Consider the following 57,671-nt stretch of genomic DNA (forward strand, 5'->3'; position numbering starts at 1 on the left):
CCGTGACCGAGAGCGTGCCGGGCGAGATGGTCGCGAAGTCGTCGCCGACGGCCACCTCCTGGTCCTTGAGCGCGGTGAACGTGGCGACCGTCCCGCCGATGGTGGCCTCGACGGTCTCGCGCGTGACCTTCGGTCGGCGCTCGGTGACCGTGACCTCGCCCGTCTCGGGGTCGGTCTCGGTGAGGGGCTCGCGGGGCTCCTCGAGGGTGACCTCGAGGAGGGACGCGCCCGCCTGGACCACGTCGCCCGGCTTGGCGAGCACCGCCGTGACCACCCCGCGCTGCGTCACCTTCTGCGGAGCGGCCGGGTCGGCGACGACCTGCCCGGTCAGCTTCACGGTGTTGGTGACGTCTCCCGTGGAGACGGCCACGCGGGGTTCCACGAGCTCGGCCGTGGGGAACGCGGGGTCGGTCGCGGGCTCGGGTGCCGAGCGGAACGCGATCACGGCGAGCAGGGCGGCGATCGCCGCCCAGATGACGATGCGGAGGGCGGGGAAGACGATCCGGCGGGTGATACCCACGTGCGGGCTCCTGGGACGACGGTGGCGGGACGGCGAGCGGGCGCTCCTGGCGGGGCCGACGACGGCCCGGCCCGAGGCTAGGGCGGCGACACGGACGGTGTCGTCATCCCTGGGGAGGAGTTCTGTCGCGGCTTCGTCACTGACGGGTCACCGACCGGTCAGGTCGACGTGACCACGTGGGGCGGGCGTGCGCTCCCGGCGGACAGCAGCGCTCTGCCCGGGCAACGGGGGCGGCGTCGCAGGTCAGGGGTATCGCGCGCGAGATGTGGGCAGGGCGGAGCGGCGGCGATGCCACGACACGATCCCCCTCACCGGCCCGACGGCCGTCCCCCCGGACGAGATGCGGGCGAGACTATACCGTGGCGCGCGGAAAAGACAGGAAAAGGACGGTGAAAGACCGGCTGACGTCCGCAGGCCGCGCGTCAGACGACGGTGACCCCGAGCGACCGCCCCGCGAGCCCGCGGGGCCGGCGCGCGAGACCCGCGGCGACGTCGCGCAGCGCGGCTGCGGCGGGGGAGCCCGGGTCGGAGAGCACGACCGGGGTGCCGCCGTCGCCCGCCTCGCGCAGCGACACGTCGAGCGGCACCTGGCCGAGGAGGGGGACGGTGGTCCCCGTGGCGCGCGACAGGTTCGCCGCGACGCGCTCGCCGCCGCCCGCGCCGAACACCTCGAGGCGCGACCCGTCGGGCTGCTCGAGCCACGACATGTTCTCGACGACGCCGACGACGCCCTGCTGGGTCTGCGTCGCGACCGACCCGGCGCGCTCGGCGACCTCCGCGGCGGCGACCTGCGGCGTCGTGACGACGACGATCTCGCTGCCGGGCAGGAGCTGCGCGACCGAGATCGCGATGTCGCCCGTGCCGGGCGGGAGATCGAGGAGCAGCACGTCGAGGTCGCCCCAGAACACGTCCGCGAGGAACTGCTGGAGCGCGCGGTGCAGCATCGGTCCGCGCCACACGACGGGCTGGCCCGGGGGCACGAACATGCCGATCGAGACGACCTTCACGCCGTGCGCGATCGGCGGCAGGAGCATGTTGTCCACGCGCGTGGGCTGCCGGTCGACGCCGAGCATGCGCGGGATGGAGAACCCGTAGATGTCGGCGTCGACGACGCCGACCTCGAGGCCCTGCGCGGCGAGCGCGACCGCGAGGTTCGCGGTGACCGACGACTTGCCCACCCCGCCCTTGCCCGACGCGATCGCGTACACCTTCGTCAGCGACCCGGGCTTGGCGAAGGGGATCTCGGGCTCGCCCACGCCGCCGCGCAGCATCGTGCGCAGCTCGGCGCGCTGCTCCGCGGTCATGACGCCGAGGTCGACCCGGACGTCCGCCACGCCGTCGACCGCGCGCACCGCGGCGTCGACGTCGCGCGCGAGCGTGTCGCGCATCGGGCACGTGGCGACCGTGAGGTCGACGCCCACCGTCACGACGGCGCCCGGCGCGCCGGGCTCGACGTCGACCGAGCGGATCATGCCGAGGTCCGTGACGGGGCGGCGGATCTCGGGGTCCAGGACCGTGGTGAGGGCCTGCCGGACGGCGTGCTCGAGCGGGTCTGCGGCGGGGTCGGGCATGCCCCCATCGTAGGCGCGGCCGGAGCCCGGTCGGCCGGGTCGGAGGTCCCGGACCGGACGTGAGCCCCGTCGCACGACGAGCGCCGCGGATCGGCGCTACCGTGCACGGATGGACGCCCTGGCCTCCCTCGCGCGGGACAGCGAGCTGTTCGGCGACGCCGTGCGCAGCGCCCCGCCCGACGCGCGCGTGCCCGCGTGCCCCGAGTGGACGGGCGCCGACCTGCTCTACCACCTCGCCGAGGTGCAGGACTTCTGGGCGCGCGTCGTCGGCGCGGCTCCCGGGGAGGGGGTCGACGGCGACGAGGTCGAGCCGCTCGCGCGGCCGGCGTCCGACGCCGAGCTGCCCGCGCTGCTCCAGCGCTCGACGAGCCGGCTCGTCGCGGCGCTCACCGGTCGCGACCCCGACGAGTCGTGCTGGTCGTGGCACGACGACGGCCGGCACGTCGGCTGGGTGCTGCGACGCCAGGCGCACGAGGCGCTCGTCCACCGCGCCGACGCGGAGCTCACGGCCGGGCGCGACGTCACGCCCGCCGACCCGGCCGTCGCGGCAGACGGGGTCGACGAGGTGCTGTCCGTCATGGTCGACGGGGTGCCCGGGTGGGGCGTCTTCACGCCCGACGGCGCGACGGTCTCCGTCGTCGTCGACGGGCCGGGGGAGCGGCCGCGGAGCTGGGAGCTCGCGTTCGGCCGCTTCACGGGGACCGGTCCGGAGTCGGGGGCGGCGTACGACCTCGACGTCGCCCAGCTCGTCGACCTGCCCGGCTCGACGACGACGCAGGTCTCCGGCCCGGCCTGGGCGCTCGACCTGTGGCTGTGGGGCCGGGGCCCGGCGGACGGGCTCGCCGTCGCGGGTGACCCCGCCCTCGCCGAGCGGCTGCGCCGGGTCGCGGCGGAGGGCACGCAGTAGGGCCCCGAGGTCAGCGGTCGGCGACCTCGTCGTCGGGCTGACGCGCCGCCTTCTCCTCCAGCTCCTCGAGCAGGTTGCGGATCTCGGACCGCACGAAGTCGCGCGTGGCGACCTCGCTCAGCGCGATGCGCAGCGCGGCCATCTCGCGCGCGAGGTACTCGGTGTCCGCGAGGTTGCGCTCCGCGCGCTGGCGGTCCTGCTCGGCGGTGACGCGGTCGCGGTCGTCCTGCCGGTTCTGCGCGAGCAGGATGAGCGGCGCGGCGTACGACGCCTGGAGCGAGAGCATGAGCGTGAGCGCGGTGAACCCGAACTCGGCCGAGTCGAACCGCAGCCCCTCCGGGCCCCACGAGTTCCACGCGATCCACAGCGCGCAGAAGACGGTGAGGTAGACGAGGAACCGCGGGGTGCCGAGGAAGCGCGCGATGCCCTCGGTCGAGCGGCCGACGGCGTCCTGGTCGACCCTGACCCGCGGGAAGAACGTGCGGCGCGCGGTCTTCGGGGTGTCGAGGCGGTCAGCCACGGACCACCCCCGCGGCGCCGGAACGTCCCGTCGAGGCGGGGCGGACCCGGCCGGAGGCGACCGCGGCACGCGCGGCGCCGGTGTCGACGTCGTCGTCGGTCTCGCGCCAGTCGTCGGGCAGCATGTGGTCGAGCACGTCGTCCACGCTGATCGCGCCGAGCAGGCGTTTCTCCGCGTCGAGCACGGGCACGCACAGCAGGTCGTAGGTCGCGAGGATGCGGGTCACGCGCCCGAGCGGCGCGTCGGGCGTGACGCCCTCGACGTCGGAGTCGAGCACCGAGCCGACGGCCGCGTGCGGGGGCTCGCGCAGCAGGCGCTGGAAGTGCGCGACGCCGAGGAACCGGCCCGTGGGCGTCTCGAGCGGCGGGCGCGCGACGAACACCATCGACGCGAGCGCGGGCGCGAGGTCCTTGCGGCGGATCTGCGCGAGCGCGGTCGCGATGGTGGTCTCCGGGCCGAGCACGACCGGGTCGGACGTCATGAGCCCGCCCGCGGTGTCCTCGGCGTATGACAGGAGACGGCGCACGTCGCGCGCCTCGTCGGGCTCCATGAGCTCGAGGAGCTGGGCGGCCTGGGCCTCCGGGAGCTCGTGCAGCAGGTCGGCCGCGTCGTCGGGCTGCATCGCCTCGAGGACGTCGGCGGCGCGGTCCGTGTCGAGCCCGGAGAGGATCGCGACCTGGTCGTCCTCGGGCAGCTCCTCCAGCACGTCGGCGAGCCGCTCGTTGTCGAGCGCGCCCGCGACCTCGAGCCGGCGCGTGTCGCCGAGGTCGTGGATGACGTCGGCGAGGTCGGCGGGCTTGAGGTCGTCGTAGGCCGCGAGGAGCATCGCGGCGCCCTGCGCCTCGGTGCTCCCGGCGAGCCCGGTCACGGCGTCGACGTCGACGACGAGCGCGTCGCCCCGTCGGCGCAGCCCGAGCGTCCCCTTGTGCTGCGCCTGCCGGCGCACGTACAGCTTGGTGACGAGCCAGTCGCCGGTGCGCTGGCGCTCGATCGCCAGGTCCTCGACCGTCGCCGAGCCCGACCCGTCGACGAACTGCACCGTGCGCTCCAGGAGCTCGCTCACGGCGAGCGTCTCCATCGCGCGCTGCTCGAACCGGCGCATGTTGACGAGCCCGGTGGAGATGACCTGGCCCGCGTCGATGCTCGTCACGCGCGTCAGGGGCAGAAAGACCCGACGCCGGCCGGGCACCTCGACGACCAGGCCCACCGCGCGCGGGGCTCCCTTGGGCCGGATGAGCACGACGACGTCCCGCACCCGCCCGACCTGGTCGCCGATGGGGTCGAACACGCTGGTCCCGGCCAGGCGCGCGACGAAGACGGTGGTGGCTGCACTCACGCCGCCAGCCTACGCACGCGCCCCCGTCGCCGCGCTCCGTCCCGGCAGGTGGCGGGCGTCACCGGTCGCCTCCCGGCCGTCGGTCGCGGGCCGGGCGACGGGACGGCCCTCGCGCGCTCCGCCCGGGTAGGACAGACTGGGCGAATGAGCATGTCACGCCCGGGCGCCGTCCCCCGTGTCCCCACCCCGCCGCGCGGCGAGGAGGTGGCGTCGTACGCGACCTACCTCGAGGCGCAGAAGGCGGTCGACTTCCTCTCGGACAACAAGTTCGCGGTCGAGCTCGTGACGATCGTCGGCACCGACCTCAAGATGGTCGAGCGCGTGACGGGCCGTCTCACCTACGGTCGCGTCGCGATCGCGGGTGCCGCGTCCGGCGCGTGGTTCGGCCTCTTCGTCGGCCTGCTGCTCTTCATGTTCTCCGGCCAGGGCGGGTTCGTGCTCACCGCCGTCGGGATCGGCGCCGGGTTCGGCCTGCTCTTCTCGGTGCTGTCGTACGCGCTGACGCAGGGCAAGCGCGACTTCACGTCGCAGAGCCAGATCGTCGCCTCGTCCTACGGCATCCTCTGCGCGCCCGAGCGGGCGGGCGAGGCGCGCCAGCTCCTGGGCCGCATGCCCGAGGGCGCGGGCGGTGTCCGCGGGCCCGCCGCCCCGGCCAACCCCGGCTGGGGCACCCCCGGCACCCCACCCCCCGCCGCTCCGCACGCGCCGGCCCCGGAGCCCTCGGCGGGCGTCCCCGCGCCGACCCCTCCGGCGGCGCCCCCGACCCGCACGCCCGACCCGCGCTGGACGACGCCGTCGGGCGAGCCGCGCTACGGCGCGATGCGCCCGACGTCGGACCAGCCGACCGACGCGCCCGCGCCCGACGCCGCACCCGGGCAGGCACCCGCACCCGGCGCGCACCCCGACCAGCCCGAGCGCCCGGCCTGACGCACCGCTCCCGGGGCGTCCGGGACGTCTCTCGGAGCAGACGACGAGGGCCGGCCGTCGGACGTCGTCGTCCGTCGGCCGGCCCTCGGCGGAAGCGCCGCTAGCGCTTCCGCGACTTCACTGCGGTCTCGGCAGCCCTCTCGCGCTTCTGGGCGCGCTTCTCCTTGATGGACATCGACGCTTCCTTCTTGATGCTCTTCGCCACGTGAGTTCACCTCCCCTCACCGGTGGATGAACGGGCCACCATAGCCCAGTTCCTCCGCCGGTGAGCCGGGCCCGCTCAGCCGCGCAGCCGCGCCATCCAGGCCTCGACGTCCTCGGGCCGACGGGGGAGCGCGGCCGACAGGTTCTCGTTGCCGTCGGCGGTGACGAGGACGTCGTCCTCGATGCGGACGCCGATCCCGCGGTACTCCGCCGGGACGGCCAGGTCGTCCGCCTTGAAGTACAGCCCCGGCTCGATCGTGAAGACCATGCCCGGCTCGAGCACCCCGTCGAGGTAGAGCTCGCGGCGCGCCTGCGCGCAGTCGTGCACGTCGAGGCCGAGGTGGTGGCTCGTGCCGTGCACCATCCAGCGGCGGTGCTGCTGGCCCTCGGGCGAGAGCGACTCGGCGGCGCTCACCGGGAGCAGGCCCCACTCCTCCAGGCGCGCGGCGATGACCTCCATCGCGGCGGCGTGCACGTCGCGGAAGCGCGCGCCCGGCACCGCGACCGCGAACGCGGCGTCCGCGGCGTCGAGCACGGCCTGGTACACGCGGCGCTGGACGTCGGTGAACTCGCCGTCGACGGGCAGCGTGCGCGTCACGTCGGCCGTGTAGAGCGCGTCGACCTCGACGCCCGCGTCGAGCAGCACGAGCTCGCCGGTCCGCACGACGCCGTCGTTGCGGATCCAGTGCAGCGTCGTCGCGTGCTCGCCGGCCGCGGCGATCGTCTCGTAGCCGACGGTGTTGCCCTCGAGGCGCGCGTGGGCGTCGAACGTCGTCTCGATGACGCGCTCGCCGCGGCGGTGCCCGACGGCGCGCGGCAGGCTCCGCACGACCTCCTCGAAGCCCGCGATCGTCGCCGCGACGGCCTCGCGCATCTGCTCGACCTCGTGCGCGTCCTTGACCAGGCGCAGCTCGGAGACGGCCTCGACGAGCGCGGCGTCCGTGCGGCGGTACGCGGCCTCGGCGCGCGCGAGCCACTCGGCCTCGGAGAGCTGCTGGTCCTCGGCGGACGCGGCCGCCTCGACGTCGTCGACGCCCGCCTCCGCGCGGATCGCCTCGACGAGCGCCTCCACGGCCTCGTCCGCGCCTGCCACGACGAGGAGCGTCACCCCGCCGGCGCCGACGTCCTTCGCGAGCGCGTCGCGCAGCTCGTCGACGTGCCGCGCCTCCACGCCGGTCGCGGTCGTGACGTCGTCGAGCGACGGGCGGGCGCCGACCCAGAACTCGCCGTACCGCGCGTCCGCGTAGAACTCCTCCGTGTCGCGTGCGGCGAGCGGGCGGACGTACAGCACGGCGTGGTGGTCGGACCCGGCGTCCCCGGTGCCCGGCTCCACGGGGTGCAGCACGAGCACCGCGTCGGGCTCCTGGTCCGTGCCGTAGCCGGTGAGGTGCGCGAACGCCGAGTGCGGGCGGAAGCGGTAGTCCGTGTCGTTCGACCGCGTCTTCAGCGGGCCGGCGGGCACGACGAGGCGCGCGCCCGGGAACCGGGCCGACAGCGCGGCGCGGCGCGCGACGGTGAACGGCGCGGCCGGCAGCGGCTCGACGTCGAGCGCGGCGCGCGGCGCCCAGCCGCTCGTGATGAAGGCCTTGAACGCGTCGGAGTCCGGGCGCTGGGAGCGGTTGCTCCCGCGCGCGGCCAGGTCCTGGGTCTCGCCGGGGCCGGCGTGCTCGGTGGCCTGGTCGGGCGTCTCGGACAGGGGCGCGGGCGTGACGGGGGTGGCGTCGGTCATGCCCCCAGTCTCGCACCGCGCACGCGGCCGAAGTCCGCGAGCGCGCGCCCGAGCACGCGGTTGAAGGCCTCGGGGGCCTCGCTGTTGACGTCGTGGCCGGCGTGCGGCACGACGACGAGCGCCGCGTCCGCGGCCGCGGCCAGGTAGCGCTGCTCGTCGAGGCGCATGTGGTCGCGCGCGCCGTTGACGAGCCACACCGGGACGTCGACGTCGCGCACGTGGGCGAGCCACGAGCGGCCCGCGAGCTGGGTGAGCGCGTCGGTGACGACGTGCCAGCCCGGCGCGACCGGCGTCGGCGGCCCGGCGTCGGCCGGCCCGGCCAGCGCGTACGACGACGCGGCACCGCCCGGCAGGCCGCGCCCGCCGCGGGCGATCGTGCCCCACGCGGTCGCGGTCGTGCGCGCGGCCCAGCGCGCGCCGCGGCCGACGGCGCCGCCCCCGGCGACGACGAGGCGCGCGACGTCGCGGTACAGCGCGACGGGCTTGCCCTTGGGGTCGGACGTGCAGGCCGCGGCCACCACGCCCGCGAGGTTCGCGGGGCGTCGGGCCGCCCAGGCGAGCGACGTGTAGCCGCCGAGCGAGAGGCCGACGAGCGCGACCCGGCGGTCGGGGCCGAACGACGCGGCCGCCTCGTCGAGCACCTCGAAGGAGCGGTCGAGCGTGAAGCGCTCGTGCGCGCGGGCGCCGTGCGCGGGCAGGTCGACCGCGACGGCCTCGTGGCCGAGGGCGCGCACGTGCTCGACCTGGTGGTCCCAGATCGCGCCCGAGGTGCGCATGCCGTGGACGAAGACCACCGCGGGCGGGGCCTGCGCAGGGTCGGGGGACACCGGCGTCGAAGGGGTCGAGGGGGAGGTCGGGGCGAGGGCTGCCGTGGGGGGCGTCGTGAGGGTCATCGCTCCCGACTCTGGCACCCCAGCCTGAGACGACCGTGGGGAGGGGCCGCGCCCCGTGTGGACATCGTGTGGGGGTCCCGTGCCGCCGCCTCGGTGCGTCGTCACTATCCTGGTCCCCGTGCGCATCGACCTCCACACCCACTCGACGGCGTCCGACGGCACGGACGCGCCGGGGGCGGTCGTCGAGGCGGCCGCCGCGGCCGGGCTCGACGTCGTCGCGCTCACCGACCACGACACGACGGCGGGCTGGGCGCAGGCGACGGACGCGGCGCTCGCGCACGGGGTCGCGCTCGTGCGCGGCGCGGAGATCTCGGCCCGCTCCGGCGGCATCAGCGTGCACGTGCTGTCCTACCTGCACGACCCGGCGCACGCCGCCCTCCTCGCCGAGCTGGACCGCACGCGCGACGCGCGCACGAGCCGGGCCCGGCGGATGGTCGACCTCATCGCCGAGGACTACCCGATCACGTGGGAGGATGTGCTCGCCCAGACCGTCGCGGGGACGACGATCGGGCGACCGCACATCGCCGACGCGCTCGTCGCGGCCGGGCTCGCGCCCGACCGCTCCGCCGCGTTCGCGACCATCCTCGCCACGGACACCCCGTACTACGTGCCCCACTACGCGCCCGACGCCGTCGTGGCCGTGCGCGGGATCCGCGCCGCGGGCGGCGTGCCCGTCTTCGCCCACCCGGGCGCGGACGGTCGCGGCCGCGTCGTGGCCGACGCCGTGATCGAGGAGATGGCCGAGGCGGGGCTCGCCGGGCTCGAGGTGTTCCACCGCGACCACGACGAGCGTCAGCGCGCGCGGCTCGAGGACCTGGCCCGGACCCTGGGCCTGTTCGTCACCGGGTCGAGCGACTACCACGGGGCCGGCAAACCGAACCGGCTCGGGGAGAACACGACAGCACCGACCGTGCTGGAGCAGATCGAGGAGCTGGGACAGTTGGACGTGATCCGATGATCGGACGATGAGCGAGTTCTTCGACGTCCGGCTCTTCACGGAGGTCTTCGTCACCCTGTTCGTCATCATGGACCCGCCCGGCACGGTGCCGGTGTTCCTGGGCCTGACGAGCGCGATGGGCGCCAAGCAGCGCAACCAGGCGGCGCGCACCGCGATCCTCGTGGCGTTCGGCGTGATCGTCGCGTTCGCGGTGTTCGGCCAGCAGATCCTCAACTACATGCACATCTCGCTGCCCGCGCTCCAGACGGCGGGCGGCCTGCTGCTGCTCCTCGTGGCGATGGAGCTCCTCACCGGCAAGATGGAGGAGCCGCAGCCGTCGGGCAACAAGGGCGTCAACGTCGCGCTCGTGCCGCTCGGGACGCCGCTGCTCGCCGGCCCGGGCGCGATCGTCGCGACGATGGTCTTCGTGCAGCGCGCGGGGGAGCGCGGCGGGGGCGTCGCCGAGTGGGTCGCCATCGCGGCGGGCGTCGTCGCTGTGCACGTGTGCCTGTGGCTCTCGATGCGCTTCGCGAACGTCATCAACCGCGTCCTCGGCGACTCGGGCACGATCCTCGTGACCCGCATCGCCGGTCTGCTGCTCGCAGCCATCGCCGTGCAGCTCGTCGCCGACGCCGTGATCGAGTTCGTCCAGACCGCCTGACCGCGTCCCGCCGTCGGAGGCGACCGGCGTCCGGGGGCGGGTCCCCCGGACGCCGGTCGCGTGCGCGGCCGTGGCCCGCTCGTCAGGGCCAGTACGCGTCGAAGCTCCGGGAGAACTCGCCGCCGTTGAAGCGGTCCCAGTTGATCGACCACGTCATGAGGCCGCGCAGCCCCGGCCAGCGCCCGTGGGCCCGGTACGACCCGCAGCCCGTGCCCTTCGTGAGGCAGTCCAGGGCCTGGGCGACCTGCGCGGGCGGGGTGTGGCCGTTGCCCGCCTGCGTGCTGGCCGGCAGGCCGATCGCGACCTGGTCGGGGCGCAGCGGGGGGAACATCTTCGTCGTGTCGCGCGCGACCGGGAAGCCGGTGAGCAGCATGTCGGTCAGTGCGACGTGGAAGTCCGCGCCGCCCATCGAGTGGTACTGGTCGTCGAGCCCCATGATCGGCCCCGAGTTGTAGTGCTGGACGTGGAGCAGCGTCAGGTCGTCGCGCAGGGCGTGGATGACCGGCAGATAGGCGCCGCAGCGCGGGTCCTGGCCACCCCACGGGCCGGAGCCGTAGAACTGGTAGCCGTTCTGGACGAAGAAGGTCTCCGGCGCCATCGTCAGCACGAAGTCGTCGCCGTACCGCGCCGTGAGCGACTTGAGCGCGGAGATGAGGTTGACGATCACGGGGGTGGTCGGGGAGCGGAAGTCCGTGTCTCCCGGGTTCAGGTACAGGGAGTGCCCCTCGAAGTCGATGTCGACCCCGTCCAGCCCGTAGGTGTCGATGATCGAGCTCACGGAGGCGACGAACGCGTCCCGCGCGGCGGTCGTCGTGAGCTGGACCTGGCCGTTCTGCCCGCCGATCGACAGGAGCACCTTCTTCCCGGCCGCGCGCTTGGCGGCGACGGCGGCCTTGAACTCCGCGACCGACTCCACGTTCGGGCACTCGGTCCGCGGGCAGAGGCTGAACCGGATGTCGCCGGACGTGACGCTCGTCGGCTCGCCGAACGCGAGGTTGATGACGTCCCACGAGTCCGGGACGTCCGCCATCCGGACGTAGCCCGAGCCGTTGGCGAACGACGTGTGCAGGTAGCCGACGAGCGCGTGCGCCGGCAGCCCGGCGCCGGGTCCGCCCCCGGTGCCGCCGGTCGCCGTGGTGACGGCGACGGCGGCGGAGCGGGGCGACTCGCCCGCGCCGTTGGTCGCGGTGACCTGGAAGGAGTAGGCGGTGGCGGCGGTGAGCCCGGAGACGGTGGTGGACGGGGCCGTGGTCGTGGCGACGCGCGTGCCGTCGCGGTAGACGGCGTAGCCGGTGGCGCCGGCGACGGCGCCCCAGGTGAGGGGCACGCTGGTGGCGGTGGGCGTCCCGGCGGTGAGGCCGGTCGGGGTCGCGGGCGGCTGCGCCGCGCCGCCGCCCGGGCCCACGAGGCTGACGTCGTCGACGACGTAGGCCGGCTGGCCGTACCAGCCGTGCACGAAGACGGTCGCGGACGTCGCCGTCGCGGTCGTCGTGAAGGTCACGCTGAGCCGCTGCCAGGTCGCGGCCGAGGGCGTCCAGGTAGTGACGTCCTGCGCCGTCGCGCCGCTCGCCCCGAGGTACGCGTAGGAGCCCTGGACCCACGCGCTGAGCGTGTAGGTCGAGGAGGGCCGGACGGCGACGGTCTGCGAGCAGCGCGCGGTGTCGGTCCCGGCGGGCGTGGCCCGGAGCGCCCCGCTGCCGGTGCGGACCGGGCTCGTGACCTGCTGCCCCGTGGAGCCGGAGCAGGTCCACCCGGACAGTCCGGACTCGAACCCGCCGTTGACGGCGAGCTCGGTGTCCGCGGCCGCGGCGGTCGTGGTGCCGGTGAGGAGCGTCCCGACGAGCGTGGCGGAGGCGACGAGGGCGAGGAGGCTGCGCAGTCGTCGGCGTCGTGACGGGGTGGGGTCCATGGTGGTCTCGCTTTCGTCGTCGAAGGAGCGGTCCTGTCGCAAGGTCCTCGCGGTGCCGCGCGCTGGTCAACCCCCGTACGCGAGACCCCGTACGCCCCGTCTCGTCACCGAGCCAAACAGGGGATGTTAGGTTCTTTCGGTGGACCAGCCGATCATCCCTCCCCGCAAGGTGTCGGAGCTCGTCGTCGAACGGCTCATGCAGCGCGTCGAGCGCGGGGAGTGGCCCGTCGGCACCCGCATCCCGGCCGAGCCGGAGCTCGTCGCCGAGCTCGGCGTCGGGCGCAACACCGTGCGTGAGGCCGTGCGCGCGCTCGAGCACGCCGGGATCCTCGAGCCGCGGCGCGGCGACGGCACCTACGTGCGCGCGGCCGACGGGCTCGACGCCGCCCTGACCCGGCGGGCCCGCACCACGGACGCGCTCCACGTGCTCGAGGTGCGGGAGATCCTCGAGCGCGGCGCGGCGCGTGCCGCCGCCGGGCAGGCCGACGCCGACGCGCTCCACCGCCTCGACGCGGCGCTCGCCGCCCAGGTCGCGGCGCGCGACGGGGACGAGCAGGCCTTCCAGGCCGCCGACGTCGCCTTCCACGGCGAGGTCGTGCGCGCCGCGGGCAACCCGCTGCTCGCCGACCTCTACGACGGGCTCGACCACGCGCTCGTCCGCACGCTCCCGGCCGGCGGGCAGCGTCGGCACCACCGCGACGTCCCCGGTCACGCGGAGGTCGTCGCGGCGGTCCGGGCGGGTGACGCCGAGGCGGCCGAGGCCGCCGTCGTCGCGACGATCGACGCCGTGCGGGCGCAGCTCGTCGAGGCCGCCGCGGACGGTCCCGGCCGCGCCGACGCCGACGCCGGCGAGGTCGAGGCGTGAGCGGGCTGCGCCGTCCGCTGGGGCTGGCCGCCGTCGTCGCGATCGTCCTCGCGGCGCTCAACCTCCGGCCGGCCGTCGTCGCGATCTCGCCCGTGCTCGGCGAGATCCGCACGGACCTGGGCCTCAGCGCGACGGCGGCGGGCGTGCTCACGACGCTCCCCGTCCTGTGCTTCGGGCTCCTCGCGCCGCTCGCGCCCGTGCTCGCGCGGCGCTGGGGGCTCGAGCGCGCGCTCTTCGTGAGCCTCGTGCTGCTGTGCGTCGGCTTCGGGCTGCGCCTCGTGCCCTCGACCGCGGGGCTGTTCGCCGGGACGGTCGTCGCGGGGTGCGCGATCGGGCTCGGGAACGTGCTGCTGCCCGCGCTCATCAAGCGCGACTTCGCCGACCGCATCGGTCTCATGACCGGCCTCTACTCGATGGCGCTCTCCGGCGGGGCGGCGCTCGCGGCGGGCCTGACCCTGCCGGTCGCGTCCGCGGCCGGTCTCGACTGGCGTGGTGCGCTCGCGACCTGGGGCGTCCTCGCCGTGCTCGGGGCGATCGTCTGGGTGCCGCGCGCGCTGCGGCCCGACCCCGCCGGCACGGTGACGTTCGGACCCGGCACGGGACCGGCCGCCGCTCGGTCGGCGGTGTGGCGTTCCCCGCTCGCCTGGGCGGTCACCGTCGTCATGGGCATGCAGTCGCTGTCGTTCTACGCGGTCAACGCCTGGCTGCCCGAGATCATGGTCGCGCTCGGCCGGACGCCGGAGGCGGGGGGCTGGCTCCTCGCGCTGTGCAACCTCGCGGGGATCGTCGGCTCGTTCGTGACCCCGGTCCTCGCCGGGCGCATGCCGCGCCAGCGCGGCATCGGCCTCGTGCTCGTGGTCCTCGTCGGCTCGGGGCTGCTCGGGCTCGCCGTCGCGCCCGGCGCAGCGGCGCTCTGGGTCGTGCTCGTCGGCCTCGGGCAGGGCGGCGGGATCAGCCTCGCGCTCACCCTCATGGCGCTGCGGGCGCGCGACGCGGCGCACACGTCCGAGCTCTCCGGCATGGCGCAGAGCGCCGGCTACCTGCTCGCCGCGACCGGCCCGCTCGGCCTCGGGCTCGCGCACGACGTCACCGGCGCGTGGACCCTCCCGCTCCTGCTCCTCGTCGCCGCGGCGGCCGTCCAGGGCGTCGCGGTGTGGTTCGCCGGGCGCGACGCGCACGTGCACTGACCCCGGACGCGACGGACCCCGGGTCGCGTCCCCACGGTCTGGTGACCGTGGGCGCGCGACCCGGGGTCCGGCGTCGGGCCGTGGAGCGGCTACTCGGCGGGCTGGGCGGTCGCCTCGGCGCCGCCGCCCTGCTGCTCGACCGGGCGGCCGCCGCGCGTGCGGCGACGGCTGCGGGACCGACGGCGGCGCTCGCCGCTCTCGGTCGCCGGGGCGCCCTCGGACGCCTCGGTGCGCTCGCCCTCGGCACGAGCGCCCGTGCGCTCGGTCTCGCCGCGACGACCGCCCGAGCGGCCCTGACCCCCGGACCGGCCCCGCTCGCCCTCGGAGCGGCCACGACCGCCGTCGGACCGGCCGCCCTGGCGCCCGCGCGACCCGCCCGCGGGCGTGTGCCGCTTGCCGGTCTCGCCGAGGTCCTCGATCTCCTCCGCCTCGAGCCCCGCGAGCGTGCGCCGCTCCTTGGGGAGGCGGCCCTTCGTGCCCTCGGGGATGTGCAGGTCGGTGTACAGGTGCGGCGAGCTCGAGTACGTCTCGACCGGCTCGGGGATGCCGAGGTCGAGGGCCTTGTCGATGAGCGACCAGCGGGGGATGTCGTCCCAGTCGACGAACGTCACCGCGGTGCCCTTGTTGCCCGCGCGACCGGTGCGGCCGGTGCGGTGCAGGTACGTCTTCTCGTCCTCGGGGCACTGGTAGTTCACGACGTGCGTGACGTCCTCGACGTCGATGCCGCGCGCCGCGACGTCGGTCGCGACGAGCACGTCGATCTTGCCGTTGCGGAACGCGCGCAGCGCCTGCTCGCGCGCCCCCTGGCCCAGGTCGCCGTGGATCGAGCCGGCCGCGAAGCCGCGGTCGACGAGCTCGTCCGCGACCTTCGCCGCGGTCCGCTTGGTCCGCGCGAACACGATCGTGCGCCCGCGGCCCTCGGCCTGGAGGATGCGCGCGAGCATCTCGACCTTGTCGAGCGCGTGCGCGCGGTAGACGACCTGCTCGATGTTCTTGACCGTCTGGCCGCCGTCGTCCGGGTCGTTCGCGCGGATGTGCGTCGGCTGCTTCATGTAGCGGCGCGCCATCGAGACGACGGCGCCCGGCATGGTCGCCGAGAAGAGCATCGTGTGCCGCTGCGCAGGCGTGCGCGCCAGGATCTTCTCGACGTCGGGGAGGAACCCGAGGTCGAGCATCTCGTCCGCCTCGTCGAGGACCACGGTCGCGGCGCGCGTGAGGTTGAGGTGGCCCTGGTTCATCAGGTCGATCATGCGGCCGGGCGTCCCGACGACGACCTCGACGCCGCGCGTCAGCGCCTCGACCTGCGGCTCGTAGGCGCGACCGCCGTACAGCTGGACGATGCGCACCGAGCGGCGCTTCGAGGCCGTGGTGAGGTCGTTCGCGACCTGGACGGCGAGCTCGCGCGTCGGGACGACGACGAGCGCCTGCGGTTTGCCGGGGGAGGGCAGCTCGTCGAAGCCGGGCTCGCCCGGGGCGACGACGCGGTGCAGGAGCGGCACGCCGAAGCCGAGGGTCTTGCCGGTGCCGGTCTTGGCCTGGCCGATGATGTCGTGGCCGGACATGGCGACGGGGAGCGTCATCGCCTGGATGGGGAAGGGCTGGACGATGCCCGCGTCGGAGAGCGCGTCGACGATCTCCTGGCGCACGCCGAAGTCCGCGAAGGTCGTGTTGTCCGCGTGGACGCTCGCGGCGACGGACGTCGCGTCCGCGCTCACGTCCGGCGTCGCGTCGGTGGTGGTGGCGTCTGTGGTGGTCACTGGTGCCTCTGTCTCGTTCGGGCACGCGCGACCGTCGGCGGGCCCGTCGGGGCCCGGAGCCGGGGAGGTTCCCGGTCGCGGTCGTGCGCACCTCGTGGCCGGCAGCCGATCGTGGGATGTCGTGGCCAGGCCCGCGCTGCGGACCGTGCCGTGCCGTCGTCGTACGCGTGACGAGCGTGAGGTCTGGACGACCGGGCAACCGATGTACGTCGGCCATGATATCGGAGAACTATCCTGGCCCGATGAGCGACGCCGAGCACGCGAGCCCCACGACCCTGCCCCCGGCGGACCACACCGACGCGGTGGAGCTGCTCGGCCTCGTCGCGTACACCGAGCTCGCGAGCTTCGGGCGCCTCGCGGGCGACGCCGCGCACGCGCCCACGCTGCGCCAGCGCCAGGCCCTGTCCCGCCTCGCGGCCGCGATGCTCGACCGGCAGGAGCGCGTGCTCGTGCGCGTCGAGGAGCTGGGCGGCGACCCGGCGGACTGCATGAGCCCGTTCGACGGCCTGTTCGACGACTTCGACGCGCGCACGAAGCCGAGCACGTGGTGGGAGGGCATCCTCAAGGGCTACGTGGGCCAGGGCGTCGCGGACGACTTCTGCCTCCTCGCGGCACAGGGTCTCGACGAGCGCTCGCGCGACGTCGTCGTGGAGGCGCTCACGCACGACACCCCGTCGCAGCGCTACGCCCCGGTCATCGCCGAGGTCGCCGCCGAGGATCCGGTGCTCGCGTCGCGCCTCGCGCTGTGGGGTCGGCGCCTCGTCGGGGAGGCGCTCGGCGTCGTCGGCGACGTGCTGTCCAGGCGTCCCGCGCTCGCCCGGCTCGTGGCGGCGGGGGCCGAGCCGGTCGCCGCCGGCGGCGGGAGCGGGCCCGCGCCCGCGACGCAGTCCTGGGTGTTCGCGCGCCTCACGGCGGAGCACTCCCGGCGGATGGACCGCCTGGGCCTCGCGGCATGACGAAGCCGCCGCCGCGCCCGGGGGCGCGACGGCGGCACGTGACGGTCGGGGCCCCGAGGGTCGCCCGACGCTCGGACCTGCAGGCTCAGAGCGAGCCGAAGCCGACCCGGCGCTGCTCCTCGGTGCCGATCTCGACGTAGCCGAGCGACGCCGTCGGGACGATCACGCGGCGACCGCGCGAGTCGGTGAGCTCGAGGGCGGGGGCGCCGCCGAGCGCGTCGGCGACCGCCGTGGCCACGGCCTCGGCGGTCAGGTCCGTGTCGACGACGATCTCACGGGCCAGGTTCTGCACACCGATCGTGACTTCCACTCAGCTCTCCTCACAGCGGCTGCGCCAGGCGCAGCGACGACGGGCCTCGGGCCGCCGGCGGGCGTCCCACCGGCGACAACGCGATCGATAGTAGTCAGATTCCCGTCGCCGACCCGCCGGGCGCGCTGGGGGCGCCCGACAGCGGCCGCCGCAGCATGCCGCGCACCCCGCGCCACACGAGGCGCGGCACGAGCCGGGTGACGTCGTCGGCCGTCGCGCCGCCGTCCGGGCGTACGACCTCCGTCGCGGCGGCCCGCCCGACGGCGGTGCACGTCCGGGCGACGACGAGCGCCTCGTCGGCGTCGAGGTCCGTGATGCGCACGAGCACGTCGGCGAACGCGCCGGCGATCGTCGTGTCCGGCGCGAGCACCCGCGCCCGGACGACCGGGTCCCGCATGACGTCGGACTCGAAGAGCAGCGCGGCCGAGCGGCCCGCCGCGCGCGCGTACGCGACGTAGGCCCGCACGATGCCCTCGATCACGGCGAGGCCGTCGACCGCGAGGGCGTCGAGGTCGCCCGCGCGGTTCCCCGGCGCGGGCTCGCGGAACGGGTCCAGCGTCGCGTGCACGGCTCCCACGAGGCGTTCGCCCTGGTCGTCGACGATCGCGAGGTAGAGGTCGAGCTTCGACGGGAAGTGCCGGTACAGCACGGGCTTGCCGACCCCGGCACGGTCGGCGATGTCGTCCATCGAGATGTGGTGGTAGCCGTGGGAGGCGAAGAGCTCCTCGGCGATCGTGAGGAGCTGCGCGCGGCGCTCGTCGCGCGGCATCCGGGTGCGCAGTCCCGGGGGAGCGGCGGCCGCGCCGCGCGTGCGTCCCTCGGTGGCTCCCATGGGGGGAGGATACGGAAACCGCGGTTCGTGTCGACCTCGCGTCGCGAGGAGTGGGACGATGGGCGGGTGCCCGACAGACATACCCCCCCGAACCGCCTCTCGACCGCCCGTGCCGGGGGTCGCGCGACGGGTCTGCGGCACGGGGCCGCGGTCGCCGCGTGCCTCGTCGTCGGCCTCGGCGGCGGTGCGGCGACGGCGGAGGTCTGGGACCTGGGCGGGGCGGCGGGCACCGCGGCCGCTCCCGCCGCAGACGTCCGCGTGGAGCCGCCGGCCCCGGAGCGCGACGAGTCGGCGGCCGTGAGCCGGTCGTCCGTCGAGCGCGCGGGCGCCGTCGAGCGGGGCCCGGGCCTCCTCGGTCCGATCGCGCCGCGCCCGGACGCGGTCACCGCGCCCGAGCCCGTCCCGACGACGGCGCCCGAGCCCCTCGCTAAGCCGGCACCCGTCGAGACGCCCGAGGCCCCGGTCGCGGAGCCGGGCTCCGGCCTGCTCGGGACGGTCGTCGTCGCGCCGGACCTCGGCGGCTCGCTCGTCGTCGTGCCGGGGGAGAGCCCCGCGCCCGGGACGGGCACCGTCCGTTCCGTCCGGGTCGAGGTCGAGGCCGGGCTCCCCGTCGACGGCGACGTGTTCGCCGCCGCGGTGCTCACGACGCTCAACGACCCGCGCGGCTGGTCGGTCCCCGACGGCGTGACGTTCTCGCGGACGGCGGCCGACGACGCGTCGATCCGGGTCGTGCTCGCGAGCCCCGCGACGACCGACCGCCTGTGCGCCCCGCTGGCGACCGAGAGCCGCTACTCGTGCGGGAACTCGGTCACGGGTGCTGCCGTGCTGAACTTCGAGCGCTGGGTCCTCGGGGCGCCCGACTTCGGCGACGACCTCGCCACGTACCGGCAGTACCTCGTCAACCACGAGGTCGGGCACGTGCTCGGCCACGGCCACGAGGACTGCCCCGCGCCGGGCGCCGTCGCCCCGGTGATGGTCCAGCAGTCCATCTCGGCCCAGGGCTGCCTGACGAACGGCTGGCCCGTCCCGTAACCACCCGGCGCCACGCCACGCCGGGCGCACGACGGTGTGGGTGGCGCGTGATGGGATCGGGTCCGTGCCCCGGACGACGATCGCCCCCCGCCTCGTCGCGCGGCCTCGCGAGCTCGAGGCCGACGCGGTGCTCGACGACTCCCAGCGCGCGGCGCTCGCCGCCGCGGCCGGCCCCGGGGCGACCCTCGTGGTGGGCGCACCCGGGACGGGCAAGACCCTCGTCGCGCAGGAGGTCGTGCTCGCGGCCCTGCGCGACGGCGTCGCGCCCGAGCGCGTGCTCCTCCTCGCCGCGTCGCGCCGCGCCGCCGCCGCGCTCCGTGACCGCCTGTCGGCCCGCGCGCGCCGCACGGTCGGCGCGCCTCTGGTGCGCACCGCCGCGTCCGCGGCCTTCGCCGTCCTGCGCGAGCGCGCGGCCGCGCTGGGCGAGCCCGCCCCCACGCTGATCTCCGGCCCGGAGCAGGACCTCGTGCTCGCCGAGCTCCTGGAGGGCCACCTCGACGGCGGCCTCGCGCACCTCGGCACCCCGCTCGCGCTGCCCGCGGGCCTGCCCGAGGAGGCGCTCGGTCTCCGGGGGCTGCGCCAGGAGCTCCGCGACCTCCTCATGCGCGCGGCGGAGCGCGGCCTGACCCCGGCCGACCTCGCCGCCCTCGGCGAGCGCTACGACCGCCCGGAGTGGTCGCTCGGCGCCCAGCTCTTCGCGGAGTACCTCGACGTCACCGCCCTGCGCACGGGCACGCCCGACGCCGGGTCGCGGTTCGACCCGGCGATCGTCGTCGACGAGGCCGCGGAGGCCCTGCTCGCCTGGGACGACGAGGTGCCCGACGCCGCCCGGCCGCGCTGGGACCTCGTGGTCGTCGACGACTACCAGGAGGCGACGGTCGCGACCGCGCGCCTCCTGCACGTGCTGCACGACGACGGCGCGCGCCTCGTGCTGCTCGGCGACCCCGACGCCGCGGTGCAGACGTTCCGCGGCGCGAGCCCGGGGCTCGTGGGCCGGGCGTCCGCCCCGGCCCGGCGGGACGGCGCGCGCCGGGGCGAGCTGGGCGCGCGCGTCGCCGTGCTGGGCACCGCCTGGCGCCAGAGCGCGCCGCTGCGCGAGGTGACCCGCCGCGTGACCGCGCAGGTCGGCACCGTCGCCGGAGCGGTGCACCGTGGCGCCGCGCCGCGGGACGCCGACGGGCGTCCGGGCGAGGCGGCCGACGTCGGCCCCGGCGTCCCGCCCGTGCAGGTCGCGGTGCTCTCGGCCGTCGCGCAGGAGGCCGCGTTCGTCGCCCGCGAGCTGCGCGCGGAGCACCTGCTGCACGGCACCCCCTGGCACCGGATGGCCGTCGTCGCGCGCACGGGGACGCGGCTCGCGGCGCTGCGCCGCGAGCTCGTCGCCGCCTCGGTCCCCGTGACGCTGCTCGGCTCCGACGTCCCGCTGCGCGACGAGCCGGCGGTCGCGCCGCTCCTCGCGGCCGTGCGCGTGTGCGTCGCCGACGCGGAGGACCCCGAGGCCCTCGACCCGTTCACCGCGGCGGCGCTGCTCACGTCGCCCGTGGGCGCGCTCGACGTCGTCGCGCTGCGCCGTCTGCGCCGCGCGCTGCGGGCCGAGGAGCTCGAGGGCGGGGGCGGGCGCTCGTCCGACGCGCTGCTCGTCGAGCTGCTCCTCGACCCGGCGCGCGCCGCGACGCTCCCGCCCACGGTGCGTCGCGGACCGGTCGCGGTCGCGCGGGCGCTCGCGGCGGGGCGGGCTGCGGCGGCGGAGCCCGGCGCGACGGCGCAGACGGTCCTGTGGGCGGTGTGGGCCGCGACCGGTCTCGCGGAGCGCTGGCGCTCGGCGGCGCTCGACGGCGGCCCCGCCGGGGCGCGCGCGGACCGTGACCTCGACGCGGTGCTCGCGCTGTTCCGCGCCGCGGAGACGTTCGTCGACCGCATGCCGGGCGCGCCCGCCGGGGCGTTCGTCGAGTACCTCGCCTCGCAGGACCTGCCCGCCGACTCGCTCGCGGCGAGCGCGAGCGGGGCCGACGCCGTCGCGGCGCTCACCCCGGCCGGTGCGGCCGGGCGCGAGTGGGACGTCGTCGTGGTGGCGGGCGTCCAGGACGGCGTGTGGCCCGACCTCCGGCTGCGCGACTCGCTGCTCGGCTCGCAGGCGCTCGTCGAGCTCCTCGCCGGCCGCGCCCAGGACGCGCACGGGGTCGGTTCGCAGGCGCGCGCCCAGGTGCTCGCCGACGAGCTGCGGGCCTTCGTCGTCGCGACGTCGCGTGCGACGCGTCGCCTCGTCGTGACGGCCGTGCAGGACGCCGAGGAGGCGCCGTCGGTGTTCTGCGACCTCGTCGTGCCGCCGTCGGCGCCCGAGGGCCCCGACGGCACGGACGGTCCCGACGGGCGTGGTCCCCAGGACGGCCCGGGCGCACCCGCGGCGGGCGCCGGCCCGGTACCCGCCGGTCCCGCGGCGAGTTCCGGTCCGGCGCCGGTCGGACGCGCACCCGTCGGCCCGGGGCTCGCGGACGTCGGGGGCGGGCAGGTCGAGCCCGCCGAGCGGAGGCACGTGCGCGTCGGGGCGCCGCTCGACCTGCGCGGGCTGGTCGCCGCGGCCCGTGGCGTCCTCGTCGAGGCCGCGGCGCGCGAGGCCGGCGGCGCCGGAGCGTCGGGGCCGGACGAGCGCGCCGTCGCGGCGGCGACGCTCCTGGCGGACCTCGGTGCGCTCGGCGTCGCGGAGGCCCGCCCGGAGACGTGGTACGGCGTGGCGGGCGTGTCGAGCACGGCGCCGCTGCGCGGTGCGGAGGAGACCGTCACGGTGTCGCCCTCGAAGGTCGAGACGGTCTCGACGTGCCCGCTGCGGTGGTCGCTCGAGGCGGCCGGCGGGACGGCGCCCGACGCGACGCACCAGAGCCTCGGCACGCTCGTCCACTCGATCGCCGAGACCCACCCGTCCGGGTCGCTCGCCGAGCTGCGCGCGGAGCTCGACCGCCGGTGGGCGGAGCTCGCGCTGCCCGACGGCTGGCCTGCGCGCCAGCTCCGGCGCCGGGCCGAGCGCATGGTCGAGAAGCTCGCGGCCTACGTCGCGCAGGCGGGCGAGCCGCTCCTCGTCGAGCCGTCGTTCGACGTCACCGTCGGCCGCGCCCGGCTGCGCGGCACGATCGACCGGGTCGAGGCGGCGGGGGAGGGCTCGGTGCGCGTCGTCGACCTCAAGACCGGTCGGCGCACCGCGACGAAGGCGGAGGGCGCAGAGCATCCCCAGCTCGGTGCCTACCAGCTCGCGGTCGAGGCGGGCGCGCTGGACGTGCCGGAGGGCACGCGCAGCGCGGGCGCGCAGCTCGTCTACGTCGGGAGCACCCACGTGGGCCCCGCCGTCGTGGCCCAGCCCGCGCTGGAGCCGGAGCCCGACGGCTCGAGCTGGGCGCGCGACCTCGTGGAGGAGGCCGCCGGCACCATGTCGGCGGCGACGTTCACCGCCCGCCAGAACGGGCTGTGCGAGATGTGCCCCGTGCGCCGGGCGTGCCCGGTGCAGCCCGAGGGCAGGAGGGTGGTGGCGTGAGCAGCGAGCTGTTCGAGCTCCCGGAGGCGGGCGCGAGCGGGCCGACGGTGCGTCTCGTCGCGGCCGACGGCCTCCCGGTCGAGAGCGCCGACGCCCCGGGCGACGGGCACCGGGCGGCGGAGCCGCCGAAGCCGACGCTCTCCGCGACGCGGATCGCCGACCTCCTCGGACGTCCCCGCCCGACCCCGGAGCAGGTCGAGGTGATCGAGGCGCCGCTCGAGCCGACGCTCGTCGTCGCCGGGGCCGGCTCGGGCAAGACGGAGACGATGGCGGCGCGCGTCGTCTGGCTCATCGCGAACGAGCTCGTCCCGCCGGACGCGGTGCTGGGCCTCACGTTCACGCGCAAGGCGGCGGGGGAGCTCGCGGAGCGCGTCCAGGTGCGGCTCGCCCAGCTCGCGCGCGCCCGGGGCGGGGCGGCGTCGGCGCTCTCGCTGCTCGACCGGCCGACCGTCGCGACGTACAACGCGTACGCCGCGTCGCTCGTCGGCGACCACGGGCTGCGCGTCGGCGTCGAGCCGGGGGCCCGCCTCCTCGGCGAGGCGCAGCAGTGGCAGCTCGCGTCCGAGGTCGTGGAGTCCTGGGACGACGACCTGGGCACCGACCGCGCGCTGAGCACGGTCGTCGCGGCGGTGCTCGGCCTCTCCGGCGCGCTCGGCGAGCACCTCCTCGACCCCGCCGAGGCGCGGGACCGCCTGGCCGAGATCGTCGAGCAGCTCGACGCACTCCCGCTCGGGCCGCGGCAGAAGGCCCGGACCAAGGAGGTCGAGAAGCTCGTCGGCGACGTCGCGGAACGGGTCCGGCTGCTCGACGTCGTCGCGGAGTACCGCCGCCGCAAGCGCGCGACCGACTCCCTCGACTTCGGCGACCAGGTGGCGCTCGCGGCGCGGCTCGCGCGCGAGGTGCCCGTGGTGGGGGAGACCGAGCGCGCCCGCTTCCGCGTCGTCCTCCTGGACGAGTACCAGGACACGTCGCACGCGCAGGTCGAGCTCCTCGCGGGGCTGTTCGGCGGCGGGCACCCCGTGACGGCCGTGGGCGACCCGCACCAGTCGATCTACGGGTGGCGCGGCGCGAGCGCGGGCGGCCTCGCGCGGTTCCCCGACCGCTTCCCGCGCGCGGGCGGCGACCGCTCGGCCGTGCGCTTCCTCTCGACGTCGTGGCGCAACGACGCCGCCGTCCTCGCGACGGCGAACGTCACGGCCGGTCCGCTGCGCGGTGCCGTCGCCGGCGGCCGGGGCGACCGGGTCGAGGTGCCGCCGCTCGCGCTGCGCCCCGGCGCGGGCCCGGGCGCGGTCGCCGCGCACGTGGCGGCGACCGCCGAGGAGGAGGCCGCGGCCGTGGCCGAGCGCGTCGCCGCGCGCTGGCGCCCGGCGAGCGCGCCCGGGGGGCGCGTCACCGCGGCCGTGCTGTGCCGCAAGCGCAGCCAGTTCGCGGCGGTCGAGGTCGCGCTGCGGCGGCGCGGGCTCCCCGTGGAGGTCGTCGGACTCGGCGGGCTGCTCACGACGCCCGAGGTCGTCGACGTCGTCGCGCTGCTCGAGGCCGTGCACGACCCCTCGCGCGGCGACGCGCTCGTGCGTCTCCTCACCGGCCCGCGGCTCAACCTCGGCGCCGCCGACCTGCACGCGCTCGGGAGCCGCGCGGCGGACCTCGCGCGGCTCGAGGGCGCGCTCGGCTCGCGCCGTCGCACCCCCGCCGCGGAGGACGCCGAGTCGGGGCTCGTGGTCGTCGAGGGCGACGTGGCCGACCACCGCTCGATCGTCGACGCGCTCGACGACCTCCCGGACCCGGGCGAGCCCGCGGCGGACGGGCGCACGCTCTCCGCCGAGGGCCACGCGCGGCTCTCGGCGCTCTCCCGGACCCTGCGCGCGCTGCGCGGTCTCACCTACCTGTCGCTGCCGGAGCTCGTCGTCGAGGCGGAGCGGGCCCTGGGCCTTGACGTCGAGGCCGTGACGAACGAGGCGCTGCTCGCGTCGCGGCGGCTCGTCGACCCGGAGGCCGTGAGCGACCGGGCCCGCGAGCACCTCGACGCGTTCCGCGACGTCGCCGCGACGTTCACGCAGACGGCGGACGTCGTGACGCTCGGGGCGTTCCTCGCCTGGCTCGGGGTCGCCTCGACCCGGGAGAACGGGCTCGACCTGCCCGTGCGCGAGCCCGACCCGGACGCGGTGCAGGTCATCACCGCGCACGCCGCGAAGGGTCTCGAGTGGGACGTCGTCGTCGTGCCCGGGCTCGTGGACGGCGTGTTCCCCACGACGGCGCAGTCGTCGTCGGGGGTGCGGGCCGACAGCGGCTGGCTCACCGACGTGAGCCAGCTCCCGTACCCGTTGCGCGGCGACGCCGCCGACCTGCCGGAGTTCCGCTTCGACCTCGCGGCGGACACGAAGGAGCTCGTGGCGCGGCGCGACGAGTTCCGCGCGGCGAGCGGGGAGCACCAGCTCGCCGAGGAGCGACGGCTCGCCTACGTGGCCTTCACGCGCGCGCGGCGCGAGCTGTACCTCACGGCGTCCTGGTGGCAGACGGGCTCTCGGCCGCGCGCGCTGTCGCCGTTCCTCGTCGAGCTCGTCGAGGCGGGGGTCGTGACGGCCGACGGGTGGTCGGCACCTCCCGGCCCCGACGACTCCAACCCGCTCGAGGACGTCGAGGTGACCGGGACGTGGCCCGTGCCCGACGACGCTCCCGGCGGGTCCGCGCGGTCCGTCCTACGGGACACGGCGGTGGCCGTCGAGCGTGCGGCGGCCGAGCGTGCGGCAGCCGAGCGTGACGCGGCAGGACGTGGCGCGGCGGACCGCGCCGCGCCCGCCGGGGCCGGGGCGGTCGACGCCGTGCCCGGGCGGGGGAGCGCGGACGGCACGGGCGGCCCCGCCGGTCTCACGGCGCCGTCGGGAGTCCTCGTCGACGCCGAGGGCCGTGACCTCGTCGCGCTCGCGCGCGTCCTGCTCGCGGAGCGCGCCGAGCGCTCGGGCCGGGAGGTCGAGCTGCCGGCGCACGTCTCGGCGTCGAGCCTCGTGCGGCTCGCGGCGGACCGCGACGAGTACGCGCTCCACCTGCGCCGCCCGGTCCCGGTCGAGCCCACGGTCCACGCGCGCCGGGGCACCCGGTTCCACCTGTGGGCCGAGCGCTACTTCACGACGTCGTCCCTGCTCGACGTCGAGGACCTCCCCGGGGCGGACGACGACGACCTCGACCCCGACGCCGACCTCGAGACGCTCCAGCGGACGTTCCTGGCCTCGGAGTGGGCCACGCGCACGCCGGTCGCGGTCGAGGTCGACGTCGAGACGCCCGTCGGGTCGACGGTCCTGCGGTCGCGCATCGACGCGGTGTTCCCCGAGCTCCCGGAGCACGCGGGCGGGGCGCGCGACGCCGTCGTGGTCGTCGACTGGAAGACGGGGCGTGCGCCGTCCGACCCGGAGGCGCGCAGCGTGCGCGAGGTGCAGCTCGCGGTCTACCGGCTCGCGTGGTCGCGCTGGACGGGGGTGTCGCTGGAGAAGGTGAACGCCGCGTTCTACTACGTCGCGTCCGACGAGACCGTGCGTCCGCGCCGGCTGCTGGGCGAGGCCGAGATCGAGGCGCTGCTGGTCGCCGACTGAGCCGGCGACGCCTCAGTCGTCGGCGTCCTGCGTCGCCTCGTCGAGGTCGGCCAGCATGTCGAGCGCGTCGGCCACCACGTCGTCGAGCCCGTTGCGCACGCCGTGCAGGAGCCAGCGCGCGAGCGCGAGCTCGCCGACGAGGAGCGCACGGTCCAGCAGGTGCTTGTCGGTGAGCTCGGTGCGGCGCAGCTGGTACGCCTCCATGATCGAGTCGACGGCCTCGGGCGGTGCCGAGACGAGCAGCCACGCGAGGTCGTCGGCGGGGTCCGCGACGCGCGCGCTCGCCCAGTCCGTCACCGCGACGACGCGTCCGCGGGCGACGAGCACCTGCTCCGGGCCCAGGTCGCCGTGCACGACGACCGGCTGGAACCGCCACAGCGAGACGTCCTCGAGCGCGGTCTCCCAGCGGCGCAGGAGCGTCGGCGGCACCTTGCCCGTGGCCGCGGCCTCGTCGAGTTCCGCCATGCGGCGCGCGCGGTACTCCTCGACCTCGTAGCCCGGCAGGCCGGCGTCGTCGACGATCGTGCGCGGCAGCTCGTGGACGGACGCGAGCACGCGGCCCAGGTCGGCCGCGAGGCCCGGTCCGGGCCGCAGGCTGTCGACGTCGAGCGGCTCGCCCTCGAGCGCCGGGTGCACGACGGCCCGCCCGCCCTCGGGCAGGAGTGCGGTGCCGCTGACGCGCGGCACGGCGAACGACAGCACCCCCGACTCGGCGTAGTGCTGCAACGAGCCCAGCAGCTCCGCCTCGGCCTCGAGCGCGGCGCCGGCCTGGAGGCTGCGGGGTGCGCGCACGGTCCAGCGGGCGCCGTCGGCGTCGGTCACGACGGCGGTGTCGTAGTCGCCCGGGTCCTCGACGGGCCGCGCGCTGCGGGCGTCCAGGCCGGGCACGGCGGCGGTCGCGAGCGCGGCGAGGGTCAACGGAGAGCGAGGCACGCGACCACGGTAGTCGGTCCCCGCACGCGCCCGGTCGACCCACGCCGTCCGACGCCGCACCCCGCGCGACGGCGCCATGCGCAGGCGGGTGGCACGCTCGGGGGTGGCCTACGGTCGGGGGGTGAGCACCCCTGCCGCCCGGCCGTCGTCGGGCACGAGCGACCCCGCCGCGGCCCCGGACCGACCCACGGCCACGCCGACCGACGCCCCGACCGACACCGGCACCGGCACGGGACCCGGGCCGGGCGCCCTGCCGCGCACCCCGCTGGACCACCTCCCGCTGCCGCTCGACGGCGCGTTCGTCGACCGCGCGGAGCACCGCCGCGCGGAGCCGGACCTCGTGCGCACGCTGCGGTCGCAGCCGACGACGCGCGTCCTGCTGGTCCACCGCGGCCGGCTCGCGCTCGGGGGCCCGGGCGCGGCGGACGGCGTCGCCCTCCTGGACCCGGCCGAGCTGCGCGACGTCGAGCCGGCGACCGACGACGACCAGGGCCGCTGGCTCTTCCTCGGCGAGGGCGACGGCACGGCGTACCTCGCGCTCGTCCTGCCGGACGACGCCGACGCCGAGGAGGTCGACATCGAGGGCGTGGACGCCTCCGAACCGTTCGCCGTGCTCGCGCGCGAGCGGACGTGGTCGGGGCTGCGGGACCTCGTCGGCGAGGTCGGGGCGCCCGTCGCGGGGCTCGCGACGGAGGCCGTCGCGCTCGCGGCGTGGCACGCGAACCACCCGCGCTGCCCGCGCTGCGGCGGCCGGACGACCGTCGAGAAGGGCGGCTGGACGCGCCGCTGCGTGGCCCAGGGCGTCGAGCTGTACCCGCGCACGGACCCGGCGGTCATCATGACGGTCGTGCACGGCGAGGGGGCCGACGAGCGCCTGCTGCTGGGGCACGCGGCGCACTGGCCGGAGCGGCGGTTCTCGACCCTCGCGGGCTACGTCGAGCCCGGGGAGTCGCTCGAGAACGCGGTGCGGCGGGAGGTCGCGGAGGAGGCGGGCGTCGTCGTCGGCGACGTGGCCTACCGGGGGAGCCAGCCCTGGCCGTTCCCCGCCTCGCTCATGCTCGGGTTCTCGGCGCGCGCGCTGACGACCGAGCTGCACGTGGACGGCGTCGAGCTCACCGACGCGCGCTGGTTCACGCGGGCCGAGCTCGCCGACGCCGTCCGGTCGGGCGAGGTGCTGCTGCCGGGCCGGTCGTCGATCGCGCGGGCGCTCGTCGAGGACTGGTTCGGCGCGCGCCTCGCCGACGACTGAGTGCGGCTCAGGGCCGCTCAGGGCGGCGGGAGGCGCGACGCACCGCCGTCGGGCCGTCCGTGCTCGGGGACGTGGAAGGGCCCGGTCCGGACGTCCGGACCGGGCCCTCCCACGACCGCGTCAGGCGGCGAGGCGCTTCTTGACCTCCGCGAGGGACGGGTTCGTCGCGGCGGAGCCGTCCGGGAAGACGACGGTCGGCACGGTGCGGTTGCCGTCGTTGACGGACTCCACGAACTCGGCGGTGCCGGGCGTCTCCTCGATGTTGACCTCGGTGTAGCCGATGCCCTCGGAGTCGAGCTGCGTCTTGAGGCGGCGGCAGTACCCGCACCAGGTCGTCGAGTACATGACGATCGAGCCGGCGTCGGGAAGGGTCGGGGCGGTGCTCATCGAGGGCTCTCCTGCTGCGGTTCCGGGCGGCGCGTGCCGCGGGCGGTCGGGTCGTGACGGTAACACCGGGGGAGCGCGGGCTGTTCCCCGCCCACGTGTCACCGGGGGCTGCGAGAATCGCGGGTGATGTCCACGCCACCGGTCTCACGCCCGCTCGCCCACCGCTCCGCCGACGAGATCCTCGACGCGCTCGACCCCGACCAGCGCGACGTCGCGGTCGCGCTGCGCGGGCCCGTGTGCGTGCTCGCCGGCGCGGGGACGGGCAAGACGCGCGCGATCACGCACCGCATCGCGTACGGGGTCCGCACGGGCGTGTACGTGCCGACGAGCGTGCTCGCCGTGACGTTCACGGCGCGCGCGGCGGGCGAGATGCGCACGCGGCTGCGCGAGCTCGGCGCGACGGGCGTCCAGGCGCGCACGTTCCACGCGGCCGCGCTGCGCCAGCTCGGCTACTTCTGGCCCAAGGTCGTCGGCGGGGCGCCGCCGCGCATCCTCGAGCACAAGGCGCCCGTCGTCGCGGAGTCGGCGCGGCGGCTCGGCGTCGGGGTGGACCGCGTCGCGGTGCGGGACCTGTCGTCCGAGATCGAGTGGGCCAAGGTCTCGCTCGTCACCGCCGACGACTACGTCCGGGCGTGCGAGGCGATCGACCGCGAGCCCCCCGCCGGCTACGACCACCAGACCGTCGCGCGCCTCCTCACGGCCTACGAGGACGTGAAGACCGAGCGGTCGGTCATCGACTTCGAGGACGTGCTCCTCATGCTCGGCGACATGCTCGCGACGCAGGGCTCGGTGGCCGACGAGGTGCGGCGCCAGTACCGCCACTTCGTCGTCGACGAGTACCAGGACGTGTCGCCCCTGCAGCAGTTCGTGCTCGACCAGTGGCTCGGGGGGCGCGACGAGCTGTGCGTCGTCGGGGACCCGTCGCAGACGATCTACTCGTTCACCGGCGCGACGCCGCACCACCTGCTCACGTTCTCGCGCACGCACCCCAAGGCCCAGGTGATCCGCCTGGTGCGCGACTACCGCTCGACGCCGCAGGTGGTGAACCTCGCGAACCAGCTCCTCGCGCGCGCGGGCCGCGCGGGCGGCGCCCACCAGGCGCTCGAGCTCGTCGCCCAGCGGCCGGCCGGGCCGCCCGTCGCCTTCACCGCGTACGACGACGACGAGGCCGAGGCGAGCGGGATCGCGCAGCGCATCGGGCGGCTCCTCGCCGCGGGCACGCGCGCGAGCGAGATCGCCGTGCTCTACCGGACCAACGCGCAGTCTGAGGCCTTCGAGTCGGCGCTCGCCGACGCGGGCATCGGCTACCTCGTGCGGGGCGGGGAGCGCTTCTTCCAGCGCAAGGAGGTGCGCGACGCGATCGTCCTCCTGCGCGGCGCGGCGCGCTCCGCCGACCCGGACGTCCCCATGCCCGAGACGGTGCGCGACGTCCTGGCCGCCGCGGGCTGGGCCCCGGCGCCGCCGGCGGCGCGGGGCGCGGCGCGCGAGCGCTGGGAGTCGACGCAGGCGCTCGTCGCGCTCGCCGACGACGTCGCGGGGCTCGCCGCCGCGTCCGACGCCCCGCCCCCGACCGTCGCGGCCTTCATCGCCGAGCTCGACGAGCGCGCCGCCGCTCAGCACGCCCCGACGGTCGAGGGTGTCACCCTGGCGTCGCTGCACGCGGCCAAGGGGCTCGAGTGGGACGCCGTCTTCCTCGCGGGGATGAGCGAGGGGCTCATGCCGATCTCCCTCGCCGAGACGGACGAGGCGGTCGCGGAGGAGCGCCGGCTGCTCTACGTCGGCATCACGCGGGCGCGCGAGCACCTCGAGCTCTCGTTCGCGCGCTCGCGCAACCCGGGCGGCCGGGCGACGCGCCGCCGCACGCGCTTCCTCGACGGGCTCTGGCCCGACGAGCCCGGCGCGCGCGGGACGCGGCGTGCTCGCGCCGGGCAGGCGAAGGTCCGGCTCACGGGGGAGTACGACCAGGCGCTGTTCGAAGAGCTGCGCGAGTGGCGTCGCCAGGTCGCGCAGGAGACGGACAAGCCGGCGTTCACCGTGCTCGTGGACTCGGCGCTCGCCGCCATCGCCGAGACGCGCCCCACGAGCCCGGCCGGGCTGGCGCGCATCAACGGTCTGGGGCCCGCGAAGATCGAGCGGTACGGGGCCACGATCCTCGAGATCGTGCGCCGCGCGGAGCGCTGACGAGGCGCTCTGCCCGGCCCTCGACGAGGGCCGGGTGAACTCGTCGAAGAAATTCCCGTAAATAAGTTGTGCCTCCTGCGAGGGGCGGCATATGGTCGACGAGTCCTGTTGGGAAGGGGCGCGCCGAGAGGCGGGCGCCTGATGGAGAGAGGGGGTGGGAGAGCTGATGAACAACCAGATCGCCATGGCGAACCTGCTGGATCAGGCGTCCGTGTACACGGGCACGCCAGGAGAGCTCCGTCCGCGTGCCATCGCGCACCGCGGCGGCACCTTCATCGCCCGCCCCGCTCCCGACTCCGCCCCCAGGACGAACCCGGTCTGACCGACCGGAACCTTCCAGGCCGCGGAGTCCCTCTAGGACCCGCGGCCTTCGTGTTCTCCGAGCACGTCCGCCGATGAGGATCACCGGCACCACCCGTCTCCACGAGACGGGGCCGCTGTCCTCAGGGTCCTGTGACGACGACGTTCACACCCACGACAGGACATCACTGGAGGACATCGTGCGGCTCACCGCGCTGCTCGACAACATCACCGCTCAGGGGGGATCCGGCCCCTGGGTCCCCCACCAACCGCTGGCCACGCCGCTCGGCGAGAACGACTCCGCGGAGTTCGACCGCCTGCTCGCGGGCCTGCTGCCCTGCCGCACCAACGACCCGGAGCTCTGGTTCGCCGAGCGCACCGCCGAGGTCGAGGAGGCCAAGGCCCTGTGCCGCACCTGCCCGCTCGTCGAGGGCTGCCTCGCCGGTGCGGTCGAGCGCCGCGAGCCCTGGGGCGTCTGGGGCGGCGAGGTCTTCGTGGACGGCGTCGTGGTCGCGCGCAAGCGCGGCCGCGGCCGTCCGAGCAAGGCCGAGGTGCTCGCCCGCGAGGCCGAGCGCCAGGCCCACGAGGCCGCACGGACCGAGGCGTCAGTCGGCGCCTCGACGGCGGCCTGACATGGGCAGCGGCGCCCCGTCCGGGGGCGTGCGCGCCAGCTCGCCGCACCCGCAGCGCGGGTGGCGGCTCGACCCGCGCAGCCGCGGCACGGCATCGGGAGCAGGAATCTCGATGCCGGCCGTGGCTGCGCGGGGCACCAGCCCGTCCAGGGCTGCCAGGACCTGACCGAGCGCGACGGCCGCCGCCGACGCCGCGAGGAGCGTCTCCTCGCCCCGGTGCACCGACGCCTCGCGCAGCTGTCGCGCGACCTGCGGCCAGCAGGGGTCCACGTCCGCGCGGTGCAGGTCCGCGCACGTCAGGCACGGGTCGAGCCCCGGTCGGACGAACGGCCCGACCACGACGTCGGCCTCGCGCACCACGACCGACAGGTGCGCGACCCCTGCACCCACCAACCTCCGGACCCGGACCGGGTCCGCGGCTCCGTGCTCGACCACGACGACGACGTCGGGCGCGGGTGCCCGTGCCTCCTCCGGCGTGACCGGGGTCGAGGCCGTCACGACGCCCGGGGCGACCTCCTCGACGATCCGCCGCACTGCGCCCTCGCGCGGCGACCCGACGTCCCGCAGCCGGTACGCCCCGCCTCCGACGTCCGTGGCGAGCACGGTGCCCGGGTCGTCGAGCACGAGCACGCCCACCCCCGCGGTCGCGAGGTGGATGGCGAGCGCGGCACCCACCCGGCCGAGCCCGACGACCCCGACCGTCGCCCGGGCGCGCGCCGCGAGGACGCGGTGCCCCGCGCCGTCGGGCAGCAGGGCCGACAGCACCGCGAGATCCGCCGCGCCGTGACCCGGGGCGGGCGACGCCGGCCGGCGCCGACGCGCCGCCACGAGGAGGTGCGCCTCGTCGAGCAGGCGGACGAGCGCGGCGCGGCGCGTGCGCTGCGCCGGGGAGCCCGGGACGTCGGGTGCGTCGCCGCGCCGAGCGGGCCCGGCGAGCGCGCGCAGCCAGCGCTCGTCGTCGGCATCGAGCCCGGTGAGTCGCACCGACCACCGGGGGTCGGAGCCGACCTGCACCTCGCCGGGGCCGCGCCGCAGGAGCGGCGCCTCCGGTCGCAGCACACGTCGTCGCTGCACGGCTCCTCCGTCCGTCGTCGTCCGGGCGCCCGACCGGACGCCCGCCGTCAGCCTGGCACGGCCCCGAGGCGCGCCGACGGTTGTCCACAGGCTCCTCGCGATGGTCCCGCGGGGAGGATTTCTTTGCCGTCGCCACAGGTCTCCACGTCGTCCGCTCGACCGAACGTCGCGGGAGAGCGCGCCACTCCGGGCGCGCCCCTGCCATTTCGTGGCGAGAACCACTACGGTCTGAGGCGTGGTCCGGGAGACGATCGTGGAGGTTCGGCGCAGCCGCCGACGCAAGAGCACGGTGAGCGCCTACCGCGACGGCGAGCGCACGATCGTCGCGATCCCGGCGCGGTTCACGCGCGCGCAGGAGCGCGAGTGGGTCCAGCGCATGCTCGACCGCCTCGCCGACTCCGAGCGTCGGCGGCGGCCGTCGGACGCCGAGCTGGCGCGCCGCGCCGTCGAGCTGTCCGACAAGTACCTGGACGGCCGCGCCCGCCCCACGAGCGTGCGGTGGGCGGGCAACCAGGACCGCCGCTGGGGCTCGTGCACGCTCATCGACGGCACGATCCGCATCTCGACGCGCGTCCGGGGGATGCCGTCCTGGGTGCTCGACTACGTGCTCCTGCACGAGCTCGCGCACCTGCTCCACGCCGGCCACGGCCCGGGGTTCTGGAAGCTGCTCGAGGCCTACCCGCGCACGGAGCGGGCGCGAGGGTTCCTGGAGGGTGTGTCGTTCTCGCGCGACGCGGACCTCGAGCCCGACGACGCGGACCTCGAGCCGGACGACGCGGACGTCGAGCCGGGGGACGGCGCCGCGGAAACCGCGGCACCGCCCGCCGACGCCGGGGACTGACGTCCGGGTCAGGTCAGCGCGGCACGCCGCCCTGGCCGGTCGCGTCGCCCGTCCCGCCGTCGTCCGTCGGTCCGGCTGCGTCCGAGTCGTCCGCGGGCGCGTCGTCCGCCGGGGCGTCGTCGTCCGAGCCGTCGGCCGTCGCCGGCCCCGGCTCGGTGGTGGGCGATCCCTCCGCGGCGCGGAAGATCTCCTCGAGCGCGCGGTCGACGTCGGCCTCCTCCGCGCGGGTCGCGGCGCGCCGGCCCTCGTAGCCGGACGGGTCGTCGAGGTCGGTCCCGTCGGGGAGCAGGTCGGGGTGGTCCCACACCGCGTCGCGCGCACCCGCGCCGGACTGCGCCGCGATGAGCGCCCACAGGGCGGCCGCGTCGCGCGAGCGCCGCGGGCGCAGCTCGAGGCCGACGAGCGTCGCGAACGTGTGCTCCGCGGGCCCGCCCGCCGCCCGACGACGGCGCAGCATCTCCCGCAGCGGGACGGCGTGGGGCAGGTGGGGGAGCGCCGCGACGGCGGTCACCTCGTCCACCCAGCCCTCGACGAGCGCGAGCGTCGTCTCGAGGCGCAGCAGGGTCGCCTGCTGCTCGGGCGTGTTCTGCAGGCCGAAGACGCCGCCTGACAGCGCGCGCTGGAGCGCGTCGGTGTCCGCGAGGTCGACGTCGGCGAGCTGCGACTCGAGCGCGGAGAGGTCGATGGTGATGCCGCGGGCGTAGGCGTCGACGAGCCCGCGCAGGTGCCCGCGCAGCCACGACACGTGCGTGAACAGGCGCGCGTGGGCGGCCTCGCGCAGGGCGAGGAAGAGGCGGACCTCCTCGGCGGGGGCGTCGAGGCCCTCGGCGAACGCCGCGACGTTCGTCGGCAGGAGGACCGTCGCGGGCCGGTCGAGCAGCGGCAGCCCGACGTCGGTCGCGCCGAAGACCTCGCGCGAGAGCGTCCCGGCGGCCTGGCCCACCTGCATGCCGAACACCGCGGAGCCGAGGCGCCGCATGAGCGCGGCCGGGTCGCCCGCGGGCAGCCCGAGCGCACCGGCCGGCAGACCGGGCAGCGTGAACCCGACGCCCGGCAGGGCCGAGGTGTCGTCCCCCATGCCCTCGGGGAGCTGGTCGCGCAGGACCGTGGCGAGCGCGTCCGCGACGGAAGCGGCGACCGGGGCGACGAGCTCGTTCCACGCGGGGAGCGTGTGCTCGACCCACTCGGACCGGCTCCACGCCTGGCTCTTCCCGCCCGACGGCGGCAGGTCGGTGACGGCGTCGAGCCAGAGCTCGGCGACGGACAGCGCCTCGGTGACCGCGCGCTGCTGCGCCGGCGAGATCGACGGGTCGCCCTCGGCGACGGCGACCTGGCGCGCGACGTCGTGCGAGACGTCCGTGTTGACCGGGCCGTCGCTCGGCGTCGAGAGCATGCGCTGCACCTGCGCGAGGACGTGCTGGAAGAGCTGTGGGTCGGCCGCGCCGCCCGCGGCGAGCGCCTGCGGGTCGAGCCCGCGGGCGCGCAGCTCGCGCAGCGCCTCGTCGGCGTCGGGCCCGAGCATCGAGCGGAGCAGCTCCTCGAACCGCGGGTCGAAGGGCGTGTCGTCGTCCGGTCCGGGCGTGCGGTCGGGGGGAAGGCTGCTCATGGCGACTCCTCACGGTAGCGTCGGTGATCACCGTAACCACGATCGAGCGCCGAGAACGGGGGCTGGGCCATGTCCGAGGGCCGGGTTCGCTCACGGCGCAGCGAGGCGCTCCCCGCGGCGGGCGAGCCCCCGGCCGGTCCGGGGGAGGACCCCACGGCGAGCACGGTGACCGCCCCGGCGGACGAGGTCGCCGACCCCGACCCGGTGGTGGTCGTCGGCGTCGGGCAGGTCGCGGACGCGGTGCGCGCGGGCCTGGGCGCCGCCGAGGCGTCGCCCGTGGACGCGCTCGTCTGGCCCGCCGGGGCGCGACGGCTCGTCGTGGTCGCGCCCGCGGGGGAGTTCGGGACGCCGCGCGCACGGACGGACGCCGAGCAGCGCGCGCGCCTCGCGCTCCTGGGTCGGCGCGCGGGGGAGGCGGCGGTCGCGGCCGGGATCGAGCACGTCGTCGCCGTGTCGTCGGCCGCGGTGCACGGCGCGTCGCCCGAGCGGGGCGTGATCGACGACGACGACCCCGTGGCCGCCGACGACGGGCCCGGCTTCGCGGGTGACCTCGTCGCGTTCGAGGACGCGCTGCGCGACGCGCTCGACGGGGTGCCGCTCGCGCTCGTGCGGCCGGCGGTCGTCGTCGGCCCGGGCGTGGACACCGTGCTCACGCGGCACTTCGAGGCCCCGCGCCTGCTCACGGTGCGCGGCGGCGGCCGCACGTGGCAGCTCGTGCACGTCGACGACGTGGTGGGCGCGGTGCGCGTCGCGCTGGACCAGGGTCTCGTCGGCGGACTGACGGCCGGGCCGGTGCGCGACGGCGAGCCCGACGCGCTCGACTCGGAGACGGTGGCCGCGGCGGCCGGGATGCGCACGGTCCAGCTCCCGCCCGCGACGGCGTTCGGCACCGCCGAGCGGCTGCACCGGGTCGGTGCGCTCCCGTCCCCGGCGAACGACCTCGCGTTCGTCGTGCACCCGTGGTCGGTCTCGGCGCGGCGCCTGCACGACGCCGGGTGGCGCCCGGAGTGGTCGGGCGCCGCGGCGCTCGAGGTGCTCCTGGCCGAGGTGCGCGGCCGCACGGGTGTCGGGGGCCGCCGGTTCGGCGGCCGGGACGCCGCGGCGCTCGGCGCGGCCGGGGCGGCCGTCGCGGTCCTGGGCACGGCCGCCGTCTGGCGGCAGGCCCGCTCGCGCCGCCCGTAGGGGCGGCTCCCGGGCGGTGTCCCCGCCGTCGGCAGGGAGATCCCAGCAACCTCGGGGATGATGTCCCGGTGAGCGACGCCCCCTCCTTCGACGCCCTCCTCACCGAGGACGAGCACGACCCGCCGCCCGTGACCCGGCGGTCGCTGACGTTCGGCATCTCCCTGCTCGCGACGACGCTGCTCGTCGCGGGCCTCGCGATCCTGCCCGCGCCGTACGCGGTGCGGTCGCCGGGCCCGACGGAGGACACGCTCGGCCAGCAGGACGGCACGCCCCTCATCTCGATCACGGGCGCCGAGACGTACGACTCGACGGGCGAGCTGCTCCTGACGACCGTGTCCGTCGCCGGCGGCCCGGGCTACCCGGTGAACCTCGGCCAGGTGGTGCAGGGCTGGTTCGACCGGTCGCGCAGCGTGCGCCCGGTCGAGGAGGTCTTCCCGACGGGCCGCACCAAGGAGGAGACCGAGCAGCAGGGCCAGGCCGAGATGATCAGCTCGCAGGAGAACGCGACGGTCGCCGCCCTCACCGAGCTGGGGTACGACGTGCCCGCGACGCTCACGGTCGAGGGGACGGTGCCGGACAGCGGGTCCGACGGCGTCGTCGAGCCGGGCGACGTCATCGTCGCGCTCGACGGCGCGCCCGTGCGGACGTACCAGGACCTCATCGACGGGCTGGCCGCGGTCGACCCGGGCGACGACGTGACGCTGCGCGTGCAGCGCGACGGCGCGGAGACGGACCTCACGGTCGCGACGACCGACGGCGGCGACACCGCGCTGCTCGGTGTGTTCATCGACCCCGCGTTCGACTTCCCCGTCGACGTCGAGATCCAGATCGAGGACATCGGCGGCCCGAGCGCGGGCACGATGTTCGCGCTCGGGATCGTCGACCAGCTCACGCCCGAGGACGAGGCGAACGGCGTCGTCATCGCGGGCACGGGCACCATGAGCGTCGAGGGCGACGTGGGGCCGATCGGCGGCATCCAGCAGAAGCTCTACGGCGCGCTGCGCGACGGCGCGACGTGGTTCCTCGCCCCGCAGGCCAACTGCCCCGAGGTCGTGGGGAACGTGCCCGACGGCCTGCACGTGGCGGCGGTCTCCACGCTCGCCGACGCGCGCGCGGCGATGGAGGCCATCGGCGCGGGCGAGGGCGACTCGCTGCCCACGTGCGAGGCGCGCGGCTGACGACGCCGCGCGCCGTCAGTCCTCGAGCGTCGCGCGCAGCGCCTCGACCAGCCCCGGCACGAGGTCCGGTCCGCCCGCGACGTCCGTCGCCGAGTCGTGGGCGCGCGAGCGGACGGCGCACCACGTGGTGCCGTCGCGCAGCACGCCGACGGCGAGGCGCACGTCCTGCCGGTCAGGGTGGTTCGTGAGGTAGTCGAGCGCGGCGTCCGGGTCGTCGGGGACGCCCTCCTCGGCGGCCGGCGGCAGCACGATCCGCTCGACGACGAGCGCGGCGCCGTCGACCGTCGCCGGCCACGCGACGCGGGCGAGCCCGTCCTCGAGGTCGCCGTCCACGGCGAAGCCCTCCTGCTCGATCGACAGCAGGTGGTGCGGGTCCGCCTCGGCCGCGGCCACGACGTCGGGCGGGAGCCGGTCGGCGAGCGTCGGGTCGGCGCCGAGGGCGCCCGCGGTCCCGACGAGCGCGAACAGCCGGGGCGGGACGTCCCAGCCCGCGTCGGCCGCGTGCGACTCGATCTCGTGCACCGCGAGCGCGAGGGCGTGCTGCGGGGTGGGGCCGCCGGGCGCGACCGGGTCGGGACCGGCGTCGGGTCCGGGCGCGGGGGTGGTGGCGTCGGGACCGGGGGCGGCGTCGTCAGGCTGGGGCATGACCCCATCGTCCCTCATCGGCGCCGCCCCGCGCCGCCGCGGGCCGGGTGCCGGCCGTCCCCCACGAGGCGCCGGACCGTGGGAACCTTGGGGGAGGACCGGGCGTTGACCCCGGTGCACGCCCGAGCCACGACCGAAGAGGTATACCCACCGTGTCATTCGCCGCAGCGCCCCGCCGGCCGTCCTCCGGGGGGCGGCCCGCCCGGCGCCGGAGCCCGATCGGGATCGCGATCGCCGTCGTCGGCGCCCTCGTCGTCCTCCTGCTCCTGCTCGCCCAGTTCTGGACCGAGGTGCTGTGGTTCCAGCAGCTCGACTTCGCGAACGTCCTGTGGACCCAGTGGGGCGCGCGCATCGCCCTGTTCGTCGCGGGCTTCCTGGTCATGGGCGGGCTCGTCTTCCTGTCGTTCTCGCTCGCGTACCGGTCGCGGCCCATCTACGCGCCGTCCACCCCCGAGCAGGCGACCCTCGACCAGTACCGCGAGGCGATCGAGCCGCTGCGCAAGGTCGTCATGGTCGTGGCCCCGGCGCTCGTCGGCTTCTTCGCCGGCGCGGCGGCGTCCTCGCAGTGGCAGACGGTCCTCCTGGCGCTCAACTCCGTCCCGTTCGGCACGACGGACCCGCAGTGGGGCATCGACCTGTCCTTCTACGTCTTCACGCTGCCCGCCCTCCGGTTCGTCGTGAGCTTCCTCATGGCGGTCGTCATCATCGCGGGCATCGCCGCGGTCGCGACGCACTACCTCTACGGCGGCCTGCGGATCGGCGGCGGCTCCGACGCGGGCCCGCGCACGACGACGGCCGCGCGCGTCCAGCTCTCGGTGATCGCGGCGCTGCTGCTCGTCCTCATCGGCGCGAACTACTGGCTCGACCGGTACTCGATCCTCACGTCGGGCGGCGCGAAGTTCGACGGCGCGTCGTACGCGGACGTGCACGCGGTGATCCCGTCCAAGGCGATCCTCACGGTCGTCGCGCTCTTCGTCGCGGCCCTGTTCGTGGTGACCGCGGTGCGCGGCAACTGGCGCCTGCCGGCCATCGGCGTGGGCCTCATGGTGGTCTCGGCCATCGCGATCGGCGGGATCTACCCGGCCGTCGTCCAGCGCTTCCAGGTCACGCCGAACGCGCAGGACTTCGAGGAGGAGTACATCCAGCGCAACATCGACGCGACGAAGGCCGCCTACGGCATCGACAACGTCGAGACCGAGCAGTACAACGCCAAGACCGAGGCCGAGGCCGGCGCCCTGCGCGAGGACGCGGACACGACGGCGTCGATCCGCCTCCTGGACCCGGAGATCGTCAGCCCGTCGTTCAGCCAGCTCCAGCAGAACAAGCAGTACTACCAGTTCTCGAGCTCGCTGTCGGTGGACCGCTACACGATCGACGACGAGAGCCGCGACACCGTCATCGCGGTGCGCGAGCTCAACCAGGACGGGCTCGGGGCCGACCAGCGCAACTGGGTCAACGACCACACGGTCTACACGCACGGTTTCGGCGTCGTGGCGGCGTACGGCAACCAGATCGGCCCCGACGGCAGGCCCGCGTTCTACGAGGGCTCGATCCCGTCGACGGGTGCGTTCACGGACGCGGGCGGCTACGAGCCGCGCATCTACTTCTCGCCCGAGGCGCCCGAGTACTCGATCGTCGGTGCACCCGAGGACCGTGAGCCGTGGGAGCTCGACTACCCGGTGGACGACGCGGGCGGACAGGTCAACAACACCTTCCCCACCGACGAGGTCGCGGCCGGTCCCAGCGTCGGGTCGTTCGTGAACAAGGTGCTCTACGCCCTGAAGTTCGGTTCCGAGCAGATCCTGTTCTCGGACCGCGTGACGAACGAGTCGCAGATCCTCTACGACCGCAGCCCGCGCGACCGCGTCGCGAAGGTGGCGCCGTTCCTCACGCTCGACGGCCGCGTGTACCCGGCGGTCGTCGACGGCCGCGTGAAGTGGATCGTGGACGGCTACACCACGTCGAACGCCTACCCGTACTCCACGTCGGAGTCGCTCGAGGACTCGACGCGTGACTCGCTCGTCGCGGCCAACTCGGTCGAGGCGCTCGCGCCGCAGCAGGTGAACTACATCCGCAACTCGGTCAAGGCGACCGTCGACGCGTACGACGGCTCCGTCGACCTCTACGCGTGGGACACGGAGGACCCGGTCCTCCAGGCGTGGACGCAGGTCTTCCCGAACGCCGTGCAGCCGCTGTCCGAGATCTCGGGCGACCTCATGAGCCACCTGCGCTACCCCGAGGACCTGTTCAAGGTGCAGCGCACGCTCCTCGCGAGCTACCACGTGGACGACGCGAACGAGTTCTTCTCGGGCCAGGACTTCTGGCGCAGCCCGGAGGACCCGACGGCGAGCGGGGACAACAAGCCGCTCCAGCCGCCGTACTACCTCACGCTGCAGATGCCGAGCCAGGAGGCGCCGACCTTCTCGCTCATGTCGACGTACATCCCGGGGGGTGGCTCGGACCGCAACATCCTCACCGGCTTCCTCGCGGTCGACGCGGAACCGGGCAGCGAGGCGGGCGTGCGGTCGGAGGACTACGGCACGCTGCGGCTCCTCGAACTGCCGCGCAACGCGACGGTGCCCGGACCGGGTCAGGTGCAGAACAACTTCAACACCGACCCGACGGCGGCCGACGGCCTGCTGGCACTGCGCCGCGGTGACTCGACGGTCATCAACGGCAACCTGCTGACGCTGCCGGTCGGTGGTGGCCTGCTCTACGTCCAGCCGGTGTACGTGCAGTCGACCGAGGGCACGCGGTTCCCGCTGCTGCGCAAGGTGCTCGTCTCCTTCGGTGACGAGATCGGCTTCGCCGACACGCTCGACGAGGCGTTGGACCAGGTGTTCGGCGGCGACTCGGGCGCGAACGCCGGTGACGCGGACGGCGGCGTCGAGACCGAGGTCCCGGACCAGCCGGCCGACGGCGAGTCGCCGGACGCGGGCACGACCGACCCGGGCACGACCGACCCCGGCACCGAGCCCCCGGCGACCGAGGAGCCGGCCCCGCCGGCCGACGGCGGCACGGTCGACGGCGGCGCGCGCGCCGAGCTCGACCAGGCGCTGCGCCAGGCGCAGCAGGCCATCGAGGACGGCCAGGCGGCGCTCGCCGAGGGCGACTTCGCGGCCTACGGCGAGGCGCAGGACCGCCTGCAGCAGGCGCTCGAGTCGGCCCTCGCGGCCGAGCAGGCGCTCGACACCGAGTCGTCGGCGGGCTGACGCACCGGTCGCGCGAGCGACGCAGCGCCACGGACGGGCGGGGACACCAGCGGGTGTCCCCGCCCGTCCGTCGTCTGCGGCCGTTCGGGACGGAGTTGTCATTTCCCGCCCCGGGCGGGAGGATCGCTCCTCGTGACTTCTGCAACGGTTTGCAGCAACGCTTTCAGCGCGGCGGGCGACGACACCACGACCGTGCCGGCGGTGCGGCTGCACCACACGTCCGGCGCCGAGCTCGTGGTCGCGCTGCGTGGCGCCGCCGTCCTCGCGTGGCGCGCCCCCTGGCGCGGCGCCGACGGCATCGAGCGCGTCGAGGGCCTCGTCGACGGGTACGCCGACGAGGCGGAGGTCGCCGCGCACGACGCCGCGCGGTCGGCGCTCATGGCGCCGTTCGTCAACCGCCTCGCGGGCGGCGAGTACGTGTTCGACGGCGTCCGGCACCGCGTACCCCCGGTGCTCCCCTGGGAGCCGCTCGCCATGCACGGGTTCGCGCGCACGCTCGACTGGGCGGTCGTCGAGGATGCGGGGGAGGGCGGGGTCGCTGCGCGCGACGCGGCGGCCGTCGACGGGGCGGAGCGCGAGTCCGTGACGCTCCGGACGGTCGTCCACGCCGACGCGCACGCCGGCTACCCGTTCGCGCTCGTGCTGGAGGTCCGGTACGTCCTGGGCGCCGGATCCCTCGACGTCACGCTGCGCGCCCGCAACGTCGGGACGACCGCGGCCCCCGTCTCGCTCGGCTGGCACCCCTACCTCCGGGTCCCCGGGCACGGCACGGTCGACGCGCTGGAGCTCACGGTGCCGGCCCGCCGCGCCGTCGTGACTGACGCGGGGATGCTCCCGCTCGCGGGGGAGGCCGCGTTCGGGGCGATCGACGGCGTCGGCCCGCTGCCGCTCGCGGGCGTGCGCCTCGACCACGCGTTCGCCGACCTCCGGGCCGACGCCGACGGCCGCGCGCGCACGGTCGTGCGCGACCCCGCCACCGGGCAGGGGCTCGCCGTCTGGCAGGAGCGCGGCCTCGTGCACGTCTACACGGGCGACGGCCTGGCACGGCGCGGCCGCGCGGCGATCGCCGTCGAGCCGGTGGAGACGCTGACCGACGCGTTCAACCGGGCGGACTGCGCCGCCGACGTGCGGCTCGAGCCGGGGGCCGTCCGCGAGTTCGCCTTCGGGGTCGAGGTCCTGGCGTGACCCACGTCTCGTCCACCCGATTTGGCCTGGTCCGGAACCTCACGTAGAGTAGTGATCACCGACGCGGGGTGGAGCAGCTCGGTAGCTCGCTGGGCTCATAACCCAGAGGTCGCAGGTTCAAATCCTGCCCCCGCTACTCCTGAGAGGCCCTCGGTCAGCAGAAATGCTGACCGAGGGCCTCTTGCTTTGTCCCCTGCACGGGCGGTGCCCTCGTGCTGTGACGCGCCCCACCCGGCCGAGGCGCGGGCGGGGGAAGCCACGGCCCACGGCCCGGCGTTATCGTCAGTGGCCGGCGCCCACCACTCCCGCGGGCGCCCGACACCCGGAAGGTCACCATGCGTCGTCTGCGTCCCCGTCCCGCCGTCCTGACCGCCGTCACGGCGGTCGCCGCGCTTACGCTGGCGGCCTGTTCGTCGGGTGCCGACGACGGCGGCGACGCCGCGAGCCCGAGCGCGAGCGCGTCGGGTGACGCGCAGTGCGAGCCCGGTGCGCTCCCGACGCTCACCGACGGCGTGCTGACCGTCGGTGCGGGCGAGCCGTACTCCCCGTGGTACGTGGGGGAGCAGGACTCGGGCGAGGGCTTCGAGTCGGCCCTGATCTACGCCGTCGCGGACCGCCTGGGCTACGCGGCGGACGACGTGGTGTGGGAGACGGTGACGTTCGAGCAGATCATCAGCCCGGCCGTGAAGCCGTTCGACGTGGCGGCGTACCAGACGTCGATCACGGACGAGCGCAAGCAGGCCGTCGACTTCTCGAGCCCGTACCTCACGACGCGCCAGGGCGTCATCGTCATGGAGGACGGCCCGTACGCGGGCGCGACGACGCTGGCCGAGCTCGACGGCGCGCGCATCGGGGTCACCGCCGCCCAGACGAGCCTCACGCTCGCGGAGGCCGCGTGGGGCGAGGACGCCGACATCTCGCCGTACAGCGCCGCGGGCGACGGCATGCAGGCGCTGCAGTCCGGCACGATCGACGCGATGGTCATGGACGTCGACCAGGGCGTCGCCGCCTCGACCGAGTACTTCCCGGACTCCGTCGTCATCGGCACCCTGCCCGACGAGGGCGTCGTCGAGCAGTACGGCCTCGTCCTGGACCTCGGCTCGGAGCTCACGGACTGCGTGTCGCAGGCCGTCGACGACCTGGAGGCGGACGGCACGCTCGCCGAGCTGCGCACGACATGGCTCAAGTCGGACGACATCCCCGTCCTCCAGTGACCCTGCCATGACCGTGCCCGACGACGCGCGCCCGCCCGGAGGCGTCGGGTCGCCCGACGCCGTCCCGGCCGCCGCGTGGTCGCCGTCGCCGCTCGCGCTCGACCGGGCGGCGTTCCGGCGCGCGCAGCGGCGGCGGTCGCTCCTCGTCGCGCTCGTGAGCACGGTGCTCGTCGTCGCGGCGGTCGTGCTCGTCGTCGTCAACGCGCCGGGCTGGGAGCGGGCGCGGACCGCGTTCTTCGACCCGGCGATGGCGTGGGAGTCGCTGCCCGCGATCCTCGAGGGGCTGTGGCTCAACCTGCGCGTGTGGGTCGTCGCGGGCGTCGTCGGCACGGTGCTCGGGCTCGGTCTCGCGGTCGCGCGCACGAGCCGCATCCCGGCGCTGTTCCCGCTCCGGGCGTTCGCGACGGTGTACGTCGACCTGTTCCGCGGCGTGCCGCTCCTGCTCGTGCTGCTGCTCGTCGGGTTCGGGCTGCCGGCGCTGCGGCTGGAGTGGCTGCCGACGTCGGGCGCGTTCCTCGGCGCGCTCGCGATCGTCCTCACGTACACCGCGTACCTCGCGGAGGTGTTCCGCGCGGGCATCGAGTCGGTGCACCCGTCGCAGGTCGCGGCGGCGCGCTCGCTCGGGCTCACGCGCGCGCAGACGACGCGGCGCGTCGTGCTGCCGCAGGCGGTGCGCAACGTCACCGCGCCGCTCGCGAACAACCTCGTCTCGCTGCAGAAGGACTCGGGCCTCATCTCCGTCCTCGGTGCCGTCGACGCGATCCGCGCCGCGCAGATCGCGACGACGGGCAGCTACAACTTCACGCCCTACGTCGTCGCGGGGATCCTGTTCTTCCTCGTGTCGTTCCCGCTGACGCGCGCGGTCGACGCGTACCAGGCGCGTCGCGGCTGGGGCCGGTCGCTCGCGACGGTGAGCGGGGCAGGGGACATCCGATGAGCGCGTCCGCGACGTCCGGCGCGATCCCCCAGGACGCGCGTCACCTGCTGTCCCTGCGCGGCGTGCGCAAGACGTACCCGGCCGCGGGCGCCCCGGGCGGGCGGCGGGTCGTGCTCGACGGCATCGACCTCGACGTCGACGCGCACCGGTGCGTCGTGCTCGTCGGGTCGTCCGGCTCGGGCAAGTCGACGCTGCTGCGCGTCGTCAACCTGCTCGACGAGGTCGACGACGGCCAGATCCTGCTCGACGGCGAGGATGTCGCCGACCCGCGCCTCGACGCGAACCGCGTGCGGGCGCGCATGGGCATGGTCTTCCAGGCGTACAACCTCTTCCCGCACCTCACGGTGCTCGACAACGTGACCCTCGCACCCCGGCTCGTGCACCGGCGCTCGCGCGACGAGGCCGAGGCGGCGGCGGTCGAGATGCTGGGTCGCGTCGGGCTCGGTCACAAGGTGACGTCCTATCCCGACCAGCTCTCGGGCGGCGAGCAGCAGCGCGCGGCGATCGCGCGCGCCCTCGTCAACGGCCCCGAGCTGCTCCTGCTCGACGAGGTGACGTCCGCGCTCGACCCCGAGCTCGTGGGCGAGGTGCTCGACCTGCTCGCCGAGCTGCGCGCGGAGGGCCGCACGATGCTCGTCGCGACGCACGAGATGGGGTTCGCGCGCCGCGTCGCCGACGAGGTGTGCTTCCTGCACGAGGGCCGCGTCCACGAGCGCGGCACGCCCGAGCAGGTGCTCGGCGACCCGCAGCGCGAGCGGACCCGCGCGTTCCTGCGCCGTCTGCACGCCTGAACCCGCCCCTCGGGACCGCGCCGAGCACCGCCCGACCCGGCCCGAACCTCGATCAGCCGCGCAGCACGAGCACGACCGTCGCAGCGACCGACGCGCAGGCGACGAGGGCGTACGGCCACGTCCACGTGCGCTGCCCGGCGACGCGCAGCACCACGGCCACCGCGAGCGCGGCCAGGGCGAGCACGGGACCGTCGACGAGCGGGGCCAGGTCGACCGAGACGCGCAGGGTCTCCAGGAGCTGTGGCGGCAGGGGGACGAACGGCTGGCTCTGGCGGGCCGCGCCGTCGGGCACGAGCCACAGCGTGCGCAGCACCGCCAGGACCGCGAGGACGCGCGGCAGGGCGCGCAGGAGCGCGCCTCCGACCCGGGAACGGTCCCAGGACGACGACGCGGCGGGTCGGACGGGACGTGCGGACCGCGCGGCGGACGCCGGGGCCGCCTCCTGGCGCGGCGCCGTCGTGGCCGCGGACGTGCCGGCGGCGCGCGGGGCCGGGGCGCTCGCGACCGCCGCACCGGTGATCCGCGGCCGGACGGACTCCGGACGCACGGCGGGCGACGACGGCGTCGGGCCGAGGTGCCGGACGGGGCTCCGGCGCGGCGGGACCGACGGCGGGACCGGCCGGCCGACCTGCGTGGCGACGAGGTCGGGGGAGTCCATGACGCGGGTCCGTCCGACGGCGGGCGGGACCGGCTCCGGCCGGGGCCGCCCCGACGGACCACGACCCAGCGTGGAGACCCGCTGCACAGGCACCGGCCAGGGACGCGGGTCCGGGGAGCCGGACTCCGGCACCGGGACGGGGCCGGCCGTCCGCGACCGCGCGGCCCGGGCCACGGGCTCGGCGCCGGAGCCTGGCACGGGGAGCATCGGGTGCGTCGGGCGACGATACTCGCGCCACCCGCGCAGGGTGTCGGGGTGGCCGGCGGGCGGTGCCGCGGCCTGCCACCGCATCGCCTGCCAGAGCCAGTCCTTGAGCTCCGCCGGGGTCCGGCCGTCGGCCACGTGCGCGCCGATGCTCGCGACGTGGTCCGCGATGACCTCGGCGGCCGCGCCGTCGAACCCGTCGCCGTGCACCTCGGCCAGCACGCTCATCAGCGTCGCGTCGTAGACCAGGGCGTGCCACGGCTCCCGGACACGGGCCGCGTCGGCCGCCCTGCCGACCGGCGTGACCTCCTCCGCCCGTTCGGCCCGGACGGGTGCGCCGGTGGCGGCGGCCAGCCCGGCGACGGGACCCAGCGCGCGCTCGGCCGCGGTGGCGCCGTCGGCCACGATCCGTGACGTGAGGAGCAGGGTGTCGTCGGGGGCCTCCCCGGCGAGCCGGGCGCGCAGCACCCCGACGACGCTCTCGAGCGCGGGCCGGTGGTTCGGCTGGTAGCGGGTCGTCGACAGGATGAGGTCCTGCAGGTGGGGGTCGATCTCGGGCGGCTCGGCCGGGGACGGGGCCGGCTCCGTCCCGGCCGGCACCCCGACCAGGTCGTCCGGGACCTCCCGCACGAGGTCGTCGGCCTCGAGGTCGCGGCCGAGGAAGTTGAGGTCCGCCGGCACGACCCCCGTGGTGGCGAAGATCAGGAGCAGGCCGAGCGCGTACACGTCCGAGCGGGGGTGCACGCGGCGGGCGAACAGCTCCGGCGCCATGTACGCGAGCGTCCCGACGGGCTGGGTGGATGTCGCCGTGTCGAACAGCTTGGCGATGCCGAGGTCGATGAGGACCGCCCGGTCGCCGTCGACCATGATGTTGGCGGGCTTCAGGTCGCGGTGCACGCAGTGCTGCTCCTGCAGCACGAGCAGGGCCTCCGCGACGTGCGACGCCAGCCGCAGCGCCTGCCGTCCGTCCAGCGGGCCCGATGCGCGGACCTGCTCGCGCAGCGTGGTGCCGGGGACCAGCTCCATGGCGAACCACGGCTGGTCGTCGTCCAGGCCCGAGCGCACGAACGCGGGGAAGCCGCGCCCGCCCACGGCCTCCAGCAGCCTCGCCTCCTGCGCGAAGCGCTCGCGGGAACCCTCCTGGAGACCCGTGAGCACCTTCACGGCGACCTCCGCGCCGTCCGCGTCCGTCGCGCGGTAGACGTGCGCGAACCCGCCGTGCCCGAGCACGTCGCCGAGGGTGAACGGGCCCTTGCGGTCACCGCTCGCCGGCACCTGGCGGACGGGCCGGCGGGGCAGCGGCGTGGGGCCCCGCCCGGCGTCCGGGGAGGCGTCCGGAGCGACAGCAGGTCGGACGGAGACGTCGGTCGCCACCGCGAGGGCGGGCTGCTCGGGGCCGGGCATGGGCGCAACGTTACAAGCGCGCCGCTCCGGGACGGAGCAGACAACTCCGACGGCCCGGGCCGCGAGCGGCGCGTCGACCTGGGAGGCTGGACGTCATGGTCAACCGCCTCGCCGCCGCCGTGAGCCCGTACCTGCGCCAGCACGCCGGCAACCCGGTCGACTGGTACCCGTGGGGCGCCGAGGCGTTCGCGGAGGCGCGCCGCCGGGACGTGCCGGTCATGATCTCGGTCGGGTACGCCACGTGCCACTGGTGCCACGTCATGGCGCGCGAGAGCTTCTCGGACCCGGACATCGGCGCGCTCCTCGCGCGCGGGTTCGTCGCGGTGAAGGTCGACCGCGAGGAGCACCCCGACGTCGACGCGAGCCTCCTCGCCGCGGCGAGCGCGTTCACCCCGGACCTGGGGTGGCCGCTCACGGTGTTCACGACGCCCGACGGCGCCCCGTTCTACGCGGGCACGTACTGGCCGCCCGTCCCCGTGGCCGGACGCCCCGCGTTCCGGGACGTGCTCGACGCCGTCGCGCAGGCCTGGGAGCAGCGGCGCGACCAGGCGGTCGAGACGGGGGACGCGATCCGCGCGGCGCTGCGCGACGCGGCGGCGGGCCGCCGGACGGGCGTGCCGCGCGCGGCGGCGACGGCGGTCGACGGCTCGGGGGCGTCGGGCGGCGCGGACGCCGGGCCGGTCGCCGACCCGGCCGAGCACGCCCGCCGGGTCGTCGAGCGGCTGGAGGCGGCGGAGGATCGCGTGCACGGCGGCTTCGGGGGCGCCCCCAAGTTCCCCGTCGCCCCGACGCTCGAGCTCCTGCTCGACGTCGCGGCGTCGTCCGTCGTCGACCCGGAGGTCGCGCGGCGCGCGCTCGTCCTGGCGGGACGCACGGTCGACGCGATGGCGGCGAGCCCGCTGCGCGACGTCGACGGCGGCTTCTTCCGGTACGCGACCCGGCCGGACTGGTCGGAGCCGCACTACGAGCGGATGCTCTACGACAACGCGCAGCTGCTCTCGGCCGCGACGACGCTCGCCGTGCTGCGCCGGACCGGGCCCGTGGACGGACCGCTGCGCACGCCCGCCGAGGCGCCCGGCACGCCCGACGCGGGCGAGGACACCGCCGAGGTGGCGGGTGACGTCGGGCGCTTCCTCCTGCGCGTGCTGCGCCTGGCCGACGGCGCGTTCGCGAGCGCGCAGGACTCGGAGTCCGTCGTGGACGGCGAGCGCGTCGAGGGCGGGTACTACCTGCTCCCGCCGGGCGAGCGCGCGCACCACGAGCCGCCGCCGCTGGACACGAAGGTGCTCACCGGGTGGAACGGGCTCGCGATCGAGGCGCTCGCCCGCGCCGGGCACCACCTAGCGCTGCCCGACCTCACCGACGCCGCGCGGGCGGCCGCCGACCGGCTGCTCGCGACCCACGTCCGGGCCGACGGGTCGCTCGTGCGCGCGTCGGAGGGCGGGGTCGCCTCGGACGCCGTCGCGACGCTGGAGGACCACGGCGCGCTCGCGACGGCGCTCCTCGTGCTCGGGGGCCTGACCGGGGAGGCGCGGTACGTGCGCGAGGGTCTGCGCCTCGTCGACGCGACGGTCGGCCCGGGCGGCGACCTCACGCCCCCGCAGGGCACGGACCCGGTGCTCACCGACCTCGGGCTGGCGGCCGGGGCGGCGGCCGACCCGTCGGAGGGCGCGGTGCCCTCGGGCACGACGGCGGCCGCCCGGGCCGCGCTGCTCGCCCACCTCGCGACGGGCGAGCCGCGGTACCGGGACGCGGCGCTCGCGCACGCCGCCGCGTCCGCTGCGGCGAGCGAGCACCCGCTCGGCGCGGCGGGGGTGCTGCGCGTCGCCGTCGGGCTCGCGGAGCCGCCCCACCAGCTCGTGGTCGTCGCCGACGCCGACCGGCACGCGGGGTTCCTCGCCGCCGCGCGCGACTGGTACCACCCGGGTGCGCTGCTGCTCGCCGCGACGCCCGACGACGCCGCGACCCTCGCCGCCGACGGCGTCGCCCTGCTCGCCGACCGCGGGCCGGGCGCCTACCTCTGCGCGGACTTCGTGTGCCGGCTCCCGGTGCACGACCCCGCGGCGCTGCGGGACCAGCTCGGCGCCCGGACACCCTGAGACCGGGGGTGCAGCGCACTCCCGGCGGTCGCATGATGGAAGGACGGTGCGGCACGAGGAGGAGCCATGAGGGCATCGGTCGGGGACAGGATCGTGACCGCCTCGGGCGTCGTCGGCGGGGCGGTGCGCGACGGGGTCGTGGTCGAGCTGCGGCACGAGGACGGCTCGCCGCCGTACCTCGTCGAGTGGGCCGACACGGGCGAGCGGACGCTCGTCTACCCGGGGTCGGACAGCTACGTCGAGCACGTCCCGGGAGCGGAGACGGGCGACGGCACGGACACCACGAAGGTGTGGCGCGTGCAGGTGAGCGTCGTCGAGTCGGAGGGCCGGACGACGGCGGAGGCGGTCCTCGTCGCGGAGACGCCGGAGCACGTGCGGACCGTCGGGCGGGCGCGGCGCGACCCGCACGACCGCGACGTCCCGCTCATCGGCGACGAGATCGCCGTCGGGCGGGCGCTGCGCCGGCTCGCGGACCGGCTGCTGGACGACGCCGAGTCGGACATCGCGTCGTCGACGGGCGCCCCGGCGCACGTGCACCAGTGACGCGCCCGGGGGAGGGCGCGGCGCCCGGTGCCGCGGACGCCGCCGTGCGAGCGCGCGTGCACGGGCGCGTGCAGGGCGTCGGCTTCCGCTGGGCGACGCGCGAGCGGCTCGCCAGGCTCGGCCTCGACGGCACCGCGACCAACCGGCCCGACGGCACCGTCGAGGTCGTCGCGTCCGGGGCGCCGGACGCCGTCGACCGCCTCGTCGCCTGGCTGCGCGACGGCCCCACGCCGGGCGACGTCACGCACGTCGACGTCGAGCGGGCGCACGCCTCCTGAGGACGCGCCCCGGCGCTCCCGGGGTCCCCGGCGCGACCGGCGGCGGGCTCAGCCGTCCGCGCGTGCCAGCACGGACTCCCAGTGCCAGGGCTCGGGCACGCGCCCGTCGGGCTCGGCGAAGTCGGGGTGCGTCCAGCCGTAGGTCTCGGCGTGCTGCTTGAGCCACTCGTACTGCGGGGTGCCGAACGCCTGGACGCCGCCGCCCAGGTCGACGGCGAACCCCAGCCCGTGGTTCGAGCACCCGGGCGGCGCCGCGATGGGCGACGACGGGTCGTACAGGCCCTGCTGCTCCTCGAAGGTCCGGTAGGAGGAGTTGATCGTCAGGTGCACGCCGAACCGCTCGACGTACGCGGCGTCGAGGGCGACGAGCCCGTCCAGCACGTCCGCGCGCACCCGGTCGCCGGGCGACCACGGGATCGGCGCGAGAGCGGCGTCGGGCACGCGGCCGCCGTCGGGGTCCCACACCTGGTCCGGCGCCGGGCACGAGACGGCGTCCTGCGCGACCGACGTCTCCTCCGTCGACGTGCTCACGACCCCGAGGCCCGCGCCCAGGTCGAGCACCGCCTGCTCGAGCCTCGCGAGGTCGTCGCCCGCGAGCCCCGCGTCGGCGGCGGCGTCGGCCGCGGCCGCGGTGTCCAGCGCGTCGCGCAGCCGGCCGCGGACCGCCTCGTCGGCGCCGAGCCCCTCCGTCGCGGCGTAGATCTTCTCGCCCAGCGCGCTGGCGGTCGCCAGGCTCGCGCGCGCCGCGGTCACCTCGCTCCGCGCGTGGTCGAGCATCGAGGCGTGCACGGCGTCCGAGGCCGACACGAGCGACCGGTCCGTCGCGTCCGTGCCCGTGGTCATCCGGTCGAGGAACGGCGCCGCGAGCAGGGCGCGGGCGTCGTCCACCTCGGTCGTCAGCGCGGTCCGCACCGCCGGGTCCGCGACCTTCCCGTCCGACGCCGCGAGCAGGTCCTCGGCGGTCGCGGCCCGGTCGGCCAGCGCGTCGTACTCGGTGTCCCGGTACCAGGCGAACGCGCCGCCGCCCCCGCCCAGCACGAGCACGAGCGCCACGACGGCCGCGATCCACGCAGCCCGGTGCCGACGCGGCACGCGCGCGTGCCGACGCTCCCGGCCGCCCGGCGGGTGGTCCGCGGGGCCGGTGGGCGGGGCGGTGCTCGTGGCGGTCACACCGCCAGAACCTACGGCACGACGGCGACCCTCCCGGACGGATCCGGGGGTGCGCACGGACACGCTCACGGCTTGCTCACGAACCCCGACCGGTCCGTGCGTCGGCGGGCGCCGTCGTGCATCAGCCGGGGCGCGGCGACCCTCCCCAGATGGTGTCCCCGACGCGCCGCCGGGGGCGGATCGAGGAGGGACCATGAAGCGGCTGGTGCTGTGCTGCGACGGCACGTGGAACTCGCCGGTGAACGCGAGCGTGTCGAACATTGAGAAGATCGCGCGCTCCGTCCGCACCGGGATCGGACCGGACGGCGTCCAGCAGATGGTGTTCTCCGTCGAGGGCGTCGGGGCGCAGGGCTACCTCGTCGACCGGCTCCTCGGCGGGGCGTTCGGCTACGGCCTGACGCGCAACGTCGTCGCGGGGTACCGCCACCTCGCGCTCAACTACGAGCCCGGCGACGAGATCTACGTGTTCGGGTTCAGCCGCGGGGCGTACACCGCGCGCAGCGTGGTCGGGATGGTCGCGACCGTCGGCCTGCTCACCCAGGACGCGCTGGCGCGCGACCACCTGTGCGAGGCGGAGGAGGTCTACCGCGACCGCGACCCTGCCCGCCGCGCCGAGCGTGCCCGCACGTTCCGCGCCGCGTACTGCCACGACCACGTGCCGGTAGCGTTCCTCGGGGTGTTCGACACGGTCGGCGCGCTCGGCGTGCCCGGCCTGTCGCGCCGCCGCAGCCGGTTCCACGACCTGCGCCTGTCGACCGACGTGCGGTGCGCCCGCCAGGCGCTCGCCATCGACGACCGCCGCATCACCTTCGAGCCGTGCCTGTGGGACGTGCCCGTGGCCATGGCGCCCCGGGTCAAGCAGGTCTGGTTCCCCGGCGGGCACAGCGACGTCGGCGGCGGCGCGCGGGCGCGCGCCCTCTCGGACACCGCGCTGCTGTGGATGCTCGGCGAGGCCGTCGGGCGCGGTCTCGTCGTCGACGAGGAGCGCCTGCGCGCGCAGCTCCACCGGGACGACGAGCTCGTCTGCCGCGTCCGCCCCGGGCTGCTGTTCGGCGCGCTCAACCTCGTCAAGCGCCTGCACCACCGCCCGCGCTTCCGCGGCGCGCTGCGCGTCCTCGCGGGCGTGCCCACCCCGCCCGAGACCGTCGACGCCGTCTACCTCGCCGAGACGGCGGTGACGCTCAGCGCCGACCCCGCGTCGGTCTACGCGCGCCACGCGCGGAACCTCGCCTGGTGGCGCGACAGCGCGGGCCCGGACCTCGCGCGCCTCGTGGAGCCCGTGCCGGGCGCGGCCCAGGAGACCCGGCCGCTCGCGCTCGCCTGACCACGGGCACCGCGCCCGTGCCATGCTGGGCAGCGTGAGCGAGCAGACCCCCGACCGCATCCCGGCCGAGCAGCTCGTCCCCGCCGACGCGCACGTCCTCGGGGACCCGGCCGCGCCCGTCACCATCGTCGAGTTCGGCGACCTCGAGTGCCCGTACTGCGCCGCCGCCGCCCCGGTGCTGCGGCAGGTCGTCGAGTCCTCCGGCGGCCGGGTGCGTCTCGTGTTCCGCCACTTCCCGCTGTTCGAGATCCACCCGCACGCGCTGTCGGCCGCGCTCGCCGTCGAGGCGGCCGCCGCGCAGGGCCGGTTCTGGGAGATGCAGGCCGCGCTGTTCGCGCACCAGGACCAGCTCGGCGAGGCCGGGCTCGCCGAGCGGGCCGAGGAGCTCGGGCTCGACGGCGCGTCGGTCGTCGGGGACGCGGCCCAGCAGTACGCCGCGCCGGTGCAGCGCGACTACGCCGACGCGCTCGCGGTCGGCGTGCAGGGCACCCCGACGCTCTTCGTCGACGGCGTCCGCTACCGCGGGCGCGTCACCGCGGAGGGCCTGCGGGCCGCCGTCGCCGCCGCCGCGCGGCCGTAGGGCGCTCGCGGGGTCGGGGCGCCCGGGCGGCGACCACACTCGTACCCGTGGGGTGCCGTGCCGTGCGCTCGGGCGCGCGGTCACGTGGTCGCGGGCGGGTGCCAGGGGAGCGGCGGGAGCTCGGGCGGCGGGCCGTCCGCGCCGGGCGAGCACAGGGGCCAGCGCTCGCCGAAGAGCCGGAGCGCCACGGAGCCGAGCACGGCGGCGACGAGCGAGCCCGCGAGGATGCCGATCTTGGCCTGCTCGACGAGCGCCTCGTCGTCGAACGCGAGCTCGGCGATGAAGAGCGAGATGGTGAACCCGATGCCGGCGAGGATCGCCCCGCCGAGCAGGTGGGAGTACCGCACCCGCCCCGGGAGGTCGCCGAGGCCGAGGCGCAGGGCGAGCGTCGCGGCCCCGAAGATGCCGACGGCGTTGCCCACGACCAGCGCGACGGCGACGCCGATCGTCACGGGCGACGTGGCCGCCGCGCGCAGCGACTCGCCGTCGAGCTGCACGCCCGCGTTCGCGAGGCCGAAGACGGGCACGACGACGTACGCGCTCCACGGGTGCAGCACGCGCTGGAGGCGCTCGCTCGTGGGCACGGCCGCGCGCGCCGCGAGCTCGGTGAGGTGCTCGCGCTCCGCCGTCGTCTCCTGCGCGAGCCGCTTCGCGTACTTCGGCACGACGGCGACGTCCACGGGCCGCGACGAGCGCGACGGCACGAGCAGGCCCACGAGCACGCCCGCGAGCGTCGCGTGCACGCCCGACGCGTAGACCGCGCCCCACAGCGCGATCCCGGCGAGCGCGTACGGCGCCAGGCGCCAGACGCCGAGCCAGCGCAGCACGAGGATCACGACGACGAGCACGGCGGCGACGAGGAGGCCCGGGAGCCAGAGGTCGTCGGTGTAGAAGAGCGCCATGACGGTGATGGCGCCGATGTCGTCGACGACGGCGAGCGTGAGGAGGAAGAGCCGGAGCTGGTCGGGGCAGCGCGGCCCGAACAGGGCGAGGATGCCCACGAGGAACGCGGTGTCCGTCGACATGACGATGCCCCACCCGTGCTCCGCGGGAGACCCCGCGTTGAACGCGACGTAGATGAGCGCGGGCACCGCGAGGCCGCCCAGCGCGCCCAGCGCGGGGACGGCGACGGTGCGGCGGTTGCGGAGCTCGCCGCTCGTGACCTCGCGGTTGATCTCGAGGCCGATGACGAGGAAGAACACGGCCATCGCGGCGTCGTTGACCCAGTGGTGCAGGTCCATCTCGAACGCCCACGGCCCGACGCGCCAGCCCGCCTCCGTGGACCAGAGCGCGTCGTAGGCGCCCGACCACGCGGAGTTCGCCCACACGAGCGCGACGACCGTCGCGGCGAGGAGCAGGACGGCGCCGCCCGCCTCGGTCGCGAGGAACGAGCGCAGCGAGGGCGCCACGGGGCGGAGCTGGAAGCGCAGCGGCGGGCCCGGTCGGGCGGGGACGCGGACGACGGGGAGGGACGACGGCGGAGCGGGCTCGGTCACTGGGCCTCCGGGTGGGTCGGGACGGGGCGACGCCCCGGGCGTCGGACCTGCGCTGGGACAACTCTTCCGGGCGGCAGATCCTTCCGCAACAGACCTCGCGGGAGCATTGAGCGCGGGGCTCTGTTCGTCGACACATCCGCATATCGGAAAAGTTCTTCCGAAACTCTTGTGGCGTCCGTCACGCGCTGCTAGCGTCGAGCGTGCCAACGGCGGGCCCGGGCCGAGCGACACGCTCGGTGGTCGACACGTTCGATCCGACACCGGCAGCTACCTACCAGGCGGACGTGACAACTCGCCTGCAGCGGCCCGCCGGCCGCCTCCTCCCGGCTCACCGACGAGCCCGGACGCCGGAGGCGGAGCACCCGGCGTCGCTGCCCGAACCGTGGAGACTCCCCATGAACACTCTTGTCGTGGACACCGCACACCTGGACCGAGCCGTCGCCCTCGCGGTCGACAGCGTCGCGCACGCCGGAGGACCCTTCGGCGCCGTCGTCGTCACCGCCGACGGGCAGGTGTTCGAGGGCAACAACCGAGTCACGCAGGACAACGACCCGACCGCGCACGCCGAGGTCACCGCGATCCGGCGCGCGTGCGCCGCGCTCGGCACCTTCGACCTCACGGGCGCGACGCTCTACTCGAGCTGCGAGCCGTGCCCCATGTGCCTCGCGTCCGCCCTCTGGGCGCGCGTGCACGCCGTCCACTACGCCGCCGACCGGTACGACGCCGCGCGCGCCGGCTTCGACGACGCCGCCTTCTACGACTTCTTCGACGCCGACCCGGCCGACCGGGTCATGCAGGTCGTGCACGAGCGCACGGCCACCGCCACCGCGCCGTTCGACGCCTGGCGCGCCCTCGAGTCCCGGGTCGAGTACTGACGGCCGCGCGGCCGGTCAGTACCTCAGGAAAGGGCACAAGGACGTGACTCTCCTCGGCATGCGGCGGGAGACCGCCGGGAACGACGACGCACGCGGCACCGGACCGGCCCCCGGCCGGCTCGACCGCTTCTTCCGGATCACCGAGCGCGGCTCGACCACCGGGCGCGAGCTCCGCGGCGGGCTGGTGACCTTCTTCGCGATGGCGTACATCGTCATCCTCAACCCCCTCATCCTCGGCGGGACGAGCGCCGCGAACGCGCCCGTCGACGTCGCGGGCGGGTGGCTCCAGACGGCGCAGGTCGGCGCGATGACCGGCCTCGCCGCCGGCGGCCTGACCATCCTGTTCGGGCTCGTCGCGAACCTCCCGTTCGCGCTCGCGGCCGGGCTGGGCATCAACTCGTTCCTCGCGGTCGCCGTGATCGGCGACGTGACGTGGCCCGAGGCGATGGGGCTCGTGCTCGTCAACGGCCTGCTCATCGTGCTGCTCGCCGTGACGGGCGCGCGGTCGGCGATCTTCAACGCCGTCCCGCGCCAGCTCAAGGCGGCGATCACGGTGGGCATCGGCCTGTTCATCGCGTTCATCGGGTTCGTCGACGCGGGGTTCGTCACGCGCACCCCGGGCGGGCCGCCGGTCCAGCTCGGCGACGGCGGGTCGATCACCTCGGTCCCGACGCTCGTGTTCGTCGTCGGGCTGCTCACCATGGGCGTCCTCGTGGCGCGCAAGGTCAAGGGCGGGCTGCTCATCGGGCTCGTCGCGACGACCGTCGTGGCGATCGTCGCCGAGTCCGTGCTGCACCTCGGCCCGGCGTCGGAGACGAACCCCGGCGGCTGGCACCTCACCGTGCCGGCGATGCCGAGCTCGCTCGTCTCGGTGCCCGACCTCAGCCTGTTCGGGCAGCTCTCGTTCGGCGCGTTCGACCGGATCGGGGCGCTCGCGGCGACGATGCTCGTGTTCACGCTGTTCTTCACGAACTTCTTCGACGCGATGGGCACGATGACGGGGCTCGCCAAGCAGGGCGGTCTCGCCGACGCGGACGGCAACTTCCCGCGCATCAAGTCGGCGCTCGTCGTCGAGGGCGTGGGGGCGGTCGTTGGCGGCGCGACGTCGTCGTCGTCGAACACGGTGTTCGTCGACTCGGCGGCGGGCGTGGGCGAGGGGGCGCGGACGGGCCTCGCCTCGGTCGTCACGGGTGGGCTCTTCCTCGTCGCGATGTTCCTCACGCCGCTCACGGCGGTGGTGCCGATCGAGGTCGCGAGCGCGGTGCTCGTCGTCGTGGGCGCGATGATGATGGGCCAGATCAAGGAGATCGACCTCACCGACTTCACGGTGACGCTG

At 76.0% G+C, this 57,671-nt stretch carries 47 protein-coding genes and 1 tRNA gene (2 of these 48 running past the window's edge); 30 read left to right on the forward strand and 18 right to left on the reverse strand.

Annotation, left to right across the window (positions count from 1 at the left end):
- Positions 1-520 carry the 5' portion of a secretion protein HlyD gene (locus GWJ10_RS01035; RefSeq protein WP_163184516.1) on the reverse strand. 509 nt of this gene lie to the left of the window's left edge, so the window shows 520 of its 1,029 coding nt (coding positions 1-520); the start codon lies at positions 518-520; its stop codon lies off the left edge, out of view.
- Positions 521-942: 422 nt separating this feature from the next.
- Positions 943-2,091 (reverse strand): P-loop NTPase, encoded by a 1,149-nt coding sequence (locus GWJ10_RS01040; protein ID WP_043652757.1) that lies wholly within the window; start codon positions 2,089-2,091, stop codon positions 943-945.
- A gap of 109 nt (positions 2,092-2,200) precedes the next feature.
- Here GWJ10_RS01040 and GWJ10_RS01045 point away from each other — a divergent pair, with 109 nt between their 5' ends.
- Positions 2,201-2,998: a maleylpyruvate isomerase N-terminal domain-containing protein gene (locus tag GWJ10_RS01045; protein ID WP_163184518.1), complete on the forward strand. Its 798-nt coding sequence runs from the start codon at positions 2,201-2,203 to the stop codon at positions 2,996-2,998.
- Positions 2,999-3,008: 10 nt separating this feature from the next.
- Here GWJ10_RS01045 and GWJ10_RS01050 read toward each other — a convergent pair whose 3' ends face one another.
- Together GWJ10_RS01050 and GWJ10_RS01055 are read right to left on the reverse strand one after the other, a co-directional pair.
- Complete coding sequence (locus tag GWJ10_RS01050; RefSeq protein WP_034655412.1) at positions 3,009-3,518, reverse strand: DUF1003 domain-containing protein; 510 nt, start codon at positions 3,516-3,518, stop codon at positions 3,009-3,011.
- A complete protein-coding gene (locus tag GWJ10_RS01055; protein ID WP_163184519.1) occupies positions 3,511-4,854 on the reverse strand; it encodes a CBS domain-containing protein in 1,344 nt (447 codons plus the stop codon). Before GWJ10_RS01055 ends, GWJ10_RS01050 begins: the two co-directional genes overlap by 8 nt.
- Positions 4,855-4,998: 144 nt before the next feature.
- Between GWJ10_RS01055 and GWJ10_RS01060 the strand changes: the two genes are divergently transcribed.
- Positions 4,999-5,781, forward strand: coding sequence for a general stress protein (locus tag GWJ10_RS01060; RefSeq protein ID WP_163184521.1), 783 nt, complete (start codon positions 4,999-5,001; stop codon positions 5,779-5,781).
- 280 nt (positions 5,782-6,061) lie between these two features.
- Here GWJ10_RS01060 and GWJ10_RS01065 read toward each other — a convergent pair whose 3' ends face one another.
- Both GWJ10_RS01065 and GWJ10_RS01070 read right to left on the reverse strand, forming a co-directional pair.
- Positions 6,062-7,714, reverse strand: coding sequence for an aminopeptidase P family protein (locus tag GWJ10_RS01065; RefSeq protein ID WP_163184522.1), 1,653 nt, complete (start codon positions 7,712-7,714; stop codon positions 6,062-6,064).
- Positions 7,711-8,607 carry an alpha/beta hydrolase gene (locus GWJ10_RS01070; protein WP_163184523.1) on the reverse strand — a complete coding sequence of 299 codons (897 nt, stop codon included), beginning with the start codon at positions 8,605-8,607 and terminating at the stop codon, positions 7,711-7,713. Before GWJ10_RS01070 ends, GWJ10_RS01065 begins: the two co-directional genes overlap by 4 nt.
- Before the next feature lie 118 nt (positions 8,608-8,725).
- Here GWJ10_RS01070 and GWJ10_RS01075 point away from each other — a divergent pair, with 118 nt between their 5' ends.
- Positions 8,726-9,565 (forward strand): PHP domain-containing protein, encoded by an 840-nt coding sequence (locus GWJ10_RS01075; protein WP_163184525.1) that lies wholly within the window; start codon positions 8,726-8,728, stop codon positions 9,563-9,565.
- A 7-nt stretch (positions 9,566-9,572) separates the two neighbouring features.
- Positions 9,573-10,205 carry a MarC family protein gene (locus GWJ10_RS01080; RefSeq protein WP_061266900.1) on the forward strand — a complete coding sequence of 211 codons (633 nt, stop codon included), beginning with the start codon at positions 9,573-9,575 and terminating at the stop codon, positions 10,203-10,205.
- 82 nt (positions 10,206-10,287) lie between these two features.
- On the opposite strand, the gene GWJ10_RS01085 is transcribed toward GWJ10_RS01080, so the two are convergent.
- Positions 10,288-12,114, reverse strand: a complete 1,827-nt coding sequence (locus GWJ10_RS01085; protein ID WP_163184526.1) for a glycosyl hydrolase family 18 protein — start codon at positions 12,112-12,114, stop codon at positions 10,288-10,290.
- 139 nt (positions 12,115-12,253) lie between these two features.
- Between GWJ10_RS01085 and GWJ10_RS01090 the strand changes: the two genes are divergently transcribed.
- Positions 12,254-12,979, forward strand: coding sequence for an FCD domain-containing protein (locus GWJ10_RS01090; protein WP_128957543.1), 726 nt, complete (start codon positions 12,254-12,256; stop codon positions 12,977-12,979).
- Positions 12,976-14,166 carry an MFS transporter gene (locus GWJ10_RS01095; protein WP_061266902.1) on the forward strand — a complete coding sequence of 397 codons (1,191 nt, stop codon included), beginning with the start codon at positions 12,976-12,978 and terminating at the stop codon, positions 14,164-14,166. The genes GWJ10_RS01090 and GWJ10_RS01095 overlap by 4 nt, the downstream gene beginning before the upstream one ends.
- 89 nt (positions 14,167-14,255) lie before the next feature.
- On the opposite strand, the gene GWJ10_RS01100 is transcribed toward GWJ10_RS01095, so the two are convergent.
- Positions 14,256-15,881 (reverse strand): DEAD/DEAH box helicase, encoded by a 1,626-nt coding sequence (locus GWJ10_RS01100; RefSeq protein WP_241005635.1) that lies wholly within the window; start codon positions 15,879-15,881, stop codon positions 14,256-14,258.
- Between the two features lie 284 nt (positions 15,882-16,165).
- Here GWJ10_RS01100 and GWJ10_RS01105 point away from each other — a divergent pair, with 284 nt between their 5' ends.
- Entirely contained in the window at positions 16,166-16,879 is a 714-nt protein-coding gene (locus GWJ10_RS01105; protein ID WP_061266904.1) for a ferritin-like fold-containing protein, read from the forward strand.
- Positions 16,880-16,964: 85 nt separating this feature from the next.
- On the opposite strand, the gene GWJ10_RS01110 is transcribed toward GWJ10_RS01105, so the two are convergent.
- Both GWJ10_RS01110 and GWJ10_RS01115 read right to left on the reverse strand, forming a co-directional pair.
- Positions 16,965-17,189: a DUF3107 domain-containing protein gene (locus tag GWJ10_RS01110; RefSeq protein WP_034654117.1), complete on the reverse strand. Its 225-nt coding sequence runs from the start codon at positions 17,187-17,189 to the stop codon at positions 16,965-16,967.
- Positions 17,190-17,283: 94 nt separating this feature from the next.
- Positions 17,284-18,021 (reverse strand): TetR/AcrR family transcriptional regulator, encoded by a 738-nt coding sequence (locus tag GWJ10_RS01115; RefSeq protein WP_086148870.1) that lies wholly within the window; start codon positions 18,019-18,021, stop codon positions 17,284-17,286.
- Positions 18,022-18,087: 66 nt separating this feature from the next.
- Between GWJ10_RS01115 and GWJ10_RS01120 the strand changes: the two genes are divergently transcribed.
- From GWJ10_RS01120 to GWJ10_RS01130, 3 genes are all read left to right on the forward strand, one after another.
- Entirely contained in the window at positions 18,088-19,053 is a 966-nt protein-coding gene (locus tag GWJ10_RS01120) for a DUF3152 domain-containing protein (protein WP_241005613.1), read from the forward strand.
- 64 nt (positions 19,054-19,117) lie between these two features.
- Positions 19,118-22,573: a PD-(D/E)XK nuclease family protein gene (locus GWJ10_RS01125; RefSeq protein ID WP_346773810.1), complete on the forward strand. Its 3,456-nt coding sequence runs from the start codon at positions 19,118-19,120 to the stop codon at positions 22,571-22,573.
- Complete coding sequence (locus GWJ10_RS01130) at positions 22,570-26,157, forward strand: ATP-dependent DNA helicase (protein ID WP_346773811.1); 3,588 nt, start codon at positions 22,570-22,572, stop codon at positions 26,155-26,157. Before GWJ10_RS01125 ends, GWJ10_RS01130 begins: the two co-directional genes overlap by 4 nt.
- A gap of 12 nt (positions 26,158-26,169) precedes the next feature.
- Here the strand turns inward: GWJ10_RS01130 and GWJ10_RS01135 are convergent, their stop codons facing one another.
- Positions 26,170-27,090: a phosphotransferase gene (locus tag GWJ10_RS01135; RefSeq protein ID WP_085388334.1), complete on the reverse strand. Its 921-nt coding sequence runs from the start codon at positions 27,088-27,090 to the stop codon at positions 26,170-26,172.
- A gap of 121 nt (positions 27,091-27,211) precedes the next feature.
- Here GWJ10_RS01135 and nudC point away from each other — a divergent pair, with 121 nt between their 5' ends.
- On the forward strand, positions 27,212-28,339 hold the full coding sequence (gene nudC / locus GWJ10_RS01140) for an NAD(+) diphosphatase (RefSeq protein WP_241005614.1): 1,128 nt from the start codon (positions 27,212-27,214) through the stop codon (positions 28,337-28,339).
- A gap of 120 nt (positions 28,340-28,459) precedes the next feature.
- Here the strand turns inward: nudC and GWJ10_RS01145 are convergent, their stop codons facing one another.
- Positions 28,460-28,726, reverse strand: coding sequence for a mycoredoxin (locus tag GWJ10_RS01145; protein ID WP_076405151.1), 267 nt, complete (start codon positions 28,724-28,726; stop codon positions 28,460-28,462).
- 126 nt (positions 28,727-28,852) lie between these two features.
- Here GWJ10_RS01145 and GWJ10_RS01150 point away from each other — a divergent pair, with 126 nt between their 5' ends.
- The 3 genes from GWJ10_RS01150 (at position 28,853) to GWJ10_RS01160 (ending at position 31,839) form a co-directional block, all read left to right on the forward strand.
- Positions 28,853-30,907 carry an ATP-dependent DNA helicase UvrD2 gene (locus GWJ10_RS01150; protein WP_163184531.1) on the forward strand — a complete coding sequence of 685 codons (2,055 nt, stop codon included), beginning with the start codon at positions 28,853-28,855 and terminating at the stop codon, positions 30,905-30,907.
- A 166-nt stretch (positions 30,908-31,073) separates the two neighbouring features.
- A complete protein-coding gene (locus GWJ10_RS01155; protein WP_163184532.1) occupies positions 31,074-31,229 on the forward strand; it encodes a hypothetical protein in 156 nt (51 codons plus the stop codon).
- A 250-nt stretch (positions 31,230-31,479) separates the two neighbouring features.
- Entirely contained in the window at positions 31,480-31,839 is a 360-nt protein-coding gene (locus GWJ10_RS01160) for a WhiB family transcriptional regulator (RefSeq protein WP_206153811.1), read from the forward strand.
- Here GWJ10_RS01160 and GWJ10_RS01165 read toward each other — a convergent pair.
- Complete coding sequence (locus GWJ10_RS01165) at positions 31,813-32,913, reverse strand: ThiF family adenylyltransferase (RefSeq protein WP_163184534.1); 1,101 nt, start codon at positions 32,911-32,913, stop codon at positions 31,813-31,815. The genes GWJ10_RS01160 and GWJ10_RS01165 overlap by 27 nt on opposite strands.
- Before the next feature lie 235 nt (positions 32,914-33,148).
- On the opposite strand from GWJ10_RS01165, the gene GWJ10_RS01170 reads away from it, so the two are divergent.
- Positions 33,149-33,754, forward strand: coding sequence for a YgjP-like metallopeptidase domain-containing protein (locus GWJ10_RS01170; RefSeq protein ID WP_241005615.1), 606 nt, complete (start codon positions 33,149-33,151; stop codon positions 33,752-33,754).
- 13 nt (positions 33,755-33,767) lie between these two features.
- On the opposite strand, the gene GWJ10_RS01175 is transcribed toward GWJ10_RS01170, so the two are convergent.
- On the reverse strand, positions 33,768-35,360 hold the full coding sequence (locus GWJ10_RS01175; protein ID WP_163184535.1) for a zinc-dependent metalloprotease: 1,593 nt from the start codon (positions 35,358-35,360) through the stop codon (positions 33,768-33,770).
- A gap of 165 nt (positions 35,361-35,525) precedes the next feature.
- Between GWJ10_RS01175 and GWJ10_RS01180 the strand changes: the two genes are divergently transcribed.
- Together GWJ10_RS01180 and GWJ10_RS01185 are read left to right on the forward strand one after the other, a co-directional pair.
- A complete protein-coding gene (locus GWJ10_RS01180) occupies positions 35,526-36,542 on the forward strand; it encodes an NAD-dependent epimerase/dehydratase family protein (RefSeq protein ID WP_171467622.1) in 1,017 nt (338 codons plus the stop codon).
- Between the two features lie 68 nt (positions 36,543-36,610).
- Positions 36,611-37,720, forward strand: coding sequence for a PDZ domain-containing protein (locus GWJ10_RS01185; protein ID WP_061266919.1), 1,110 nt, complete (start codon positions 36,611-36,613; stop codon positions 37,718-37,720).
- A gap of 15 nt (positions 37,721-37,735) precedes the next feature.
- On the opposite strand, the gene GWJ10_RS01190 is transcribed toward GWJ10_RS01185, so the two are convergent.
- Positions 37,736-38,365 (reverse strand): PPA1309 family protein, encoded by a 630-nt coding sequence (locus tag GWJ10_RS01190; protein ID WP_232322606.1) that lies wholly within the window; start codon positions 38,363-38,365, stop codon positions 37,736-37,738.
- A gap of 152 nt (positions 38,366-38,517) precedes the next feature.
- Here GWJ10_RS01190 and GWJ10_RS01195 point away from each other — a divergent pair, with 152 nt between their 5' ends.
- The 6 genes from GWJ10_RS01195 (at position 38,518) to GWJ10_RS01220 (ending at position 45,704) form a co-directional block, all read left to right on the forward strand.
- Positions 38,518-41,577: a UPF0182 family protein gene (locus GWJ10_RS01195; RefSeq protein WP_061266920.1), complete on the forward strand. Its 3,060-nt coding sequence runs from the start codon at positions 38,518-38,520 to the stop codon at positions 41,575-41,577.
- A 132-nt stretch (positions 41,578-41,709) separates the two neighbouring features.
- Positions 41,710-42,762, forward strand: a complete 1,053-nt coding sequence (locus GWJ10_RS01200) for an aldose 1-epimerase (RefSeq protein ID WP_163184538.1) — start codon at positions 41,710-41,712, stop codon at positions 42,760-42,762.
- A 62-nt stretch (positions 42,763-42,824) separates the two neighbouring features.
- Positions 42,825-42,898 (forward strand) — tRNA-Met (locus GWJ10_RS01205).
- Positions 42,899-43,097: 199 nt separating this feature from the next.
- Positions 43,098-43,976: an ABC transporter substrate-binding protein gene (locus GWJ10_RS01210; RefSeq protein WP_043657951.1), complete on the forward strand. Its 879-nt coding sequence runs from the start codon at positions 43,098-43,100 to the stop codon at positions 43,974-43,976.
- Positions 43,977-43,983: 7 nt separating this feature from the next.
- Positions 43,984-44,913: an amino acid ABC transporter permease gene (locus GWJ10_RS01215; protein WP_085388326.1), complete on the forward strand. Its 930-nt coding sequence runs from the start codon at positions 43,984-43,986 to the stop codon at positions 44,911-44,913.
- On the forward strand, positions 44,910-45,704 hold the full coding sequence (locus tag GWJ10_RS01220; RefSeq protein WP_076405161.1) for an amino acid ABC transporter ATP-binding protein: 795 nt from the start codon (positions 44,910-44,912) through the stop codon (positions 45,702-45,704). The genes GWJ10_RS01215 and GWJ10_RS01220 overlap by 4 nt, the downstream gene beginning before the upstream one ends.
- A 52-nt stretch (positions 45,705-45,756) precedes the next feature.
- Here GWJ10_RS01220 and GWJ10_RS01225 read toward each other — a convergent pair whose 3' ends face one another.
- Positions 45,757-47,970 (reverse strand): serine/threonine-protein kinase, encoded by a 2,214-nt coding sequence (locus tag GWJ10_RS01225; RefSeq protein ID WP_163184540.1) that lies wholly within the window; start codon positions 47,968-47,970, stop codon positions 45,757-45,759.
- 95 nt (positions 47,971-48,065) lie between these two features.
- Between GWJ10_RS01225 and GWJ10_RS01230 the strand changes: the two genes are divergently transcribed.
- The 3 genes from GWJ10_RS01230 to GWJ10_RS01240 all read left to right on the forward strand — a co-directional run bounded on the left by GWJ10_RS01230 (position 48,066) and on the right by GWJ10_RS01240 (position 50,890).
- Positions 48,066-50,069: a DUF255 domain-containing protein gene (locus GWJ10_RS01230; RefSeq protein ID WP_163184541.1), complete on the forward strand. Its 2,004-nt coding sequence runs from the start codon at positions 48,066-48,068 to the stop codon at positions 50,067-50,069.
- A gap of 66 nt (positions 50,070-50,135) precedes the next feature.
- Positions 50,136-50,612 carry a dsRBD fold-containing protein gene (locus GWJ10_RS01235; protein ID WP_061266925.1) on the forward strand — a complete coding sequence of 159 codons (477 nt, stop codon included), beginning with the start codon at positions 50,136-50,138 and terminating at the stop codon, positions 50,610-50,612.
- Positions 50,609-50,890 carry an acylphosphatase gene (locus GWJ10_RS01240; RefSeq protein ID WP_085388322.1) on the forward strand — a complete coding sequence of 94 codons (282 nt, stop codon included), beginning with the start codon at positions 50,609-50,611 and terminating at the stop codon, positions 50,888-50,890. The genes GWJ10_RS01235 and GWJ10_RS01240 overlap by 4 nt, the downstream gene beginning before the upstream one ends.
- A 48-nt stretch (positions 50,891-50,938) precedes the next feature.
- On the opposite strand, the gene GWJ10_RS01245 is transcribed toward GWJ10_RS01240, so the two are convergent.
- The gene (locus tag GWJ10_RS01245) at positions 50,939-52,060 is read right to left on the reverse strand and encodes a M15 family metallopeptidase (protein WP_163184543.1); all 1,122 of its coding nucleotides are present in this window, start codon (positions 52,058-52,060) and stop codon (positions 50,939-50,941) included.
- 193 nt (positions 52,061-52,253) lie between these two features.
- On the opposite strand from GWJ10_RS01245, the gene GWJ10_RS01250 reads away from it, so the two are divergent.
- Together GWJ10_RS01250 and GWJ10_RS01255 are read left to right on the forward strand one after the other, a co-directional pair.
- Positions 52,254-53,384 (forward strand): DUF2235 domain-containing protein, encoded by a 1,131-nt coding sequence (locus GWJ10_RS01250; RefSeq protein WP_163184545.1) that lies wholly within the window; start codon positions 52,254-52,256, stop codon positions 53,382-53,384.
- A 34-nt stretch (positions 53,385-53,418) separates the two neighbouring features.
- Entirely contained in the window at positions 53,419-53,964 is a 546-nt protein-coding gene (locus GWJ10_RS01255) for a DsbA family protein (RefSeq protein ID WP_241005616.1), read from the forward strand.
- An 80-nt stretch (positions 53,965-54,044) separates the two neighbouring features.
- Here GWJ10_RS01255 and nhaA read toward each other — a convergent pair whose 3' ends face one another.
- Positions 54,045-55,460, reverse strand: coding sequence for a Na+/H+ antiporter NhaA (gene nhaA, locus GWJ10_RS01260; protein ID WP_051876943.1), 1,416 nt, complete (start codon positions 55,458-55,460; stop codon positions 54,045-54,047).
- 395 nt (positions 55,461-55,855) lie between these two features.
- Between nhaA and GWJ10_RS01265 the strand changes: the two genes are divergently transcribed.
- Positions 55,856-56,335: a nucleoside deaminase gene (locus GWJ10_RS01265; RefSeq protein WP_163184549.1), complete on the forward strand. Its 480-nt coding sequence runs from the start codon at positions 55,856-55,858 to the stop codon at positions 56,333-56,335.
- 58 nt (positions 56,336-56,393) lie between these two features.
- Positions 56,394-57,671, forward strand: partial view of an NCS2 family permease gene (locus tag GWJ10_RS01270; RefSeq protein WP_163184551.1) — the 5' portion only. Its footprint extends 198 nt past the window's final position; only the first 1,278 of its 1,476 coding nucleotides appear in the window; it begins with the start codon at positions 56,394-56,396; the stop codon falls past the right edge of the window.

Origin of the sequence: Cellulosimicrobium sp. SL-1, from assembly GCF_011033075.1 — a bacterium.
In the GTDB taxonomy this organism is placed as follows: Bacteria; Actinomycetota; Actinomycetes; order Actinomycetales; family Cellulomonadaceae; genus Cellulosimicrobium; species Cellulosimicrobium funkei.

Excerpts from the sequence above, each read along its gene's own strand:
- GWJ10_RS01045 (WP_163184518.1), top strand. The coding sequence starts at position 2,201 with ATGGACGCCCTGGCCTCCCTCGCGCGGGACAGCGAGCTGTTCGGCGAC.
- GWJ10_RS01105 (WP_061266904.1), top strand. The coding sequence starts at position 16,166 with ATGAGCGACGCCGAGCACGCGAGCCCCACGACCCTGCCCCCGGCGGAC.
- GWJ10_RS01065 (WP_163184522.1), bottom strand. The coding sequence starts at position 7,714 with ATGACCGACGCCACCCCCGTCACGCCCGCGCCCCTGTCCGAGACGCCC.
- GWJ10_RS01220 (WP_076405161.1), top strand. The coding sequence starts at position 44,910 with ATGAGCGCGTCCGCGACGTCCGGCGCGATCCCCCAGGACGCGCGTCAC.
- GWJ10_RS01265 (WP_163184549.1), top strand. The coding sequence starts at position 55,856 with ATGAACACTCTTGTCGTGGACACCGCACACCTGGACCGAGCCGTCGCC.
- GWJ10_RS01210 (WP_043657951.1), top strand. The coding sequence starts at position 43,098 with ATGCGTCGTCTGCGTCCCCGTCCCGCCGTCCTGACCGCCGTCACGGCG.
- GWJ10_RS01230 (WP_163184541.1), top strand. The coding sequence starts at position 48,066 with ATGGTCAACCGCCTCGCCGCCGCCGTGAGCCCGTACCTGCGCCAGCAC.
- GWJ10_RS01080 (WP_061266900.1), top strand. The coding sequence starts at position 9,573 with ATGAGCGAGTTCTTCGACGTCCGGCTCTTCACGGAGGTCTTCGTCACC.
- GWJ10_RS01215 (WP_085388326.1), top strand. The coding sequence starts at position 43,984 with ATGACCGTGCCCGACGACGCGCGCCCGCCCGGAGGCGTCGGGTCGCCC.
- GWJ10_RS01040 (WP_043652757.1), bottom strand. The coding sequence starts at position 2,091 with ATGCCCGACCCCGCCGCAGACCCGCTCGAGCACGCCGTCCGGCAGGCC.
- GWJ10_RS01070 (WP_163184523.1), bottom strand. The coding sequence starts at position 8,607 with ATGACCCTCACGACGCCCCCCACGGCAGCCCTCGCCCCGACCTCCCCC.
- GWJ10_RS01250 (WP_163184545.1), top strand. The coding sequence starts at position 52,254 with ATGAAGCGGCTGGTGCTGTGCTGCGACGGCACGTGGAACTCGCCGGTG.
- GWJ10_RS01085 (WP_163184526.1), bottom strand. The coding sequence starts at position 12,114 with ATGGACCCCACCCCGTCACGACGCCGACGACTGCGCAGCCTCCTCGCC.
- GWJ10_RS01155 (WP_163184532.1), top strand. The coding sequence starts at position 31,074 with ATGAACAACCAGATCGCCATGGCGAACCTGCTGGATCAGGCGTCCGTG.
- GWJ10_RS01190 (WP_232322606.1), bottom strand. The coding sequence starts at position 38,365 with ATGCCCCAGCCTGACGACGCCGCCCCCGGTCCCGACGCCACCACCCCC.
- GWJ10_RS01225 (WP_163184540.1), bottom strand. The coding sequence starts at position 47,970 with ATGCCCGGCCCCGAGCAGCCCGCCCTCGCGGTGGCGACCGACGTCTCC.
- GWJ10_RS01115 (WP_086148870.1), bottom strand. The coding sequence starts at position 18,021 with ATGGGAGCCACCGAGGGACGCACGCGCGGCGCGGCCGCCGCTCCCCCG.
- GWJ10_RS01235 (WP_061266925.1), top strand. The coding sequence starts at position 50,136 with ATGAGGGCATCGGTCGGGGACAGGATCGTGACCGCCTCGGGCGTCGTC.
- GWJ10_RS01060 (WP_163184521.1), top strand. The coding sequence starts at position 4,999 with ATGAGCATGTCACGCCCGGGCGCCGTCCCCCGTGTCCCCACCCCGCCG.
- GWJ10_RS01150 (WP_163184531.1), top strand. The coding sequence starts at position 28,853 with ATGTCCACGCCACCGGTCTCACGCCCGCTCGCCCACCGCTCCGCCGAC.
- GWJ10_RS01175 (WP_163184535.1), bottom strand. The coding sequence starts at position 35,360 with ATGAGCAGCCTTCCCCCCGACCGCACGCCCGGACCGGACGACGACACG.
- GWJ10_RS01145 (WP_076405151.1), bottom strand. The coding sequence starts at position 28,726 with ATGAGCACCGCCCCGACCCTTCCCGACGCCGGCTCGATCGTCATGTAC.